A 57,541-nucleotide genomic window follows, 5' to 3' on the forward strand; every position below is an offset into this window, starting at 1 on the left:
TGCCGGTTCGATCTGAGGATACGTTTCGACGAGTTGTTTGAGAAACCCGCCGAGCCGCAGGAATTGCGGATCGAGGATGGAGCCGATGCGTAGCCTTCCGCGCACTTCCTGGCGCAGCGCCGCTGCGGCGCGCTCGACGTCGCCGGCCGCGGCAAGGGCTCGCTCGGCGTGCGGCAGCAGCGCTTGTCCGTCGCGCGTAAGTACTAATCCGTGAGAGGCGCGCGCGAACAGCGCGACGTCGAGCGCTTCCTGCAAGTTCTTGATTTGCAGGCTCACGGCCGGTTGGGTGAGATGCAGTTGTGCGGCGGCGCGGGTGAGGTTGCCCAAGCGCGCGACCGTCACGAAAGCGCGCAACAAAGTGAGGTCCATGACTGCGATATTAGCGCGGCTTATATCGCAGTTGAGGAGAACTCATTGGATATTGGGTCGTATTGGCGAGTACGCTTGGTCGAACGCTTTTTTCATTTCATTCGATCCGAGACGGGACACATCATGGTGGGCGAAACAATTTTCGAAGGCGAATTCGACTATGTGATCGTCGGGGCCGGCACGGCCGGTTGCGTGCTGGCGAACCGCCTCAGCGAAGATGCGGACGTCAGCGTGCTGCTGATCGAGGCGGGCGGCAAGGACGACTACCATTGGATCCACGTACCGGTCGGCTATCTGTACTGCATCGGCAATCCGCGCACCGATTGGCTGTATCGCACGCGCGAGGAGCCGGGCTTGGGCGGCCGGTCGCTGGCCTATCCGCGCGGGCGAGTGCTCGGCGGCAGCTCGTCCATCAACGGCATGATCTACATGCGCGGTCAACGAGAGGATTACGACGAATGGGCGCGCGTAACCGGCGACTCGTCGTGGTCGTGGGACGCCGTATTGCCGATCTTCAAGCGCAGCGAGGACCACCATGGCGGTGCGGACGCCTGGCACGGCGCGGGCGGTCCCTGGCGCGTGGAAAAGCAGCGCCTGAAGTGGCAGGTGCTCGAAGCCTTTCGAGAGGCCGCACAGCAATCGGGCATCGCCGCGACCGACGATTTCAACCGTGGCGACAATAGCGGGGTCGGATACTTCGACGTCAATCAAAAACGCGGCGTGCGCTGGAACGCATCGAAGGCATTCTTGCGCCCTGCGCTCGAACGGCCGAACCTAAGCGTCGTCACCGGTGCGCAAGCTCAAAGGCTGACGTTCGATGCGAAACGTTGTACGGGGCTTGCCTACCGGCGTGCGGGTGCGTCGGGCACGCGCGAGTTCGTTGCACGCGCCCGCTGCGAAGTCGTGCTGGCTTCCGGCGCCGTCAATTCGCCGCAATTGCTCGAGCTGTCGGGTATCGGCAATGGAGCGCGCTTGCAGCGCCTCGGCATCGAGGTCGTTCACGATGCACGCGGGGTGGGCGAGAACCTGCAAGACCACCTTCAGTTACGCACAGCCTATCGCGTGCGTGGCGTGCGTACCCTCAATACGATGACGGCACATTGGTGGGGCAAACTGCTCATCGGCATGCAATACGCGCTCTGGCGTAGCGGTCCGATGTCGATGTCGCCTTCTCAATTGGGCGCATTTGCGAAGTCGTCGGAGGACGACGCGTCGATTACGCGCCCCGACATCGAATACCACGTGCAGCCGCTCTCGCTCGATCGCTTCGGCGAACCGCTGCACCGCTTCAACGCGTTCACCGCATCGGCCTGTCAATTGCGACCGACGTCGCGCGGCAGCATCCATATCGAATCGCCGGATCCGTTCGTGCCACCGATGATCGCGCCAAACTATCTGTCGACCGACTACGATCGCCATGTTGCGGCCAACGCGCTGCGGCTCACGCGCCGCATCGTGCAAGCGCCGGCGCTGGCACGCTATGCGCCCGAAGAAATCTTGCCGGGGACGCGCTATCAGACCGAGGAAGAACTCGTGCAGGCCGCGGGTGCCGTGGGTACGACGATCTTCCATCCTGTCGGCACATGTCGCATGGGTACGGCCGACGATCCCGGTGCCGTCGTCGATTCTCGGCTGCGCGTGTTGGGCGTGACCGGGCTGCGGGTGGTCGATGCGTCAGTGATGCCCACCATCACCTCGGGCAATACGAACTCGCCGACGTTGATGATCGCCGAGCGCGCGAGCGACATGATTCGCGCCGATCGTCGTGCGCGCGTTTCGTCCGCGAGCGATGCCAGCACCGCACCGATCGTGACGGCTATGTGACCTACGCGTACGGGTTGTTGCTTACGCAATTAAGCACTAGTGCAAATCCCTATGATTGCGCTGCATCAATGGCGCGACAATGCGCGATGCCGCATGGGGCGGGGCCGAGCTTTCCGCATTGATGCACCATGCCATAAAAGGCGGCCGTCCCGATTACGCGGGGCACACCGCCAGGGATGCAACGCGCACGATATGCGCGTGCGACATGCAGTGTTTCGCCTCACTTCGCATGGAAGGGGACATGATTCTCGGCGACACGATTTTAGAAACGCGCGGGCTGACTAAAGAGTTCAAGGGCTTTACCGCCGTGAACGGTGTGAACCTGCGTGTGCGCCGCGGCTCGATCCATGCGTTGATCGGTCCGAACGGCGCGGGTAAGACGACCTGTTTCAACTTGCTGACGAAGTTTCTCGAGCCGAGCGCAGGGCAGATCGTCTTCAACAATGTCGACATCACGCGCGAGCGTCCCGCTCAGATCGCGCGGCGCGGCATCATTCGCTCGTTCCAGATTTCGGCTGTTTTCCCTCATTTGAGCGTTTTGCAAAATGTGCGCGTGGGCTTGCAGCGCGCCCTGGGCACGTCGTATCACTTCTGGCGCAGTGCAAATACGTTGCATCGTCTCGACGACCGTGCGCACGAGTTGCTCGCTCAAGTGGGGTTGACCGATTTCGCCGATACGCTGACGGTCGAGCTGTCATACGGGCGCAAGCGCGCGCTCGAAATCGCCACGACGCTCGCGATGGAGCCGGAACTCATGCTGCTCGACGAACCGACGCAAGGCATGGGGCATGAAGACGTCGATCGCGTGACGGCGTTGATCAAGAAGGTGTCGGCGGGCCGAACGATCCTCATGGTGGAGCACAACATGAACGTGATCGCGGGTATCTCCGACACCATCACCGTCTTGCAGCGCGGCGAGGTTCTTGCGGAAGGCAGCTACGCCGAGGTATCGAAGAACCCGCTCGTGATGCAGGCTTATATGGGTAGCACCGACGCGGCGTTGACGGGGGCGCACGGATGAATCACACGCAGCCGGAAACCGTTGCCGTGAGCGGCACGAGCGAGGCGCTGGCCGACACGCCGGCCGCATTGACGATCTCGCAGCTGCAAGCCTGGTACGGTGAATCGCACATTTTGCACGGCGTCGATCTAACGGTCAGACGCGGCGAAGTGGTGACCTTGCTCGGGCGCAACGGCGCGGGACGAACGACGACGCTGCGCGCGATCATGGGCCTAACGGGCCGCCGCACGGGCTCGGTGCGCATCGGCGAGCGCGAGACGATCCAGATGTCGACCCATAAGATCGCGCACTGCGGCGTAGGCTATTGCCCCGAAGAGCGCGCGATTTTCTCCAGCCTCTCGTGCGAGGAAAATCTGCTGCTGCCGCCGATGGTCGGCGCGTCGAGCCACGCGATGTCGCTCGACGAAATCTACGAGATGTTCCCGAACTTGAAGGAACGCCGGATGAGCCAAGGCACGCGGCTCTCCGGCGGCGAGCAGCAGATGCTGGCCGTCGCGCGGATTTTGCGCACGGGGGCGAACCTCTTGCTGCTCGACGAAATATCGGAAGGTCTCGCTCCCGTCATTGTCCAAGCGCTGGCGCGCATGATTCTCGCGCTGAAGGCGCGCGGCTACACGATCGTGATGGTCGAGCAAAACTTCCGCTTCGCGGCGCCGCTCGCCGATCGCTTCTATGTGATGGAGCACGGACGCATCGTCGAGCATTTCGTCGCGAGCGAACTGGAAGGCAAAATGCCGGTGCTTCACGACCTGCTGGGCGTTTGATGTTCGGACACAACGGTATTGGGTGTGCACGCATTCGCGAGCGCGCCGCATCCGACGCATGACGAAATAGTTGCACGCACAACCATAAGCGAAGAAGGAGATACCAATGAGGACCAAGTTGCTTGCAAGCGCTGTTCGCACTCTCGCAGTTACCGGTTCGGCACTCGCTTGCGCGGTTGCCGCGCAGCATGCATCGGCGGCCGAAAGCCAAGTCACGATCGGCTTCATCACCGACATGTCGGGCCTCTACGCCGACATCGACGGTAAGGGAGGCGCCACCGCAATTCAAATGGCGATCGACGACTTCGGCGGCAAGGTCAATGGGTTGCCGATCAAGCTGATCACGCAAGATCACCAAAACAAGGCCGACATCGCCGCCTCCACGGCGCGCAAGTGGATCGACACGGAAGGCCTGGACATGCTCGTCGGCGGCACGAATTCGGCGACGGGCTTGGCGATGAACGACGTCATCAAGGACAAGAAGCGTCCGTACTTCTCGATCGGCGCGGGCACGGATGCGCTGACGAACAAGCAATGCACGCCGTACACGGTCCACTACGCCTATGACACGACGGCGCTCGCGCGCGGCACCGGCTCGGCGATCGTCAAGCAAGGCTTCAAGAACTGGTACTTCTTGACCGCCGATTACGCGTTCGGCAAATCGCTCGAGGACAACACGGCCAAGGTGGTCGACGCGAACGGCGGCAAGGTGCTCGGCAACGCGCTGCATCCGCTGTCGGCATCGGACTTCTCCTCGTTCTTGTTGCAAGCGCAATCGTCGAAGGCGCAAGTGCTCGGCCTGGCCAATGCGGGCGGCGACACGGTGAACGCGCTGAAGGCGGCGAAGGAATTCGGCATCACGAAGTCGATGAAGATCGCGGCGCTGCTGATGTTCATCGACGACGTGCATAGCGTCGGCTTGCAGACGGCGCAGGGCCTGTTGCTGACCGACAGCTGGTACTGGGATCAGAACGACAAGTCGCGCGCCTGGGCCGAAAAGTACTTCAAGAAGACGGGCAAGATGCCTTCCAGTCTGCAAGCGGCCGATTACTCGGCGACGATGGATTACCTGAACGCCGTGAAGGCGGTCGGCTCGACCGATCCCGACAAGGTCATGGCGCAATTGCACAGCCAGAAGATCGACGACTTCTACGCGAAGGGTTCGATTCGTCCCGACGGCGTGATGCTTCACGACATGTATCTGTTCCAAGTGAAGACGCCCGCCGAATCGAAGAAGCCTTGGGATTACTACACGTTGAAGGCGACGATTCCGGGCGATCAAGCGTTCGGCACGAAGGCGGAAACGCAGTGCGGTCTGTGGAAGTAAGCGTCCCGATCGCTAGCGTGCGGTAACGACGCGCGCCTCGCGCGCGTCTTTTTCTCTCAGACGGCAGGTTCAATGGATATCTTCGGCATTCCGTTGCAGGCCATGCTGGGCCAGCTCTTGCTCGGGCTTGTCAACGGGTCGTTCTATGCGATCCTGAGCCTCGGGCTGGCCGTGATCTTCGGCATGCTCAACGTCATCAATTTCGCGCACGGCGCCTTGTTCATGCTGGGCGCCATGCTCGCTTGGATGGGCCTGTCCTATTTCGGCCTGTCGTACTGGGTAATGCTCGTGCTGGCGCCCGTCATCGTCGGCATCGTCGGGATCGCCATCGAACGATCGATGCTGCGCTGGCTCTATCGCCTCGATCACTTATACGGGCTCTTGCTGACGTTTGGGCTCACGCTCGTCGTCGAAGGCGTGTTCCGCTCGATCTACGGTTCGTCGGGCCAGCCCTATGACGTGCCGGATTTGCTTGCGGGCGCAACGAACGTGGGCTTCATGTATTTGCCTAACTATCGGGCGTGGGTCGTCGTGGCCTCGCTCGTCGTGTGCTTCGCCACCTGGTTCGTGATCGAGAAGACACGGCTCGGCGCCTACCTGCGCGCGGGAACGGAGAACCCGAAAATCGTCGAAGCGTTCGGCGTGAACGTGCCGCTCATGATTACGCTGACGTACGGCTTCGGCGTGGCGCTCGCCGCGTTCGCCGGCGTGCTGGCCGCACCGGTGATTCAAGTGTCGCCGCTGATGGGCCAGCCGATGATCATCACCGTATTCGCGGTCGTCGTGATCGGCGGGATGGGTTCGATCATGGGCTCGATCCTGACGGGGTTGATGCTCGGTATCGTGGAAGGCCTCACGCGCGTGTTTTATCCGCAAGCTTCGGCCACGGTCGTGTTCGTCGTGATGGCGCTCGTGTTGCTCGTGCGCCCCGCGGGTCTTTTCGGCAAGGAGCGGTGATGCAAAGAAAAGCGCTTTACGCCCTCTTGCTCGTCGGGCTCATCGTGGCGCCGTGGCTCGGCGCCTATCCGGTGTTCGTAATGAAGGTGCTCACGTTCGCGCTGTTTGCGGCCGCCTTCAACTTGCTCATCGGTTATACGGGCCTGCTCTCGTTCGGCCATGCGATGTTTCTGGCCACCGCCGGCTACGTCACGGGCTACGCGATTCAGACGGTCGGTCTCACGCCCGAGCTCGGGGTGCTGGCCGGGACCGCCGCGGCCGCGATACTCGGGCTCGTAGCCGGCTTTTTCGCGATTCGACGGCAGGGCATCTATTTCGCGATGGTCACGCTCGCGCTCGCGCAACTCGTCTACTTCATCTTCCTGCAAGCACCGTTTACGGGCGGCGAGGACGGCCTGCAAGGCGTGTCGCGCGGCAAGTTGTTCGGACTCCTGAGCTTATCGTCGGATCTGACGCTTTATTACGTGGTGCTCGTCGCGATGGTGCTGGCCTTCTTGTTGATCGTGCGCGTCGTTCATTCGCCGTTCGGCCAGGTGCTGACGGCGATTCGCGAGAACGAGCCGCGTGCGATCTCGCTCGGCTACGACACGGACCGCTTCAAGCTGCTGGCATTTGTGCTCTCCGCCGCGATCGCGGGTTTCGCGGGTGCGCTCAAGGTGCTCGTGCTGGGCTTCGAGACGCTCGGCGACGCCTACTGGACGATGTCGGGCCTCGTCATTCTCATGACGCTCGTAGGCGGCATGGGCACGCTGTTCGGGCCGCTCGTGGGGGCTGCGCTCGTCGTGACGCTCGAGGAACGGCTAGGCGATATCGGTGGCGCCCTTGCGGCCGTGACGCACATCGACTGGTTCAATTCGCTCGGCGATTCGACGACGATCGTGATCGGTATCGTCTTTATCGCTTGCGTGTTGGCATTTAGACGCGGAATCGTGGGCGAGATCGTCGCCCGCGTGCGGCCGTTGCGCGGGTGAGAAGGGCCGGGATGGGGCGATTGCGCTGCGGCGCGCCATGGCTTGCCCGCGCGGCTCTTGCACGATCGCAGGGCGTGCGGAGCCTTGGGGCCTTGCGGCTCGGCGGCGATGCGGCGCCCGACGGCTCGATCGGCCGGCCTGAAACGATGCGTGCTTGCTCGAATTGTGTGCTGCTATGCACCACTAGGGAAAGTGCTAGGTTGTGGGAGAAGACGGGGTTGTTTAATCTTCGTCTCAGTTCTGATGCACCGAATTTGCAGGTGGAGAACGAGGAGACAATCGAGGCACTCAGTGCCCGGACGGAAGCGCTGTTGGATGGTATCCAACAGCGCTTTTCATTTGTGCATTCACAAGACGCATTCCCGATCGCATTCGCCGATCGATGCGTCCACGCCTTTTCGCATCGGCCGCGCATCGCGCCATCTTCCCGCGTTTCATCGATACCCGCGAAACACGTCCGCTGCGGTCGCGTTCGTCGTGCGCATTTTTTCTTTTTGCGTGTCTTTTTTTTGTTGTTCCCGCGCGGCATTGAGGGCTCGCGCCGACGCGATCGGCTACGATCAAGCGGTGGGTGCGTTCGCCCACGCGAATCCGTATTCGCAGCACCAGCGATAGAGCCGGCCGATGAGCCGGCAATGACAACGCGCTTTCTCGCGAAAGCATCAGGAGATCAGTAATGACGATGAAGCAATGGGTACGCGGCAGCTTGGCATTGACGATGATGTGCGCGGCGAGCGCTGCGTTCGCTCAAGTGAAGATCGGCGTCGTGCTGTCGACGACGGGACCGGCCGCCTCGCTCGGTATTCCCGAGAAAAATACGATCGCATTGCTGCCTAAGGAGATCGGCGGCAAGAGCGTGCAGTACATCGTGCTCGACGACGGTTCCGACACCGGTAAGGCCGTGCAGGACGTGCACAAACTGATCGATGAGGATCATGTGGACGCGATCGTCGGTTCCACCGTGACGCCGAATTCGCTTGCCATGCTCGATCCGACGTCGGCTGCGAAGACGCCCATGATTTCGTTGGCGGCATCGGCGAAGATCGTGGAACCGATGGACGACAAGCGTAAATGGGCCTTCAAGACGCCTCAGAACGACGGCTTGATGGCCAACGCGATCGCCGATTACATGGCTAAGCACGGGGTGAAGACGGTCGGCTTCATCGGTTTTTCCGATGCCTACGGCGAGAGCTGGAATGCGGAGTTCGCGAAAGCGGCGAGCGCCGATCATCTGAAGGTGGTGGCGAACGAGAAGTTCAACCGCACGGACGCTTCGGTCACGGGCCAGGTGCTGCGCCTGATGAGCGCGAATCCCGACGCCGTACTGGTGGCGGGCTCGGGTACGCCCGCGGCACTGCCGGCGAAGGAGCTCAAGTCGCGCGGCTATAAGGGCAAGGTCTATCAGACGCACGGCGTGGCCAACAACGACTTCCTGCGCGTGTGCGGCAAGGACTGCGAGGGCGAGATTTTGCCGTCGGGTCCGGTGCTCGTCGCCGATCAACTCCCGGACAGCAACCCCGTGAAGCAATCGGCGCTGGCCTACAAGAATGCGTATGAGAAGGCCTACGGCGCGGGCAGCGTCGTCACGTTCGGCGGCCATGCTTGGGATGCGGGGCAGATGTTGCAGCGTGCGATTCCCGAGGCGCTCAAAAAGGCTCAGCCGGGTACGGAGGCCTTCCGTTCGGCGCTGCGCGATGCACTGGAGAGCATCAAGGAGCTGCCGATCTCGCAAGGCATCATGAATACGTCGCCGGCCAACCACAACGGGCTCGATCAGCGCGCCCGCGTGATGGTGGAGGTGGTCGACGGCAAGTGGAAGCTGCTGGGCGACTGACGTCACGGCCGGGCGGCAGCCGCGCTGCCCGCTCGGCTCATTGCTTACCTTGTGCCGAACCCGGCACGTTCGTGCCGCGCACCGAGTGTCGGTGCACGGCGCTTCCTTTGACTTCCGTCGATTCGTAGAGTCGTAGGTACAGGGCTCAAACCAGCATGGATTTATCGATTGCGGCGATCCTCGCGCAAGACGGCATCACGACCGGGGCGATCTATGCGCTGCTCGCGCTGGCGCTCGTGCTCGTCTTTTCCGTCACCCGTGTCATCTTCATCCCGCAAGGGGAGTTCGTTTCATACGGCGCATTGACGCTTGCCGCGTTGCAGGCGGCCAAGCTCCCGGCCACCGCTATTTTGTTGCCGGTGCTCGGGGCGGCCTGTTTCGTCTTGGAGGTTGCGGCGCTCGTCCGGCATCCGGAGCGGCGACGCCACGCGCCACGCGCACTAACGTCGCTCGCGAGCCGCTATCTGCTGGGCCCGATCGCCGTCTATGCGATTGCGCAGCACACCTATGCGCTCGCCTTGCCGATGGCGGCGCAGATCGCGCTGACGCTTGCGATCGTCGTGCCGATGGGGCCGTTCATCTATCGTTTGGCCTATGAGCCGCTGGCGGAGGCAAGTACGCTGCTGCTTCTGATCGTCGCCGTGGCGGTGCACTTCGCTATGGTCGGCGTGGGCCTGCTCATGTTCGGCGCCGAAGGCTCGCGCACGACGGCGTTTTCCGATGCGTCGTTCAGCATCGGCGGCGTGTCGATTTCCGGCCAAAGCGTTTGGGTCGTGGTGACCGCGCTGATCATGATCGTCGGGTTGTATCTGTTCTTCGATCGTACGATCTCGGGCAAGGCGCTGCGCGCAACGTCGGTCAACCGGCTCGGTGCGCGGCTCGTGGGGATCGGAACGGCGCAGGCGGGCAGGCTGGCATTCACGCTCGCCGCGGGGCTCGGCGTGCTGTGCGGCATTCTCGTCGCACCGTTGACGACGATTTATTACGACTCCGGTTTCTTGATCGGATTGAAGGGATTCGTCGGCGCAATCATCGGCGGACTTGTCAGCTATCCACTCGCGGCGGCCGGCTCGATTCTCGTCGGGTTGCTCGAATCGTATTCGTCGTTCTGGGCAAGCGCATACAAAGAGGTGATCGTTTTCACCCTCATCATCCCGGTGCTGCTGTGGCGCAGCTTGGTCACCGTGCACGTCGAAGAAGAGGAGGAGTGAGCGATGAAGCGCTTATTCTCGGGCATGAAGCCATTCTGGGCATTTCTCGTCATCCTGTTCGCGTTGCCGGTGTTGCCGCATCCGCTGCACGTCTCCGAGTACTGGATCACGCTGCTGAACTACATCGGCTTGTATTCGATCGTCGCGCTCGGGCTCGTGTTGCTGACAGGCGTGGGCGGCATGACGAGCTTCGGCCAAGCGGCGTTCGTCGGCGTCGGCGCCTATGCGACGGCTTATCTGACGACGCAATTCGGCGTTTCGCCGTGGATCGCGCTCATCGTCGGTATCGCGCTGACAGCGCTCGTCGCGCTCGTCATCGGCGCCGTGACGATGCGTCTGTCGGGGCACTTCCTGCCGCTCGGGACGATCGCCTGGGGCCTGTCGTTGTATTACCTGTTCGGCAACCTCGAAGCGCTCGGCAAATACGACGGCATCAACGGCATCCCCGCATTGAGCGTGCTAGGCGTGTCGTTGCAGTCGGGCCGCGGCATCTACTACCTGATCTGGCTCGTCGTGCTCCTCGCCGTCGTTTCGATTCAGAACTTGCTGAATAGCCGGCCCGGGCGGGCGATCCGGGCATTGCGCGGCGCGGGGGTGATGGCTGAGGCCATGGGTGTGAACACCGGATGGATGCGCGTCATCATCTTTGTGTACGCGGCCGTGCTCGCAGCGATCTCGGGGTTCCTCTACGCGCATCTGCAAGGCGCTGTAAACCCGACACCGTTCGGTCTCAATCACGGGATCGAATATCTGTTCATGGCCGTCGTCGGCGGCGTCGCGCATGTCTGGGGTGCGATTCTGGGGGCAGTGATCCTCACCGTCGTCCAAGATTATCTCCAGTCGGTTTTGCCGATCTTGCTCGGGCAAAGCGGCAACTTCGAGGTCATCGTCTTCGGTGTGTTGATGGTGGCGCTGCTTCAGTATGCGAGGCAGGGCGTTTGGCCGTTCGTCGCTCGCTGGTTTCCGCGCGGTCCGCGTGCGCGTACGCCTGAACGGGCGGAGGCGTTGCCGCGGCGGGCCAAACCGGCGCAGGGCGAGCCGCTGCTGGTCGTCGATCGGGCGCGCAAGGAGTTCGGCGGGCTCGTGGCCGTGAACGACGTGAGCTTCGACGTGCAGGCGGGGCAAATCGTTGGGCTGATCGGCCCGAACGGCGCAGGCAAGTCGACGACGTTCAACCTCGTCACCGGAGTCTTGCAGGCGACGCGTGGTGAGATTCATTTCCGCGGCGAGCGTATCGATGCGCTCAATTCACGTGAAATCGCCAAGCGCGGTATCGGCCGGACGTTTCAGCACGTCAAGCTGCTGCCGACGATGACCGTGCTCGAGAACGTCGCCATCGGCGCGCATTTGCGCGGCTCCAGCGGCGTCTGGCGCAGCTTGGCGCGGCTCAACGTACCCGAGGAAGAGCGGCTGCTGTTCGAGGCCGCCGAGCAGGTCCGTCGGGTTGGGCTGGAGCAGCATATGTATGACGAAGCGGGCTCGCTTGCGCTCGGTCAGCAGCGAATCTTGGAAATCGCTCGGGCACTGTGTTGCGATCCGACGTTGCTGTTGCTCGACGAGCCGGCGGCCGGCTTGCGGTACAAGGAGAAGCAACAGCTCGCGGAGCTGCTGCGCAAGCTGAAGGCGGAGGGGATGAGCGTGCTGCTCGTCGAGCACGATATGGATTTCGTGATGAATCTCGCCGATCGTTTGGTGGTCATGGAGTTCGGTACGCGCATCGCACATGGGCTACCCGAGGACGTTCAGAACGATCCGGCTGTCGTCGAAGCGTATCTAGGCGGGGTGGAGTAATGAACGAAACGACGACTATGCCGATCCTGTCGGTGTCCGGACTATCCGTGCGCTACGGGAAGGTCGAGGCACTCCATGACATCTCGATCGAGGTCCGGCCCGGACAAATCGTCAGCGTGATCGGGCCGAACGGCGCGGGCAAGTCCACGCTGCTCAATGCCGTAATGGGCGCGCTGCCGAGCAGTGGGCACACGAGCGGCCCCGTGCGTTATCGAGGCGAGGACGTGGGTGCGCTGCCGGTCGAAAAGCGCGTGGACCGCGGGATGTGCCTCGTGCCGGAAAAGCGCGAGCTGTTCGCGACGATGACGGTCGAGGACAATCTCGTGCTCGGCGCTTATCGCCGGAAGCGGGCCGGCGAGCGAGACTTCCTCGATCAACTCGAGCCCGTCTTCGAGCGTTTTCCGCGCTTGAAGGAGCGGCGCAAGCAGGCAGCGGGCACGCTATCGGGCGGCGAACGCCAGATGCTGGCGCTGGGCCGCGCGTTGATGGGCAAGCCGGATTTATTGATGCTCGATGAACCGAGCTTGGGACTCGCACCGCTGATCGTGAAGGAGATCTTTCACATCATCAGCGCGTTGCGGAGCACCGGTGTGGCCACGCTGCTGATCGAGCAGAATGCTCGGGCGGCGCTCCAGATCTCCGACTACGGGTACGTGCTCGAAACCGGGGAGCTCGCGCTGGAAGGTGAGGCCGATTCGTTGGCTCGCAACCCACGTGTCATCGAGACCTATCTCGGACTGGCTAAGAAGACGGCCTGATCCGCAGCCCGGGGAGTCGACGCGTGGCTATAGTCGCGCGTCGTCCTTCCGGGCTTTCATCTTCTTAGAGGCTGGCGCCGTCCACGGCCATCGGCTTCAATCTATCCAAATCCACCCCATCGAGACACCTTACGTTGATCGCGGCTGTCTTTTGCCCGCTCGGTGCCACGCCGAACGCGAATGCTTCGACGCCGCATCGACGACAAAATTGGTGGTGAATGGCGTGCTTGTGGAATAGATATTCGCTGGTGTCATTTTCGCCTCGACGCCAGTTGAACTGGTCCCCTTGGGCGAAAGCCCAAATGAAGCCGCGCTTCTTGCAGATCGAACAGTTGCAGACGATGGTCTGGTCTAGATCGAGTTGAACGTCGAATTGGACGTCTCCGCAGTGACATGCGCCGGTATAGGGTTTGACTGCCATCGTTACCTCCTTATCTGTGCGTCGAACTGACGATTGTGGCATGGCCGGCTGTCACTTCTTGTCAGCTGATTTCGTAGTCGGCGAAGGAGCGCTTCCGGCGGCAAAGGCGACTCGATTCGTGATGTTCCACGTGAAACATGATCGATCTGTTCGGGCGTGAAACGGTGATATTTGTAAATCATCGGCGTTCGTTCGTTTGGCGAGTCCGCCTCGTGCACGATCCCCGCTATAATTTCGCGCATACATTTTCCCGACAGGCCCATGCACTTCGCGTCGCGTGGGATCGCCATGCTTTATCCCACAGAATTTGACGTAATCGTCGTCGGCGGAGGTCACGCCGGCACGGAAGCCGCTTTGGCCTCCGCCCGCATGGGCGCAAAGACACTGCTGCTGACCCACAACATCGAAACGCTTGGCCAGATGAGCTGTAATCCGTCGATCGGCGGTATCGGCAAGGGCCACCTCGTCAAAGAGGTCGACGCGCTGGGCGGCGCGATGGCGGCTGCCACCGACGAAGGCGGGATCCAATTCCGGATCCTCAACTCGTCGAAGGGGCCCGCGGTACGGGCCACCCGCGCCCAGGCCGATCGCATCCTTTATAAGGCGGCAATCCGCCGTCGGCTCGAAAACCAGCCGAATCTGAGCTTGTTCCAGCAAGCGGTGGAGGATCTGATTGTCGAGGGCGATCGCGTCGTTGGCGCCGTGACCCAGGTGGGTGTTCAGTTTCGTGCGCGTGCCGTCGTGCTGACGGCCGGTACGTTCCTCGATGGGAAGATCCACGTCGGACTGAACAACTACACGGGTGGGCGTGCAGGCGATCCGGCTGCGGTGTCGCTGTCGGGCCGGCTGAAAGAGTTGAAGCTGCCGCAGGGTCGCCTTAAGACGGGTACGCCGCCGCGTATCGACGGCCGGACCATCGATTTCTCGAAGCTCGAAGAGCAACCCGGCGACCTCGATCCCATTCCGGTGTTTTCGTTTTTGGGTCGGGCGGAACAACACCCACAGCAGTTGCCGTGCTGGGTCACGCATACGAATGAGCAAACCCACGACATCATTCGAAGCGGTCTCGATCGCTCGCCGATGTACACGGGCGTGATCGAAGGGGTAGGGCCGCGGTACTGCCCATCGATCGAAGATAAGATTCACCGCTTCGCGTCGAAAGCATCGCATCAGATCTTCCTCGAACCCGAAGGGCTGACGACGAACGAGTTCTATCCGAACGGCATCTCGACCAGCCTTCCGTTTGACGTTCAGCTGGATCTCGTGCATTCGATGCAGGGACTCGAGAGCGCGCATATCTTGCGCCCCGGCTACGCGATCGAATATGACTACTTCGACCCCCGGGGCTTGAAGGCGTCGCTCGAAACGAAGGCGATACGCGGACTATTCTTCGCCGGACAGATCAACGGTACGACGGGGTACGAAGAGGCAGCGGCCCAGGGGCTGCTCGCCGGCATCAATGCCGGTCTCTACGTCCAAGAAAAGGAGGCCTGGTGCCCGCGGCGGGATCAAGCTTATCTGGGCGTACTCGTCGATGACCTGGTTACTCGCGGCGTTTCTGAGCCCTATCGGATGTTCACGAGCCGGGCGGAGTATCGGCTGAGCCTTCGCGAAGACAACGCGGACATGCGTTTGACCGAGATCGGGCGCGAACTCGGCGTCGTGGACGACATACGTTGGGATGCATTCTGTCGAAAGCGTGACGCTGTTTCACGTGAAACAGAACGTCTTCGTGCGACGTGGGTCAATCCGAAGACCCTGTCTGCCGAAGAGGCAACCGCGTTGCTAGGCAAACCGATCGATCACGAATACAACCTCGCTGATTTGCTGCGCCGTCCGGGTGTGACCTATGACGGTATCTGCGGTTTGCGAGAGGGCGCTTGCGGCCCCGACGCGCCGCTCGCCGAAGACCCGGTTCTTCTCGGCCAGATCAAGGAGCAGATCGAGATCGGCGTGAAGTACCAGGGCTACATCGAGCGTCAAGCTGACGAAATCGAACGCAACGAGGCCAACGAAAGTACGCGGCTACCCGAAGGCATCGACTACTCGGTCGTTCGTGGGCTTTCATTCGAAGCGGGCCAGAAGCTGAACCAATTCCGCCCTGAGACGATCGGTCAAGCCTCGCGCATCTCCGGGATCACGCCTGCTACGATTTCACTGTTGATGGTTCATTTGAAGAAGGGACTGGGGCGGCGAGCGACGGCGGAGTCGGCTTCGGTCGCAGGTAACGGGGGCGATTCGGCTCCCGATGCCCAATGACGGCGTCGCGCGCCCGCGGGGCGCATTCGAATGACCGAGCTTCTTGGTTGGATCTCCTGCGCGCCGGAGCGAGCGAGCTCGGCGTCGCGCTCACCGATACGCAGTTCGATCAGCTGCTCGATTACGTTGCTTTGTTGGCGAAGTGGAACGCCGTCTATAACCTGACGGCGATTCGCGATCCGCGACAAATGCTGATCCAGCACATTCTCGATTCGCTTTCGATCGTGCCGCATTTGGCGGCGCGAAACGGACAGACGATCCTCGATGTCGGATCGGGCGGCGGATTGCCCGGCATCGTCCTCGCGATCGCGTTTCCCGACCGCAAGGTGACCTTGAACGACATCGTCCAGAAAAAGACAGCGTTCCAGGCGCAGGCGAAGGCGGAACTGAAGCTAGAGAACCTGTCGGTCGTCACGGGGCGTGTCGAGCAGCTTCGTCCGGGTATCGAAGTGCCCGGAAAATTCGATGCAATCGTCTCGCGCGCATTCGCAGAGCTCGCCGATTTCGTTACACTTGCGCGTCATTTGGTAAACGAGCAGGGCTCCATCTGGGCGATGAAGGGTGTCAGGCCCGATGCCGAGATCGAGCGGTTGCCGGTGGGCTCGCGTGCGGCTGAAATCGTGCAATTGCGAGTCCCGTTCCTCGACGCCGAGAGACATCTCGTGGAAGTCGTGTTCGATTGAGCGATTTCCCTGCAACAACGTCCGCAGTGCAACGGCAGTAACTAGGATCTCCGAACGATGGCAAAAATCTTCTGCGTGGCCAACCAAAAGGGCGGTGTCGGCAAGACGACGACGGCGGTGAATCTCGCCGCCAGTCTCGCTTCGCAGGGGCAGCGCGTCCTGTTGATCGATCTCGATCCGCAGGGCAATGCGACGATGGGAAGCGGGATCAACAAAGCCGAATGCGAAAACACCGTCTACGAGGTGCTTGTCGACGGTCTGTCCGTCGCCGATGCGCGGATCAAGTCCGAGGCCGTGTCGTACGACGTCCTGCCGGCGAATCGTGAGCTCGCGGGCGCCGAAATCGAACTCGTTAGCGTCGATAATCGCGAAAGGCAATTGAAAGCAGCGCTCGCAGCCGTCGCCGACGATTACGACTTCGTGCTGATCGATTGCCCCCCGGCGTTGTCGCTGCTAACGCTGAACGCGTTGTGTGCGGCGCACGGCGTCGTCATTCCGATGCAGTGCGAGTACTTCGCGCTCGAAGGTTTGTCCGACCTCGTGAACACGATCAAGCAGGTTCATGCGAACCTCAATCGCGATTTGAAGGTCATCGGCTTGCTGCGCGTGATGTTCGATCCGCGTATCACGTTGCAGCAGCAGGTATCGGATCAGCTCAAGGAACACTTCGGCGACAAGGTGTTCGATGCGGTGATCCCGCGCAACGTCCGCTTGGCCGAGGCGCCGAGCTACGGGTTGCCGGGCGTGGTATTCGATCGCGCGTCGCGCGGTGCGCAAGCCTACGTGCAGTTCGGCGCCGAAATGATTGAACGCGTGCGCGCGCTATGAGTACTGTGCGGCGCGATAAGAAAGCGGATCGAGGAAATGCGATGAATGCCGTAGCGAAAAAGAAGGGATTGGGACGTGGGTTGGAAGCGCTGCTGGGCGGTAGCGCCGATATCACGACGGCGGTGCGCAGCGAGGGGCAGCCGAGCGTGCTGCCGCTCGGCAGGTTGCAGGCCGGCAAGTATCAGCCGCGTACGCGCATGGACGAGGGCAGTTTGCAGGAATTGGCGGCCAGCATCCGTGCACAGGGTGTGATGCAGCCGATTCTCGTGCGTCCGGTTTCGGCGGAGAAATTCGAAATCATCGCGGGCGAGCGACGCTTTCGCGCAGCGCATATCGCAGGCCTTGCGGAAGTGCCGGTGCTCGTCAAGGACGTGCCCGATCAAGCCGCCGCCGCGATGGCGCTCATCGAAAACATCCAGCGCGAAGATCTCAATCCGCTCGAAGAAGCACAGGGCATCCAACGTCTCTTAGACGAATTCGACTTCACGCACGAACAAGCGGCCGAGTCGGTGGGGCGTTCGCGCAGCGCCGTCTCGAACCTGCTGCGCTTGCTCAATCTCGCGTATCCCGTGCAGACGATGCTGCTCGCCGGCGACCTCGACATGGGGCATGCCCGCGCGTTGCTCGCGGTCGATTCGGCGACGCAGATTACGCTTGCCAATCAAGTCGTCAACAAGCGCATGTCCGTGCGTGAAACCGAGCGACTCGTGACCGCGACGACGAAGGCCGAACCGGCCGTCAAAGCACGCGCGAATCAAGACGGCGGCCGCGATACGCGTCGCCTCGAAGAAGAGTTGTCGGATCTGCTCTCGGCTGCCGTCAAGATCAAGCTCGGCCGGCGCGGGCGAGGGCAGTTGCAGATCGAATTCGGCGATCTCGACGCGCTTGACGGCATTCTTGCGCGTTTGCGCGGCGGTCCGTCGGTTTGACGGTGGCGCTTTTCTTGCACGCGGCTCGCTCGCGTTCTCATTCGAATCTGCTCCACACATGCCGACTGTAGACGATGCGCGCGAGACTCGCGCGAGCTTGCCGCGTAAAGTCGTTTCGTTCGCACTTAAAGAGCCGGTACTGACGATTCTTGTGGTCGTGCTCGCGGTGCTTCAGTGCGTGCGGCCGCAACCTTGGGTCCGATTGCCGTCGATGGTCGATTGGCCGACCGTGCTGACGCTTGCGGGGCTCTTGATGCTGACGAAGGCGATCGAGTTGTCCGGTCTCTTGATGTGGCTCGCGCATCGCGTCGTGCATCATGTCCGTTCTGAGCGTGCGCTCGCGTGCTTGCTGATCGGTCTCGCCGCGGGGCTCTCGATGTTCGTGACGAACGATGTTGCGCTGTTCGTCGTCATCCCGCTCGTCCTCTCGCTGCATGCCCTGACGCCGTTGCCCGTCAAGCGGCTGACGATTTTCCTCGCGCTGGCCGTCAATGCCGGTTCGATCCTCACGCCGCTCGGCAATCCGCAGAACCTTTTCTTATGGCAAGTCGGCGGCGTCTCGTTCGGGCGTTTCGTCTGGGCATTGGCACCGCTGTGCGCGACGTTGACCGCCATGTTGTATGCGTTGGCCTTTTTCGCGTTCAAGCCCAAGGCCCTCGATCTATCGAAAGACGCGGCGAAAGAGCGGGTCGATCGCGCTTATGCCGGCGTCGCGGCCGTTCTGTTCGTCGCGTTCGTGCTGCTCGCGGATTCGCATCACGCGGGAATAGGACTCATCGGCGTGGCAGGCGGCTTTTTGTTGTGGCGACGCGACGCCGTCCTAAAAATCGACTGGGCGTTGCTGCTGATTTTCGTGCTGATGTTTATCGTCCTGCGCAGTGTGGCCGAGTTGCCCTGGGTACACGATACGGTCGCGCGGTTGGGCCTTCGTTCCGCCCAGCGTGCCTATTTCGCGGGGGCGATTTTGTCGCAGGCCATCAGCAACGTGCCGGCCGCGATCATGCTGGCCGAGTTCACGAAGGACTGGCGAGCGCTGGCGTTCGGCGTCAGCGTGGGCGGCTTTGGCATTGCGATCGGGTCGCTGGCCAATCTCATCGCGGTGCGGCTCTCGAAAACGCGCGGCGTTTGGTTGCCGTTCCATCTCATTTCGATTCCTTTCTGGCTCGTTGCGACCGGGCTCGGCGCATGGCTCATCGAGCACGTTTGACGATCGCGCCGTCCGCGTTCGCATGCGGTTTCCGGCGCCTTTCGGTTTAGTCAGATCAGCGGGCCGCGCACCCGCGCCGGGCGTCGTTTCCAAGCAGTTTTTTGTCGCGGCTAAAGTCTTGAATCGCCTGCAACTATCGCTTACAATCGCCCGGATTTATTAGCTAGGCAGCCCCGTAAGCACTGCGAAAGCTTCGGGTTGGAAAATGGGTTTTGCAGGATAGGGCGATGGCGGATCGAGAGCCGGGCACAAGGCACGACGAACGCGCGCGACACGATCCTTCTTCCGCTCGCGCCGTAGGTCGTTCGGAAACGTTCGACGATGCGTGGGATGCCGAGCAGCAAGATAAAAATTTCGTTCCGCTCACGCGGGCCGAGGCTGAGAAGCTCTTCGGCTCGGACGTGAGCCGCCCCTCGCGCGTCACGCCGTTCAAGGTGGTGAAAGCGCAAGTGGTTTTGTCCCTGGTCGTCACGCTGGTCTGGTGGCTGTTTTATAAGCCGCCGGGTCCTGCTGCGCTGTCGGCCTTGTTGGGCGGAGCGATATGCTGGGTGCCGAGCGCATTGTTCGCGGCACGTTTGAAAGGAGCGGGCGGCGCCGGATCGATCCTGACTTGGATGATCGGCGAGATGCTCAAGATGGGGGTGACGGTTGCGATGTTCGTCGCGGTAGCCGTCTGGTATCACGGCGTGCAGTGGTTGCCGCTGCTCGTGACCTTCCTTGTCACGCTTCAAACGTACTGGTTGGCGCTCGCTTGGCGCTGAGGTTGATGATGGGATGACGGTGGACGGCCGGCGTACGCAGCGATCAGCGCGGCGCGGCCGCGTTCGCGCGACGCCTCGGGCGCGTGCGGACCCCGAACGATTTTCGACAATTTAGGTGGCAATAAACGATATGGCAGCTACAGAAAGCACGCACTTGGATCCGTCCGAGTACATCTCGCACCACTTGCAAAACTTCGCCACCGGGCACCAGACGTCGATCATCGACATGCACGTCTTGAACATCGACACGCTGTTCTGGTCGATCGTGTGCGGTCTCGTGACCATCTTCATTCTGCGCGTGGCTGCGCGCAATGCGACGCCCGGCGTTCCCGGCCGTTTCCAGTGCGCGATCGAGATGCTCGTCGAGATGGTCGAAGACCAATCGAAGGCGATCATTCACGGCAATCGCACGTTCATCGCTCCGCTGGCCTTGTTCGTATTCGTCTGGGTCGCGCTGATGAACTCGCTCGACTTCGTCCCCGTGGATCTTCCGGGCCGCATTATCGGCTGGGTCGGTCTGTCCGGCATCATCTCGCACCACCGCCTCGTCCCCACGGCCGATCTGAACGGCACGTTCGGGATCGCGCTCGGCGTGTTCGTGTTGATGATCTATTACAACTTCAAGATCAAGGGCGCGGGCGGCTTCATTCATGAGCTGCTGTCGGCCCCGTTCGGCGCGCATCCTCTGCTGTGGATCCCGAACCTTGCACTGAACATCATCGAGTTCGTCGCCAAGACGGTTTCGCTCGCGTTGCGGTTGTTCGGCAACATGTACGCGGGTGAGCTGCTGTTCTTGCTTATCGCTTTGCTCGGCAGCATCTGGACGTTCGGCGCGGACACGACGGTGCTCGGCTTCATCGGCCACGTGATCGCAGGCAGCGTTTGGGCGATCTTCCACATCCTGATCGTCCTGTTGCAAGCGTTCATCTTCATGATGCTGACGCTCGTGTACATCGGCCAGGCGCACGACAAGCACTGATTCGCAAGGCTCGTCGCGCGATTGCAGATTCGTTTTTCGTTCTTTAAATCCAGTTCCAAAAAGTCTTTTACAAAGGAGTGATCATGCAAGCTTTCATCGCCAACATCCAAGGTCTGACCGCCATCGGTATCGGCATCATCATCGGCCTGGGTGCAATCGGCGCCTGTATCGGTATCGGCCTGATGGGCGGCAAGTACATCGAAGCTTGCGCACGTCAACCTGAACTGATGAACCCGCTGCAAACCAAGATGTTCCTCTTGGCTGGTCTGATCGACGCGGCGTTCCTGATCGGCGTCGGTGTGGCAATGCTGTTTGCGTTCGCGAACCCGCTGCTCTCGAAGTTGGCAGGCTAAGGTTTCTCGGAAGTTTGCGCCGTGGCTTGGCAATGGGCGGCGCAGGGGCGAAACGACAGGCTTCGGGCGCTGATCGAACGTAACGTCGATGAGCGCCTTGCCGTTTCACTTTCCGATATAGCAACGTTTAAGGAAACACCGTGAATCTCAACGCAACCCTGTTTGCGCAAATGGTCGTGTTCCTGATCCTCGCGTGGTTCGTGATGAAGTTCGTGTGGCCGCCGATGGTCCACGCGCTCGACGAACGCGCGAAGAAGATCGCGGACGGCCTTGCAGCAGCTGAAAAGGGCAAGACGGAACTCGAAGCTGCCCACAAGCGCGTCGATCAGGAACTCGCGCAGGCCCGCAACGACGGCCAGCAACGTATCGCCGACGCGGAAAAGCGCGCGCTCGCCGTGGCCGAGGAAATCAAGGCCAATGCGCAAGCGGAAGCCGTCCGCATCATCGCCCAGGCCAAGGCCGAAGCCGACCAGCAAGTCGTGAAGGCGCGCGAAACGCTGCGTGCCGAAGTGGCGACGCTGGCGGTCAAGGGCGCCGAGCAGATCCTGAAGCGTGAAGTCGATCAAGCGGCGCATGCGCAACTGCTCAATCAACTGAAAGCCGAGCTCTGATCATGGCCGAACTTGCAACCATCGCCCGTCCCTACGCAGAGGCGCTGTTCGGCGTCGCCGAAGGCGGTGACCTCGCTGCTTGGTCCGCTCTCGTGCAGGAGCTGGGCCAGGTTGCGCGTCTGCCCGAGCTCATGTCGGTCGCCTCGAGCCCGAAGGTGAGCCGTGCACAGGTCGTCGACCTGCTGCTCGCAGCAGCCAAGTCGTCGCCGAAGGATTCGCCGCAAGCGAAGAACTTCGTGCAGATGCTGGTCGACAATCACCGTCTCTCGCTGCTGCCCGAAATCGCCGTCCAGTTCGAAGAACTGAAAAACGCTCGCGAAGGCGCGGCCGACGCGCTGATCGTCAGCGCGTTCCCGCTGCAAGAGGCCCAGCTCGCCGATCTCGTCGCGAGTCTCACGCGCAAGTTTGGGCGCAAGCTCAAGCCGACGGTTGAAGTCGATGCATCGCTGATCGGGGGCGTTCGCGTCACCGTCGGCGACGAAGTGCTCGACACCTCGGTTCGCGCACGGCTCGCCGACATGCGCACGGCGCTGACCGCGTAAAGCGGAGCGCTCGCGCACGGCACGCAACAGAATTGACTATCAGGAGCGAATAATGCAACTCAATCCCTCTGAGATCAGCGAGCTGATCAAGAGCCGGATCCAGGGCCTTGAAGCGAGCACGGACGTTCGCAACCAGGGCACCGTGATCTCCGTGACCGACGGTATCGTGCGCATTCACGGCCTGTCGGACGTGATGCAAGGCGAAATGCTCGAATTCCCGGGCAACACGTTCGGTCTCGCACTGAACCTCGAGCGCGACTCGGTCGGCGCCGTGATTCTCGGTGAATACGAACACATCTCGGAAGGCGACATCGTCAAGACGACGGGCCGCATTCTCGAAGTGCCGGTGGGTCCCGAACTGGTCGGCCGCGTGGTCGACGCACTCGGCAACCCGATCGACGGCAAGGGCCCGATCAACGCGAAGATGACCGACGCGGTCGAGAAGATCGCCCCGGGCGTGATTTGGCGTAAGTCGGTGTCGCAGCCGGTGCAAACGGGTCTGAAGTCGATCGACTCGATGGTGCCGATCGGCCGCGGCCAGCGCGAGCTGATCATCGGCGACCGCCAGTGCGGCAAGACGGCCGTGGCCGTCGACGCGATCATCAATCAGAAGGGCAAAGACCTCGTCTGTATTTATGTCGCGATCGGCCAAAAGGCTTCGTCGATCATGAACGTCGTGCGCAAGCTCGAAGAATCGGGCGCGATGGAGTACACGATCGTCGTGGCGGCGTCGGCTTCGGAATCGGCTGCGATGCAATACCTCGCACCGTACTCGGGCTGCACGATGGGCGAATACTTCCGCGATCGCGGCCAAGACGCCCTCATCATTTATGACGATTTGACCAAGCAAGCTTGGGCGTATCGCCAAATCTCGCTGCTGCTGCGCCGCCCGCCGGGCCGCGAAGCCTATCCCGGCGACGTGTTCTATCTGCACTCGCGTCTGCTCGAGCGCGCCGCGCGCGTGTCGGAAGAGTACGTCGAGAAGTTCACGAACGGCGAAGTGAAGGGCAAGAGCGGTTCGCTGACGGCACTGCCGGTCATCGAAACGCAAGCAGGCGACGTGACGGCATTCGTTCCGACGAACGTGATCTCGATCACGGACGGCCAGATCTTCCTCGAAACCGACTTGTTCAACGCCGGTATCCGTCCCGCGATCAACGCGGGCGTGTCGGTGTCGCGCGTCGGTGGCGCCGCGCAAACGAAGGTCGTGAAGAAGCTGTCGGGCGGTATCCGTACCGACTTGGCGCAGTATCGTGAACTCGCCGCGTTCGCGCAGTTCGCGTCGGATCTCGACGAAGCGACCCGCAAGCAGCTTGAGCGCGGCCGCCGCGTGACGGAGCTCTTGAAGCAGCCGCAGTATCAGCCGCTGCAAGTGTGGGAGTTGGCCATGTCGCTGTTCGCGGCGAACAACGGCTACCTGGACGACCTGGAAGTCAAGGACGTGCTGTCGTTCGAAAAGGGCGCGCGCGAATACCTGAAGACGAGCCATGCCGACCTCATCAAGCGCATCGAAGACACGAAGGACTTGTCGAAGGACGACGAAGCAGCGCTCCACGCCGCTCTGAAGGACTTCAAGAAGTCGGGTGCTTATTGATCGAGGCATAAGGACCTTGAAGCGGTGCGCGTAAGCGTTGGAGAAGCGGTACCAACGAAGCGGGCGCCGCTTCGATCAGCTGTGCATGGCGCCTGAGTAAGCGCTAAAGCGCTAACTCAGGCGGGCAAAGGAGCAAGCAATGGCTGGAATGAAGGAAATCCGCGGCAAGATCAAGAGCGTGCAAAACACGCGAAAGATCACCAAAGCGATGGAGATGGTGGCCGCATCGAAGATGCGCCGCGCCCAGGAGCGTATGCGTGCAGCTCGTCCGTACGCGGACAAGGTTCGCGACATCGCCGCGCACATGAGCCGTGCCAACCCCGAGTATCGCCATCCGTTCATGGTGGCGAACGAAGGCGCGAAGGCGGCCGGTATCATCCTCGTCACGACCGACAAGGGTCTGTGCGGCGGCTTGAACACGAACGTGCTGCGCGCGACGGTGAACAAGCTCAAGGAACTCGAGCAAAAAGGCCAGACCGTCGAAGCGACGGCGATCGGCGGCAAGGGCTTCGGGTTTCTGAATCGCGTGGGCGCGAAGGTCGTCTCGCACGTCGTTCAGCTCGGCGATACGCCGCACCTCGAAAAGCTGATCGGCGCGGTGAAGGTGCAGCTCGATCTGTACTCGGAAGGCAAGATCTCGGCCGTGTATCTCGCATACACGCGCTTCGTCAATACGATGAAGCAAGAGCCGGTGATCGAGCAGTTGCTGCCGCTGTCGGCGGAGCACTTCGAGGCGGACGAATCGACGCCGAAATCGACGTGGGACTACATCTACGAACCCGACGCGCAGGCTGTCGTCGACGAGTTGCTCGTTCGCTACGTCGAGGCGCTCGTGTACCAGGCCGTCGCGGAAAACATGGCGTCCGAGCAATCGGCGCGCATGGTCGCGATGAAGGCAGCGTCGGATAACGCGAAGACGGTGATCAGCGAGTTGCAGCTCGTCTACAACAAGAGCCGCCAAGCCGCGATTACGAAGGAATTGTCGGAAATCGTCGGCGGCGCCGCTGCGGTCTGACGCCCCGTCCTACGCGCCGTTTGCGCGAGTGAAGAATTGAGTATCTAAAGGAAAAGCGATGAGTACTACTGCTTTGGTAGAAGGCAAGATCGTACAGTGCATCGGCGCGGTGATCGACGTGGAATTCCCGCGTGAGCACATGCCGAAGGTCTACGATGCCCTCGTGCTCGAAGGCACGGAACTGACGCTCGAAGTTCAGCAGCAGCTGGGCGACGGCGTCGTGCGCACGATCTGTCTGGGCGCGTCCGACGGTCTGCGCCGCGGCGTCATGGTGAAGAATACGGGCCTGCCGATCAGCGTGCCCGTCGGCAAGCCGACGCTCGGCCGTATCATGGACGTGCTCGGCCGTCCGATCGACGAAGCCGGTCCGATCGAAAGCGAAAACAAGCGCTCGATCCACCAAAAGGCTCCGGCGTTCGACGAACTGTCGCCGTCGACGGAACTGCTGGAAACGGGCATCAAGGTTATCGATTTGATCTGCCCGTTCGCGAAGGGCGGTAAGGTGGGCTTGTTCGGTGGTGCCGGCGTGGGCAAGACCGTGAACATGATGGAGCTCATCAACAACATCGCGAAGGAGCACGGCGGTTACTCCGTGTTCGCGGGCGTGGGCGAGCGTACCCGTGAAGGGAACGACTTCTACCACGAAATGAAGGACTCGAACGTGCTCGACAAGGTCGCGCTCGTGTACGGTCAGATGAACGAGCCGCCGGGCAACCGTCTGCGCGTCGCGCTGACGGGCCTGACGATGGCCGAGCACTTCCGTGACGAAGGCCTCGACGTGCTGTTCTTCGTCGACAACATCTACCGTTTCACGCTGGCCGGTACCGAAGTGTCGGCACTGCTCGGCCGGATGCCGTCCGCTGTGGGTTATCAGCCGACGCTGGCTGAAGAAATGGGTAAGCTGCAAGAGCGTATTACGTCGACGAAGAAGGGCTCGATTACGTCGGTGCAAGCCGTGTACGTGCCTGCCGATGACTTGACGGACCCGTCGCCGGCTACGACGTTCGGCCACTTGGACGCAACGGTCGTTCTGTCGCGTGACATCGCTTCGCTCGGTATCTACCCCGCCGTCGACCCGCTCGATTCGACCTCGCGTCAGATCGACCCGAACGTCATCGGCGAAGAGCACTACTCGATCACGCGCGGCGTGCAGCAAACGCTGCAACGTTACAAGGAACTGCGCGACATTATCGCGATTCTGGGCATGGACGAACTGTCGCCGGAAGACAAGCTGTCGGTGGCGCGTGCACGTAAGATCCAGCGTTTCCTGTCGCAGCCGTTCCACGTCGCGGAAGTGTTCACGGGTTCGCCGGGCAAGTACGTGCCGCTGAAGGAAACGATCCGTGGCTTCAAGATGATCGTCGAGGGCGAGTGCGATCACCTGCCCGAGCAAGCGTTCTACATGGTCGGCACGATCGACGAAGCCTTCGAAAAGGCCAAGAAGATCCAGTAACGGTCGGTGTGATCGCTTGAAAAGCGGGTTCGGCGTTCGCTTTTGAACGTCGCAGCTCGCTGCACGCATCACGCTCAACCGAGGCTTGCACAGGAATCGATATGGCAACCATCAAAGTAGACGTCGTCAGCGCGGAAGAGCAGATCTTCTCGGGCATGGCGAAGTTCGTCGCGCTGCCGGGCGAGGCCGGTGAACTCGGTATCTTGCCGGGTCACACGCCCCTCATCACGCGTATTCGTCCCGGTGCGGTACGCATCGAGGCTGAAAACGGCCAGGAAGAGTTCGTGTTCGTTGCCGGCGGCATTCTCGAAGTGCAACCGGGCGCCGTGACCGTGCTCGCCGATACGGCGATTCGCGGCAAGGACCTGGATGAAGCGAAGGCCGAGCAGGCTCGCAAGCTCGCCGAGGAAGCAATGCAGAACTCGGGCTCGAACATCGAGTACGCGACGGCGCAAGCCGAGTTGGCCTATGCGACCGCGCAGCTCGCGGCGATCGCTCGCCTGCGCAAATTGCGCTCGCAAAGCCACTAAAGAAAGCGCGTCACAGGTTGTCCGTCGCGTTGCGGCGGGCAATTTTGTGCCAGAACAAGACGACTAATAGGATGTTTAACGCCGCTAGGCCTGAGCCTAGCGGCGTTTTTTTTCGTCTTTTGCGTTTTCTGAGGGTAAGACTTGATGTGGGCCAGCCGCAGCAGGTGGCACAATCGATCGGCAAATTTTTCTTACATGGCGGAGACAGCGAGATGGCGATTCAGCAATCGGAGCAAGGCGCGCTCATTGCGCCGATCGACGGGCGCTCGTACGTACGTGGCGCGACTGACATCGCGTTGTCGGAAGCGACGATCGGTCAACTGTTGAACGAAACGGCCGCCCGCTTTCCCGATCGGCCCGCCGTCGTGTTCCGCGAGCAAGGCATTCGATGGACGTGGCGCGAATTCGCCGAGGAAGTCGAGGTGCTCGCGGCCGGTTTTGCCGCCTCCGGCATCAAGGCCGGCGATCGCGTCGGCATCTGGTCGCCGAACCGTGCCGAATGGCTGCTGACGCAGTTTGCGACCGCACGTATCGGCGCGATTCTCGTCAACGTCAATCCCGCCTACCGGTTAGCGGAACTCGAGTACGCGCTGAACAAATCGGGCTGTTGCGCGATCGTCACAGCCGAAAGCTTCAAGAGTTCGAAGTACGTGGAAATGCTGCAAGCGTTGGCTCCCGAGTTGGCGCAGTGCGAGCCGGGTGAACTGCGCGCGGTTCGCTTGCCTCAGTTGCGTCTCGTCGTGCGGATGTGCGACACGGTGACGCCGGGCATGACGACGTTTTCCGATTTGATCGAAACCGGGCGCGTTGCGCGCGAGCACATCGATCCGGCGAAGATCGATGTGACGCTTTCCTCGTTCGATCCGATCAACATTCAGTTCACGAGCGGCACGACGGGCAACCCGAAGGGCGCCACGCTGACGCATCGGAACGTGGTCAACAACGCACGCTATATCGCGATGGCGATGCGGCTCACGCAAGACGATGCGCTGTGCATTCCGGTGCCGCTCTACCATTGCTTCGGTATGGTCCTATCGGTACTCGCCAGCGTCTCGGTGGGGGCCAAGATGGTGTTTCCCGGCGAGGCGTTCGAGCCCGCGGCCACATTGGCTGCGTGTGCCGAAGAACGTTGTACGGCACTGCATGGCGTCCCGACGATGTTCATCGCCGAGCTCGATCACCCCGACTTCGCATCGTTCGACCTATCGACGCTTCGCACCGGCATCATGGCGGGCTCGCCGTGTCCGATCGAGACGATGAAGCGCGTCGTGGCGCGCATGCACCTTTCCGAAATCACGATTGCATACGGGATGACGGAAACGAGCCCGGTCTCTTTCCAAAGCGCGACCGACGATCCGCTCGATAAGCGCACGTCGACGGTGGGACGGATCGCACCTCACTTGGAAGCGAAGATCGTCGACCCGTCGGGCAACACGGTGGCCGTCGGCGAAACGGGCGAGTTGTGGACACGCGGGTATTCGGTCATGCGCGGCTATTGGGACGACGAGTCGCGCACGAAGGAAGCGATCACCGATGGCTGGATGCATACCGGCGATCTCGCGACGATCGACGACGAGGGCTATTGCAATATCGTCGGCCGCTTGAAGGATATGTTGATCCGCGGCGGCGAGAACATCTATCCGCGCGAAGTCGAAGAATTTTTATTTAGGCATCCCAAGATTCAAAGCGTCCAGGTCTTCGGCGTGCCCGATGAAAAATACGGTGAGGAAGTTTGCGCTTGGATCGTCGTCCGGCCTGGGGAGCAGCTCACCGAGGAGGAGATCAAAGCGTACTGCGCAGGGCAGATCGCGCATTACAAGGTGCCGCGCTATATCCGCTTCGTCGACGAGATGCCGATGACGGTGACGGGCAAGGTGCAGAAGTTCGTGATGCGCGAACGGATGATCGGCGAACTGAAAGAAGGGGAGCCGGGGAGCGCTTGAGCGTACGCGGCCGGTTGCGCTGCATGGGACAGGAGTCGGGCACTGACGCGCCAACTCCTGATCGACTGCGCTGCACGGGCTCGTAGTAAGCGCTAAAGCGCCAACTGCGAGCGACTGCTCTGCATGAGACAGGAGTCGGGCGCTAAAGCGCCAACTGCGGCCGACTGCTCTGCATGAGACAGGAGTAAGGCGCTAAAGCGCCAACTCCTGATCGCAAAAAAAAAGCGGGCTTGATAGCCCGCTAAAAACCACACGCTACGGGGTTAGCGCGAGGAGACCAACGAAGGAGCCGCCGCACAGTCACAACGTCCACTGCTAGCGACAACGACTCCAACAAAGATGCCCGAAACCATTCGGTAGCCAATCAGCCCATGCTTTGCTGCAATCATTTTGCAACAACCCAAGCGCCGGCACATCCGTGTTGAAACCGTTGAAGGCCATTGTGGGCGAATTGAGAAAGGCACGCGGTAACAAAGTGTTTCAGGTTGTAACGCCCGTCAGATAAGGCGTTGCGGGATTTTTTACTTGTTGTCGGTCGGAATTACGTCAGTATTTCCGATTAATGAGACGAAAAGAAATGTGCCTCGAATGCGTAACCAATATTCTATACAAAAAATAGTGGGAAGCGGTTTCGTCTGCGCAATAGACGGCTTAAGATGCCGATTCCATGGAGACATCGCGCGCGAATTTTGACCGTACCTTGCACGCGGCGATAATTTTTACCAATCGATGTAGCAATACAATGAACGAGCCCGATATCCTAAAACGCATCCTCGATCGTGATCGGGTGATTGCTGTCGTGGGCTTGTCCACGCACCCCTATCGACCGAGCCATTCGGTGGCTGCCTACATGCAATCGCACGGCTACCGTATCGTGCCGGTGAACCCAGCCTACGCGAACGATACCGCCGGCGTACTCGGTCAACGATGCTATGCCTCGCTCGCCGATGCGGCGCATGCGCTCGCTCAGGAAGGCGCCGCCATCGAGATGGTGGATGTATTTCGCCGGCCGGAGCAGGCGGCGGACGTCGCCGACCAGGCCATCGCGATCGGTGCGAAATCGCTTTGGATGCAAGTCGGCGTCGTGAACGAGGCGGCCGCCGAGCGCGCGAGCGCGGCCGGCCTCGACGTGGCCATGAACGTCTGCGTGAAGGTCGAGCACGAGCGGCTGTTCGGCGCGACGCATCGCGCGAATGCACCATCCCCGCGCGTGCCCGAATGAGACTCAGCCAAGCGCCGGCCCCGTCGGTCCGGCGCAGGCCACCCTCGGCCCTTCGTTATTTAAGCCATTTATCCGAAATCGCTTGAAACTGGCCCGTCTCGCGCGCCAGATGTAGCCACTGATCGACGTACTGCTGAAACGTCACGTCCCCTTGCGGCAGCATGTACGCTTTCTCCCCGTATTGGAACGGTTTGTCGGGGTGCACCGAGCACAGCCCGGGGTTGAGCTTTTGCTGAAGCAGCGTCTCCGAAGCATCCGTCACCATTACATCGGCCTTGCCCTCTAGGATCTGCTTGAAGATCGTGACGTTGTCGGGATAGACGGTCAGCTTTGCGTGCGTGAAGTATTGCTTCGCGAAGCGCTCGTTCGTTCCGCCGGGATTGACGATGACGCGCGTGCCCGGTTGATCGATTTGCGCGAGCGTTTGGTATTTGTCGACATCGGCGCAGCGCGTGATGGGCGCTTTGCCGTCGATCATGTAGGGCTGCGTGAAAAACACGTGCTTTTGGCGCTCGAGCGTGGTCGAGACGCCCCCCACCGCAATATCGCATTTGGCGAGGAAGTCGTTCATGAGGTTCGACCAAGTCGTCTTGACGTATTCGATCTGTACGCCGAGCGACTTAGCCAGCGAATCGGCCATATCGATATCGATGCCTTCGAATTTTCCGTCGGACTTGAGGAACGAGTACGGCTTGTAGTCGCCCGTCGTACAGACGCGCAGCGTGCCGCGCGCGAGAACGGCGTCCAGCCGCGAATTCGCCGAACCGGCGGCCGAAGCAGCCGCGCCCGTCTGCGCGAACGCCGTGCCGGTGCCGCAAGCCGCGAGCGCAATGGTACCGATCAGCGTCCGGACCAACGATTTCTTGTTCATTCGATGTCTCCTATGTTCTTCGGATGCGCACCCGGTCAACCGGACCCGTCACGTCGCTCGATGATAGCCGTACCAAAATGACGCAGGCCGTTCAGACCCGAAGACCGGTATTCGCCGCGATTGCCGCGCTCGCGTCCGGTAAAATGGCGGTCTCTTTCGCCTTGCCTCCCGGTTGATCCACGTGCCCTCGTCCCTGCTCAACGATACCTTCTTGCGCGCGCTGCTGCGCCAGCCGACTGACTACACCCCCATTTGGCTTATGCGTCAGGCGGGCCGTTATCTGCCCGAGTACAACGCCACGCGCTCGCGCGCGGGCAGTTTCCTCGGGCTCGCGAAGAACCCCGATTTCGCCACCGAGGTGACCTTGCAGCCGCTCGAGCGTTTTCCGCTCGACGCCGCGATTCTCTTTTCCGACATCCTCACGGTGCCCGACGCCATGGGGCTCGGCCTGTCCTTCGCGGCCGGCGAAGGTCCCCGTTTCGCGCATCCGGTGCGCACCGAGCAGGATGTCGCAAAGCTGCGCGTGCCCGATATCGAAGCCACGCTCGGTTACGTGACGGACGCCGTGAAGGAAATCCGGCGCGCGCTGACCGACGCGCAGGGCCGCCAGCGCGTGCCGCTGATCGGTTTTTCGGGTAGTCCGTGGACGCTCGCCTGCTACATGGTCGAAGGCGCGGGCTCGGACGACTTCCGCACCGTGAAATCGATGCTGTACGCCCGCCCCGATCTGATGCACCGGATCCTCGAAATCAACGCCGAGTCCGTCGCGGCTTACTTAAACGCGCAGATCGAAGCCGGGGCTCAGGCCGTCATGATTTTCGATACGTGGGGCGGGGCGCTCGCCGACGGCATATTTCAGCGTTTTTCGTTGCATTACATCGATGCGGTCGTACGGCGCCTCGTGCGCGAGCACGACGGCGAGCGCGTGCCGGTCATCACGTTCACGAAGGGCGGGGGCCTGTGGCTCGACGAGATCGCGTCGTGCGGCGTCGATGCCGTCGGCCTCGACTGGACGGTCAATCTGGCGCGCGCACGGGAGCGCGTCGGCTCGCGCGTCGCGCTCCAGGGGAACCTCGATCCGTCGGTTCTCTTTGCGCCGCCCGAAGCCGTTCGCGCGCAAGCGCGCGCGGTGCTCGACAGCTATGGCAATCATCCGGGGCACGTCTTCAACCTGGGCCACGGAATCTCGCAATTCGCTCCACCGGAGCACGTCGCCGAACTGGTCGACGAAGTGCACACCTATAGCCGAGCCATGCGTTCAGGCGGCGGCGCGCAGTAACGTGCCGATTTTGTTGCGATGCAACCGGCTGGGCTCTCGGTCTAGGGAGCGAGTTGCCCGGCGGATGGCATCGCCGGGTCGTCTTGCAATTGTCAAGACTTGACTTATGCACATTCCTCTCGTTGCGGCGCGGTAGAGCGAATGGTGGTTGACTGCGTCATGCAAAGCATGTACCTCCCGGGGCAGGGCCTTGACAGGCAAGGCTTTGCGACCGTAGGGAGAAATGTGCGTTTTCCCACAGAATGTCAGCGGGGCGGCCTCTTTTCGGTTCCGTCGACTTACTTTTCAACAAAGTTATCCACAGGCGGTCGCGATCGGTCGGCAAAGTCGAGCGAGATCCGGAGGTTAGCGGCGAATCTCATGTTTCACTTTAAGTTCTTGCCGTCCGGACCGCGCCGCGTTTTAGGCGGACGCATCGGGGGGCTAGGCGCTCCGCGCCGGGGCCGTTCGTCATGAGCGAGACCTTCGTTCGCGTCGCGCTCGACCACCCGCTGCCGACGCTCTTCGATTACCGCTGTCCCGCCCCGGCCCCTGCGCCCGGCACGCTGGTAGCCGTCCCGTTCGGCAAGCGCAGCGTCGTTGGTCTCGTCGTCGAAGTGAGCGCTCACAGCGAGGTTCCGGCCGCGCGCGTGCGAAACATCGAATCGGCATGCAGCGAGTGTGAGCCGCTGTCGTCGGAATGGCTCGAGCTCGTCTCGTTCGCCGCCGATTACTATCAACGCTCCCTCGGTGAGGTCGCATTGCCGGCATTGCCGCAGGCGCTGCGCGATCCGGCACGCTGGCCGCGGCTATTCGCCGCCGAGCCGCGCTTTCGGCTGACGAGCGCCGGCCGTGCCGCCTTGCCCGATGCGCTGCCCGCACGCGCGGCGGCGCTGCGCCGGCTCGCGCAGGCGCTGGCGCAGCGCCGCACGCTCGAGATCTCGGAGGCTCGGACGCTGCACTCGAAAGCGAGTGTCACGCTGGCCGACTGGCAGGAACAAGGTTGGGTCGAGGTCGAACTCGAAGCAGGCCCAGGCAGCGTCTTCGAGGGCCAATCCGGATACGGCGAGCGAGACGGCGACGACGGTGCAACCGCATCCGTTGCACGTCCGGCGCTGACGGACGAGCAAACGCAAGCCGTCGACGAAATCGCCGCGTCGCGGGGGTTCTCGCCGTTTCTGCTGCACGGCGTGACGGGCAGCGGCAAAACCGAGGTGTACCTGAGTGCGCTCGAACGGCTGTTCGAGGCCACGCCGGGGGCACAAGCGCTCGTCCTCGTGCCCGAAATCAACCTCACGCCGCAATTCGAGGCGGCATTCCGCGCGCGTTTTGCGGCGTTGACGGGAAGCGAGGCGATCGTCACCTTGCATAGCGGCATGGCCGACGGCGAGCGCGCACGCAGTTGGCTCGCCGCGCACACGGGCCGCGCGCGGATCGTGCTGGGTACCCGCCTGGCCGTGCTCGCTTCGTTGCCCGCGCTCGCGCTCGTCGTCGTCGACGAGGAGCACGAGCCCGCCTACAAGCAGCAAGAAGGTCTGCGCTATTCGGCACGCGACCTCGCGATTTGGCGAGCAAAGCAGCGTGGGATCGCCGTCGTGCTCGGCTCCGCTACGCCGTCGCTGGAAAGTTGGTGGCACGCCGAGCAGGGCCGCTATCGGCGTCTCTCTCTGTCTAGGCGTGCGGTGGCCGACGCCGTATTGCCGTCTGTGAGGCTGATCGATCTCGAGGAAGAGCGGCGCCGAGGGCGGGGCAGCGTCGACGGCATCTCGGGACCGCTCGTCGCCGCGCTCAAGGCGCGGCTCGAGCGCGGCGAGCAAAGCCTCGTATTCTTGAATCGTCGCGGCTATGCGCCCGTGCTCGCCTGCGATGCCTGCGGATGGCTGGCCGGCTGCCCCCGTTGCAGCGCCTACGTCGTCTTGCACAAAAGCGAGCATACGCTGCGCTGTCACCACTGCGGCTGGGAATCGCGCGTGCCGCGTGCTTGCCCCGAGTGCGGCAACGTCGACATCGCGCCGCTCGGCCGCGGGACGCAACGTGTCGAGGAAACCTTGGCGGCCCTCGTGCCGGGCGCCCGCGTACTACGGATCGACGCCGACAGCACGAGGCGCAAAGGCAGCGCGCAGACGTTGTTTTCGAACGTGCATGCGGGCGAGGTCGATATCCTGGTGGGCACGCAGATGATCGCGAAGGGACACGACTTCCAGCGCGTGTCGCTCGTGGGGGTGCTCAACGCCGATGCCGCGCTGTTCTCGCATGACTTTCGGGCGGGCGAACGGCTATTCGCCCAACTGATGCAAGTGAGCGGGCGTGCCGGCCGAGCCGGGCTGCCGGGCGAAGTGCTCGTGCAAACGCGCTATCCGCGGCATGCGCTTTATCACGCCTTGGGGCGTCACGACTACGTCGGGTTTGCGAACGCGACGCTGGCCGAGCGGCGCGATGCCCGATTGCCGCCCTTCGTTTATCAAGCGCTGCTGCGGGCCGAGGGGCGTACGCTCGAGGCTGCCTTGGCGTTTCTCGCCGAAGCCGGCGCCGCATTGACCGGCATCCCTTTCGCGGAACGCGTGACCGTGTACGACGCGGTGCCGATGACGATCGTCAAAGTGGCCAACGTGCACCGCGCGCAGTTGCTCGTCGAAAGCGCCTCGCGCGCCTCGTTGCTCGCGACGCTCAGGGCTTGGCAGCCGATATTGCGGACGCTAAAGGGTGTGTTGCGCTGGAGCGTGGAAGTCGACCCGCTCGACATTTGATCGAACAGATCGATCGGCAGGCGCAGAAAGGCAGGACCGGCACGTCGGTGAACGACGCACCGTTTTCACGGGAAAGAGCTAGACCGTTCAGTAGCGCAATCGGCTGCGCGCGTTTCGAGCATGCGTGCGCACGCGGTTCGAGTAGCTGGGCGCGGGCGAGGTGAGGGGGCGCGCGCAGGCGGCGAATGGGCCGCGGCGGCGTTGGCCGGTCAGCCTAGTACGGGCAGACGAGCGGCTTTCGTTCGAGCAAATCATGTCAGGCCTCGAGGTGGGTGCGATCTGAAATTCATGCGATTGTCGTCAGGCAAGCGGTACAACCCGTGCCCGGCGCCCCTGTCGCTCGGTTGCGTCCTTGCGCATCCGAGGCAGTCGCTCCCTTGTTGTTAGCGGACGGTTCGGCCCGCTTGTCATCCGCGCTCGGTGACGAGCGCATCGTTAGCCGCCTCGGCTTTGAGCCGGGCTTGACGCACGCGGGCCAATGCCACCGCGCGGCTATGGGCCGGCGACGCGCCTCGCACGAAGAGCGCAAGGCACACCACGGCCATCGTCCACACACCGCCGATTACGATCCACTTTTCCATTTCGCCTCTCCTTTTCCGGCGCTTACCGTGCGCTAGAACGCTTTCCTGCGTTAACGGCATTCCTCAGCCTTGGCGTAGGGCCGATAGAACCTTTTCGCGTCAGGGAAAACACCGAGCGCAACCGGCGCAGCCGGACCCGTGCCGGTTTCCCGGCAACCCTTGTCGGCAAAGGGTTTCAATGGGGTGCAACCGCAACGGGATTTTGGTTGCACCTTTTTATTGGGAGGCGTACGATTCCGCCAACTTTTTAGTCATCGGCCGGCGCAATTGCCGGCGATCGAAGGAATCATGGCCAGTACAACTCTCGGCGTCAAAGTCGACGACCTCCTCCGCACCCGCCTCAAAGAGGCTGCCGCGCGCCTCGAGCGCACCCCCCATTGGCTCATCAAGCAAGCGATCTTCGCGTATCTCGAAAAGATCGAACATGGGCAATTGCCCCCCGAGTTGTCGGGCGTCTCGAGCCTGGGCGATCTCGGCGAGGGTTCCGGCGCGGAGCAGGAGGACGACGGCGCGCCGCATCCGTTCCTCGATTTCGCGCAAAACGTGCAACCGCAGTCGGTGCTGCGCGCGGCGATCACGGCCGCCTACCGCCGGCCCGAGCCCGAGTGCGTACCGTTCCTGATCGGCGAGGCGCGCCTGCCCGAACCGCTGGCGGCGGACGTCGGCAAGATGGCGACGAAGCTCGTCGAGACGCTGCGTGCCAAGCGCACGGGCGGCGGCGTCGAGGGGCTCATTCACGAGTTCTCGCTCTCGAGCCAGGAAGGCGTTGCGCTGATGTGCTTGGCCGAGGCGCTGCTACGTATTCCTGATCGCGCGACGCGCGATGCGCTCATTCGCGACAAGATCAGCAAGGGCGACTGGAAGTCGCACGTCGGCCATGCGCCGTCGCTGTTCGTGAACGCCGCCACCTGGGGGCTCATGATCACGGGCAAGCTCGTGACGACCAACAGCGAAGCGGGCCTTTCGTCGGCCCTGACGCGCTTGATCGGTAAGGGCGGCGAGCCGCTGATCCGCAAGGGCGTGGATATGGCGATGCGCCTCATGGGCGAGCAGTTCGTGACGGGCGAGACGATTTCGGAAGCGCTCGCGAATAGCCGCAAGTACGAAGCGCGAGGCTTCCGCTATTCGTATGACATGCTCGGCGAAGCGGCTACCACCGAGGAAGACGCGCAACGCTACTACGCATCGTACGAGCAAGCGATCCACGCTATCGGCAAGGCTGCCGGCGGCCGCGGCATCTACGAAGGCCCTGGCATCTCCATCAAGCTCTCCGCCTTGCATGCGCGCTACTCGCGCGCTCAACAAGAGCGCACGATGACCGAATTGCTGCCGCGCGTACGCTCGCTTGCCGTGCTCGCGCGCCGCTACGACATCGGCTTGAATATCGACGCCGAGGAAGCCGACCGCCTCGAACTCTCGCTCGACCTGCTCGAAGCCTTGTGTTTCGACGCCGAACTGGCCGGCTGGAACGGGATCGGTTTCGTCGTGCAGGCGTATCAGAAGCGCTGCCCGTTCGTCATCGACTATGTCGTCGATCTGGCGCGCCGCAGCCGTCACCGCATCATGGTGCGTCTCGTGAAGGGCGCCTACTGGGACAGCGAAATCAAGCGCGCCCAGCTTGACGGGCTCGAAGGCTATCCGGTCTACACGCGCAAGGTCTACACGGACGTCTCGTATGTCGCTTGCGCGAAGAAGTTGCTCGGCGCGCCGGACGCGGTGTACCCGCAGTTCGCCACGCACAACGCCTATACGCTTGCGGCCATCTATCACCTCGCGGGTCAGAACTACTATCCCGGACAGTACGAGTTCCAATGCCTGCACGGTATGGGCGAGCCGCTGTACGAGGAAGTGACCGGCCGCGAGAAGCTCAATCGTCCGTGCCGTATCTATGCGCCGGTCGGCACGCACGAAACGCTGCTCGCGTACCTTGTGCGCCGCTTGCTCGAGAACGGCGCGAACACGTCGTTCGTCAATCGCATCGCCGACGAGACGGTGCCCGTCGCCTCGCTCGTCGCCGATCCGGTGGACGAAGCCTCGAAGATCGTGCCGCTCGGCGCCCCGCACGCGAAAATTCCGTTGCCGCGTGATCTCTTCGGTAGCGAGCGCCTGAATTCGATGGGCCTCGATCTCTCGAACGAGCATCGCCTCGCTTCGCTCTCGTCGGCGTTGCTCGCAAGTGCCCATCATCCGTGGCGCGCCGCGCCGATGCTCGAAAGCGGCGAGTTGGCCGCATCGAGCGCCGCGGGTCGCAGCGAGCACGTCGTGCGCAACCCGGCCGACCACCGCGACGTCGTCGGTACCGTCGTCGAAGCGACGCGCGACGACGTGAACGCGGCGTTGGCCGCGGCCGTCGCCAGCGCGCCGATCTGGCAAGCCACGCCCGTTTATGCGCGTGCCGATTGTCTGGCGCGCGCGGCCGATCTGCTCGAAGCGCAGATGCATACCCTCATGGGCCTCATCGTGCGCGAAGCCGGCAAGTCGCTGTCGAACGCGATCGCCGAAATTCGCGAGGCTGTGGATTTCCTGCGCTATTACTCGGCACAGATCCGCGAGGAATTCTCGAACGACACGCATCGTCCGCTGGGCCCCGTGGTCTGTATCAGCCCTTGGAACTTCCCGCTCGCCATCTTCATGGGGCAAGTGGCCGCCGCGCTCGCGGCAGGCAACACCGTGCTCGCCAAGCCCGCCGAGCAAACGCCGTTGATCGCGGCGCAGGCCGTGCGTCTGCTACGCGAAGCCGGCGTGCCGGCAGGCGCCGTGCAGTTGCTGCCCGGCGACGGCGAGACGGTGGGCGCGGCGCTCGTCGGCGATACGCGTACGCGCGCCGTCATGTTCACGGGCTCGACGGAAGTCGCGCGCCTCATCAATAAGACGCTTGCCGATCGCCTCGATCCGGACGGCAAGCCGATTCCGCTGATCGCGGAGACGGGCGGTCAAAACGCGATGATCGTCGATTCGTCGGCCCTCGCGGAGCAAGTCGTCGCGGACGTCATGCAATCGGCCTTCGATTCGGCCGGCCAGCGCTGCTCGGCGCTGCGCGTGCTCTGCCTGCAAGACGACGTCGCCGATCGCACGCTGACGATGCTCAAAGGCGCGATGCACGAGCTCGCGCTCGGCAACCCCGATCGTCTGTCGACCGACGTCGGTCCCGTCATCGACGCCGAAGCCAAGCGCACGATCGACACGCACGTAGCCGCGCTGCGCGAGAAGGGTCGCGCCGTCACGCAACTGCCGCTGGCCGAAGGCTGCGCCCACGGCACGTTCGTGCCGCCGACGCTGATCGAGCTCGACGGTATCGACGAGCTCAAGCGCGAAGTGTTCGGTCCGGTGTTGCACGTGATTCGTTATCGCCGCAGCGGCCTCGACAAGCTGCTCGAGCAAATCCGCGGGACCGGTTACGGTCTCACGCTCGGCATTCATACGCGGATCGACGAAACGATCGCGCATGTCATCTCGCGCGCTCACGTCGGCAACATCTACGTCAACCGGAACGTGATCGGCGCCGTCGTCGGCGTGCAGCCGTTCGGTGGCGAAGGGCTGTCGGGTACCGGGCCGAAGGCCGGCGGCGCGCTCTATCTGCAACGCTTGTTGGCCAAGCGTCCGTCCGGTTTGCCGAAGTCGCTGGCGGCCTCGCTGATCGCCGACGGTGCGAGCGAGCCGGAAAAGAGCGATGCGCCGCTCTCGCCGCGTGCGGCGCTGACGGCACTGCGCGACTGGCTCATCGCCGATCGCCAGCCCGCCATCGCGGCACGTTGCGACGGCTATCTCGCAAATATGCCTGCCGGCGCCACGGCGGTGTTGCCGGGTCCGACGGGCGAGCGCAATACCTATACGCTCGGCGCGCGCGGCACGGTATCCTGCGTGCCTTCCACGGCAAGCGGCGCGCGTGCGCAGTTCGCCGCGGTGCTCGCCACGGGTAACCGGGCGTTGTTCTCGGGGGCGGCCGGCGAGGCGCTCGTCGCGGCATTGCCTGCGCAGTTGAAGGCTTTCGCCGACATGCAAAAGGGCGGCGAGGCACGCGTCGACGCGGTGCTGTTCGAAGGGGATAGCGACGAGTTGCTCGCCCTCGTGCGAGAAGTGGCAAAGCGTCCGGGGCCGATCGTTTCAGTGCAGGGCGTCTCGACGCGCGCGTTGGAAAACGGTGACGAAGACTATGCGCTCGAACGGCTGTTGACGGAGCGCTCCGTCAGCGTGAATACGGCTGCGGCGGGCGGCAATGCAAATTTGATGACGATCGGCTGAGCAACCCTTGTCGATGGATTCAAAAGCGGGAGCGGTGCGGCGACCCCGAAGCCGCTTCCAACTACCTTGGTATCTAGGAGAAGCTATGCAGCACAAAATGAAAACGCTGGCAGGCGCGACGCTCGTTGCGGCAATGTCGCTGGTGGGGACCGCAAACGCACAGCAAGCTGAACAAGTGAAGATCGGTTTCGCCGGCCCGATGACGGGTGCGCAAGCGCACTACGGCACCGATTTCCAAAACGGCGTGAAGCTCGCGATCGCCGACATGAACGCGACGAAGCCCGTCATCGGCGGCAAGCAAGTCGAGTTCGTGCTCGACGCCGCCGACGACCAAGCCGACCCGCGTACGGGTACGACGGTTGCCCAAAAGCTCGTCGATGACGGCATCAAGGGCATGATCGGCCACTTCAACTCGGGCACGACGATCCCGGCATCGCGCATCTACGCGAACGCGGGCATTCCCGAGGTGGCGATGGCGACGGCGCCGGAGTACACGCAACAAGGCTACAAGACGACCTTCCGCATGATGACGTCCGACACGCAGCAAGGGTCGGTCGCGGGCACGTTCGCGGTGAAGAACCTGAACATGAAGAAGATCGCGATCGTCGACGACCGTACGGCCTACGGCCAAGGTTTGGCCGATCAGTTCGCGAAGGCTGCGAAGGCTGCCGGCGCAACGATCGTCGATCGTGAATTCACGAACGACAAGGCCGTCGACTTCAAGGGCATCTTGACGAAGCTGAAGGCTGCCAACGCTGACCTGATCTACTTCGGCGGCGCTGACTCGCAAGCTGCACCGATGGCCAAGCAAATGAAGTCGCTGGCGATCAAGGCTCCGCTGATGGGCGGCGAAATGCTGCACACGCCTGACTTCCTGAAGATCGCCGGCCCCGCTGCCGACGGCACGTACGCATCGCTCGCAGGCCTGCCGCTGTCGGACATGCCCGGCGGTGCTCAGTACGTGGCGAAGTACAAGAAGATGTTCGGCACGGAAGTCGAAACGTACTCGCCGTACGCTTACGACGGCACGATGGCGCTGCTGACGGCCATGAAGAAGGCCAACTCGACGGATCCGGCGAAGTACCTGCCGGTGCTCGCGAAGACGGATATGCCCGGCGTGACGACGACGCACCTCTCGTATGACGAGCACGGCGATCTGAAGAACGGCGGCATCACGATCTACAAGGCCGAAAACGGCGAGTGGAAGCCGCTGCAAAGCGTTGGCGCGAAGTAATCTAGTCGCGCATCGCTAAGCGCAACGCTTCAAGCGCGTTGCGTTCTAAGCCCCGCGGACGAAAGTCCGGCGGGGCTTTGTTTTTTTGATGGTTTGGCGGCGGGCCCGCTGAACTCGCGGCGTGTGGCTCAACCGACGTGCGTTCGCTTGACCGGTGCAGGTTGCGTTTCCATCGCGGACAGCCCGTGCACGATGCCGCACGCATCGACAGTGCGTTCGCCGTTGCATTGCACGCGCAGCTCGATCAGCTGTGCTTTGAGGTGCTCGAGTTCGGCTAGCCGCGTATCGACATGGCCGATGTGGGCATCGAGCAGCGCGTCGATCGATTCGCACCGTTCGGAGTGGCGATCCATCAAGCGCAGCAGCATGCGGATTTCGTCGTGCGTCATATCGAGCGCGCGACAATTGCGAATAAAACGCAAACGCTCGATGTGCTCCGGACCATAGCTCCGGTAATTCGCATCGGTGCGCTCGGCATCCGGCATCAACCCCTCTTTCTCGTAGAAGCGGATCGTTTCGGTCGTGCAATGGGCGGCTTTCGCCAATTCGCCGATTTTCATGGGATGCTCGCTGCGGTCGTGGGTTGACCTTGGAGTGGCTACAAGGTGTTTACTGTACTCCAATGGATTTTCGAGGGATTACCCATGACGCGATCGCATCGCGCACACCAGCCACTCGCCGCCAACGGGCAGCATGACGCTACCGTAGTCAGTGATCGCTCGCATTGCTGCCATGAAGGCGCAGCGCTACCTCATCGGCCTGCGCCATCCGGCGATTGCGGACATGCTCAATCGCATCAGCATCAGCACGAGCACGAGCACGAGCACGAGCACGAGCACGAGCACGAGCACGAGCACGAGCACGAGCACGAGCATGGGGGATGCTGCGCGCACGAGGCGGCTACGCTTGTGCCGCTGCCCGCGTCCGCGAAACGCGCGGACGGTACGGAAACCAGCATCCGCATCATGCAGATGGATTGTCCGACGGAGGAGGCGCTGATACGCGGCAAGCTCGGCGGCATGGCCGCGGTGGCTAGTCTGTCCTTCAACCTCATGCAGCGCACGCTCACGGTCGTCCATGCGCCGGGCGCGGAGCCGGCAATACTCGACGCCATTCGCTCGCTCGGTTTTATACCCGAGCTTCCCGATCCCGCGTCGACCGCGCAGCCGGTCACGGAGCCCGCTCGCCCTTGGTGGCCGCTTGCGTTGGCTGCGACCGCAGCGCTCGTCTCGGAAGCGGCGACGTGGTTCGATCTCTCGCCGTGGCTGGCGGGCGGCCTCGCCGGATTCTCGCTGGCACTGAGCGGCCTTGGCACCTATCGCAAAGGCTGGATCGCGATTCGAAACGGCAATCTGAATATCAACGCCTTGATGAGCATTGCCGTTACTGGGGCGATGGCCTTGCGTCAATGGCCCGAGGCAGCGATGGTGATGGTGCTGTTCGCTCTCGCCGAGCGAATCGAGGCGATGTCGCTCGATCGTGCGCGCAACGCGATCCAATCCTTGATGAAACTGGCGCCCGAGAACGCAACCGTTCAGCGCGGCGACGGTAGCTGGGAAAGCGTCGAAGCGAAGGCGGTGCCGATCGGTGCGCGCGTGCGGGTCGCGCCGGGCGAACGTATCGCGCTTGACGGTGAGATCGTCGTCGGACAATCGAGTGTCAACCAAGCGCCGATCACGGGCGAGAGCTTGCCTGTGGATAAAGGCCCCGGCGACGCCGTGTACGCCGGCACGATCAACGAGGCCGGCTCGTTCGAATTCCGCGTGAGCGCATCGGCCGAGGGCACGACGCTCGCGCGCATCATCCATGCCGTCGAAGAGGCGCAGGGCAATCGCGCACCCACGCAGCGTTTCGTCGATCGTTTCGCGCGCGTCTATACGCCGATCGTGTTCGCCTGTGCGTTGCTCGTGGCCGTTGCCCCGCCCCTGGTGGCAGGCGGCGCATGGCGCGAATGGGTCTACCGTGCGCTCGTGATGCTCGTCATTGCCTGCCCGTGCGCGCTCGTCATCTCGACCCCGGTGACGATCGTGAGCGGGCTGGCCGCCGCTGCGCGTCGCGGGATTCTGATCAAGGGCGGTATTTATCTCGAAGAGGGACGCAAGCTCGCTTGGCTGGCCTTCGACAAGACCGGCACGATTACGACAGGCGCACCGGCACAAACCGACTTCGAACCGCAGGCCGGCGCGTCGTCCAGTGACTGCCGCCGCATGGCGGCCGCCCTCGCGGGGCGGTCCGATCACCCGGTCTCGCGCGCGATTGCCGGCGCCGCCGCGCTCGCGCGCGTGCAGGGCGACGATGAGGGACATGCGCCGGGCGTTGCCGTGGCGGCTGCTTCCGCTTCGGTCGATGGGGTGCCTGCCGTCGATAGCTTCGAGGCTTTGCCGGGGCGAGGCGTGACGGGCAAGATCGACGGGGCGCGCTTTTGGCTCGGCAACGCGCGGCTCGCTCGCGAACGAGGCCTTATGTCCCCCGCCCTTGAGATGCGAACGCAGGAGCTCGAGCAGTTGGGCCGCTCGGTCGTCTTGTTGATGGACGAGGCGGGGGTGCTTGCGCTCTTTGCGGTGGCGGACACCGTCAAACCGACGAGTCGCGCCGCGCTCGCGCAACTGCATGACCTGGGTATTCGCACGGCGATGCTGACCGGCGACAACACGCACACGGCGCGTGCGATCGCCAGAGAGGTTGGCATCGACGATGCACGCGGCGATCAACTGCCCGAAGACAAGCTGCGGGCCATCGAATCGTTGGCGGCCGACGGCAGCGCGGTCGGCATGGTGGGCGATGGGATCAACGATGCGCCCGCACTCGCTCGTGCGCGAATCGGCTTTGCAATGGGAGCCATGGGCAGCGATGCAGCGATCGAGACCGCTGACGTGGCGCTCATGGACGATGACCTGCGCAAGATCGCTGCATTCGTGCGTTTATCGCGTTCGACGTACGCCGTGCTCGTTCAAAACATCGCCTTCGCGCTAGCGATCAAGGGGGTCTTTTTGGCGCTGACGCTCGCGGGGCTCGGAACGATGTGGATGGCCGTGTTTGCCGATACCGGTGCGAGCTTGATCGTCGTCGCGAACGGGCTCAAGCTGCTGCGGCGATAAGCGCAGTCCGCTAAATCGGGCCCGTTCGCGCGGTTAGCGTTCAGGCTGCGCGGGCCATCGCGTGAACGCGAAGATCCAGAGCAAAACGATGCCCACGACCGGAATGATCGAAGCGACGGCCCACCAGCCCGAGAACCCGGCTTTACGCACCGCCGGGATGTAAATGAGGCTCGTGCACAGTGCGAGCAACGCGAAGAGCGGAACGATCCGATACGGCATCCAGTACATGCCCATGTTCAGCTCCTTGAAAAGTCGTTAGCGCGCGTTCTCGGGGCTCGCCATTCGCCGAACGATAGAACGGCGCCGACGATCAGCGTGCCGATCACGGGAATGAGGGCCAGTAGGGAGAGGGCGCCGTGAAAGCCCGCGCGTTGGCAGATACGCCATAGCGGGACGATCACAAGAAGCAAAAAGATCAACGAGAACGGCCGCATCATGGAAGAGCTCCTCGTGGGAAAGCGGGAACGACGATCTAGAGCCGCTCAAACCGCCGACACGTAGCGCGACGGTTGCCGCTCGGAAAATTGTACGCTGCGCGTTCGTGTTAAGCGTACGAAGCCGCGTAGCGAATGCCGAACGACGTGCTGTCATGCCGACGACTCAGGGCGCGCTTTTTGCGCCGATGGGAATGCGTTCCAGCGCGGATGTCGACGACGCCGGTCACCGATGAGCCCCGGGAGCCGTCGATCGACGCCATCCGGATACGATTTCACGCGTCCGGGGGCTAAACCGCCGATAAACGCGGTGCCGACGCATCGATCGGCGCCTGCTTCATCGGATGAATCGCCTAGACTGGAAGCGCCATTCGCCGCTTCGTCGTACGTGACGATACGGAACGATATGCGGCGTCAAGCTTGGCCGACGAGGCGGGCGGATGACGACTGGGGGCAATCGCATTTGGATTGCCGAGGCTCATCGAGGACCGATTCGTGAAGGAGTGGACCATGCTGCAAAGTAGCGAAATTCAAAAGCGGTTTTCTCACATCCAGCAAACGATTAGCGAAGCGACGCGTAGCTGCCAAAGCGCGCAGTCGGTGCCGCAGGACTTGAAGAGTTGCGTCGAGGAACTCGACAAGCAATGTAAAACGGCGCAGTCGGCGATGAAATCGCAGGACGAGAACCAAATGCGCCAATGCATCGACTCCTTGGAGGCCATCGGCGATCGCGCCGAACGTGCTTGCCAGAAGGCGGGCAACGTTGACGGCGAACTCAAGCGTGCCGTGTCGACGATGCATTCCGAGTTGTCGGACCTAAAGCGCCAGTTGCATTGAGGCTTAACCCGAGCGCGTCGATGCCGGTTCGACGGGCGTGACGCGCAAGGTGAGCTTTTGCGTCAATCGTAGTACGGTGATCTCGACGGTACGATCGATCCTCGACGCATCGAGTACGCGTTGTAGCGCGTCGATGCCATCCACGGCCACGCCGTCTATCGCGACGATCGTATCGTCGACACGCAGCCCGCCCGATGCGGCCGGGCTGCCTTTGCCGATTTCCATCACGCGTACCCCGCTCGTCGTCTCGAGACCGAAATAACGCTGCGCTTTGCGCGCGATCGGTACGGCTGTGCCTGCCACGCCGATATACGCGCGCCGGACCCGGCCATGCGCGAACAACTGCATGATGACCCACTTGGCGGTATCGATCGCGGTCGCGAAACAAATCGCCTGAGCCCCAGGGATGATCGCCGTATTCACGCCGATGACTTGTCCGGCCGAATTCACGAGTGGGCCGCCCGAGTTACCGGGATTCAGGGCTGCATCGGTTTGAATCACGTCGTAAATCATGCGGCCGGAGGCCGAGCGCAGCGAGCGTCCGAGTGCGGAGACGACGCCGGTGGTGACCGTCTGCGCGAGTCCGAGCGGGTTACCTACCGCGATCGCGATTTGGCCGACGCGCAGCTTGGACGACTCGCCGAGCTCGGCATGCGGGAGCGGCTCGGCGGAGCCGATCCTCAGTACTGCGAGATCGGTGCTCGGATCGTCGCCGACGAGGGTCGCTTCGTGATGCGAGCCGTCGGCGAGCGTGACGCGAATAGCGGTTGCGCCGTGGACGACGTGGCTGTTGGTAAGCGCATAGCCGTCGGGCGTGAACAAAAAGCCAGAGCCTGTCCCTGCGCGGCGGTCGTTTTTGCCCGGGAGCGTTCGCTCGACGGACACGAAAACGACGGCCTGCTGAACGCGTTCGAGCGCATTGATGACGGTGCGCGAATAGGCATCGAGCAGGGCGTCGTCGCGATCGCTTATGACGTCGTTCGCGGATTCGCCGCCCGGCGCGGCCGGGGTGCGGGCGAAGTCATCGATGAAGGCGGGCCGACTTCCCATGATCGTCGTGCTCCAAGAGGGAGGAGGCGCGAAGATGCGGGGTGGGGACGCGGGTTTTCAAGGGGGGGGCAGGACCCACGACTGCGAAAGGAAGAAGCGATTGTCTCGCAGATTCAAGTTGTGTCAGACGCAGATTCAAGAAAAAATTTTCTTCGAGTCTAAGAAAAACATTATGAGACAATGAGTTGCGAGCTATGATTCAAGTTTTCGCCTGAGTCCGTTCAAGATCATGGGTCCGATTTTCAAGCATCACGATCTGCGCTTGCTGAACCCGTCCTTCGATTCGCCGCTCGTCGATGTGCTGACGGAACTCGAACATCTACGTCGATTAGAGCTGCAAGGGGACGCCCCACCCAGCATCTTCTTTCAGCTTAAGAGTATCTTCCATACGCTGGAGAGCTTGGGATCCGCGCGCATAGAAGGCAATCACACAACACTGGCCGACTACATCGAAAGCAAGGTTGAAGGGCGGCAGGAAGAAAGTGACCCACTGCGAGAGATCGCAAATATCGAAGCCGCGATGAGCTATATCGATGACGTGCTCAATCCTGGCGACGCGATAACGGATCACTTCATACGAGAACTCCACGCGCTGACGGTCAGGGATCTAGAACGCGAGGGTGACCGTACACCTGGGGCATATAGAACGGGGGCGGTCCGCATTGGCCAATCCTCGCATGTGCCGCCGGATGCGTTACTGGTATCCGAATACATGCAGGCGCTGGTGAATTTCATCAACGAGGAGCACCAACCGAAGTACGGGCTGATGAAAGTCGCGCTAGCCCACCATCGATTCGGCTGGGTGCACCCGTTTAGTAACGGGAATGGGCGCGTCGTGCGCCTGCTAACGTATGCGCTGCTCATCAAGTATGGGTTCAACGTCAAAGACGGCGGCCGCGTTCTAAATCCGGTTGCAGTTTTCTGCAACGACCGCGAAAAATACTACGCGATGCTCGGACTAGCGGATGAAGGCACGGACCAAGCGCTGGAGGAGTGGTGCACTTACGTTCTTCAGGGAATCCTGATTGAAATTAGGAAGGTCGATCAGCTAACGAGCTTTACATTTTTGCGCGACAAGATTTTGGGCCCCGCCCTAGACTACGCGCAGGAACGCCAGCTGATAACTAAAATAGAGGCGGCCATGCTCGCGCGCGCGATCAACGCGCGGTCGGTGAAGGCCGCAGATTTTTCCGACATTTTTCTGGGCTTAACGCCAAACCAGCGCACCTACCAGATCAAAAAGCTGGTCGACAGGAAGATGTTGGAGCCGACTGAAAAGGGCGCGAGAGCATATGTTGCTTGCTTCGCTAACAGCTACTTGATCCGCGGGGTCATGAAGGCATTGGCAGAGCACGGATTCATTCCTGCACCGATCGCTCGCGCCACGCCTCGTCAGGCATCGATCGAGTTCGAGGGCGCAGGCGCGATCGATGCATAGCCTCAACAAGGCGCATGCTATCCGAAAGACATCTCGCTTAGCCGCGCCGCCTCACTCCCAGGTCGCTACGCCGCCATGCCGCGAACATGTTCCGGAATGGTGCCGGCTAAAACTATAGGTTCCATCGGCGCATTTGGCGGATGCACCGACCGGTACCTCGCCGGATTTCGTGTTGGACGGCGAATGCACCTGCTCGCCGCCTTTGTTGCGGTAATGCCCGTGTGAGGTCAGTTCCGACTCGTTCGGCTGAGCCCACCCCTTTGGCGAGGTCCGTGCGAAGACGGTAGGCGATGCAAACACCAGCGCAACGAGCGTAGCGGCGGCGAGATGTCGCGCCACGTTAAGCATCGACCGATTCATGCGCTTCCCCATGCCTTCGTGTTTTGCGACGAGTACCGCATTGCAGAGCGGCCTGCTCAGCCTGCTTCTAACTCATCACTTCCCGATACAAAACCGACTAAAGATCACGCCCAACAGATCGTCGGATGTGAACTCCCCGGTGATCGAATTCAATTCTTCCTGCGCGAGCCGAAGCTCTTCGGCGAACAGATCCAGCGATTGCGCACGCTGTTGCGCATGCGCCGCCGCGAGCGCCGTATGTTCCTGCGCCGCGCGCAACGCAATGAGGTGACGCTCACGCGCGAGATAAACGCTCTCCGTCCCGGCTTGCCACCCTGCGATGCGCAGCAGCTCCGCGCGCAGCAACTCGATGCCTTTGCTTTGTTTCGCCGACAATCGGATCTCACAGACTTCGGGTACGCCACCATCCGGCGTATGCCGACTCACGCTCGGCCCGATCGTCGTCAAATCCGTCTTGTTGAGCACGCGCACCACGGGCACGCCGGCCGGGAAACGGCCGGCAATAACGACATCCTCATCCGTCATCCCCGAGCGTGCATCGAGCAAATGCAACACTACGTCGGCACGCTCGATCTCGTTCCACGTGCGAGCGATACCGATTCGCTCGACCTCATCCTCGGTTTCGCGCAGCCCGGCCGTATCGATGACATGCAGCGGAATGCCTTCGATCTGAATCGTCTGCGTAACTTTGTCGCGCGTCGTCCCGGCGATCGGCGTCACGATCGCCAACTCCGCTCCGGCCAGCGCATTGAGCAGCGACGATTTACCAACGTTCGGCTGCCCCGCCAGAACCACCGACAACCCTTCTCGCAGCAAAGCGCCTTGGCGTGCTTCGTCCAAAATGTGATCGAGCCGCGCGCGAATGTGCGCGAGCTTGCCGTGCGCATCGGCGGCTTCGAGAAAGTCGATCTCTTCCTCGGGAAAATCGAGCGTAGCTTCGACGAGCATCCGCAACGCGATCACCTCATCCACGAGCGCATGGATGTCGCGCGAGAACGCGCCGTCGAGCGAACGTCCGGCCGAGCGCGCGGCGGCTTCGGTGCTCGCCTCGATCAAATCGGCGACGGCCTCCGCCTGCGCGAGGTCGAGCTTGTCGTTCAAAAACGCGCGCCGCGTAAATTCGCCCGGCTCGGCCAATCGAAGATTGAACGCTCGGCCCGCCTCGAGGCAGCGTTGAAGCACGAGTTGCAGCACCACCGGCCCACCGTGACCCTGCAACTCGAGCACGTATTCGCCCGTGTACGAATGCGGCGCCGGGAAATTGAGCGCGATACCTCGGTCGAGCACCTCGCCGCCCGCGTCCACGAACGGCACGTAGCTCGCATGGCGCGGGGCAAGCATTTGACCGCAAACGGCATGCATCAACGCGTGCGCAGCGGCCTCTCCGGCTCGCCCGAACGAAACCCGTACGACACCGATTCCGCCCCGTCCGGGAGCGGTGGCAATGGCGACGATCGGATCGGAATCGAGAGGAAGCATGGTCGGAGAGAAGCAATCGAAAGATAGTGCCCGCGTCGAGCGAACAGGCCGGAAGCACCGGCGCATAGATGTCCGGCATTGTAACGTGCCCGTGGATGCGTCTTTCGTCACCCGATTCGCATTGAAGACGCCCCGATACCATAGTTAAGATTTATCTCGTTCGAGATAGTCTAAAATTAAGACGAACCGAGATATGCATGTTGCGCCGAGTCGGCGCATTGCCAAGCGAGAAGCGGGTCTTGGCCTACCGATGGCCTTGCGAGCGCATCCCTGCGCGTATTCCGAACAAATGGTATTTGTGCCTGATCAGGCTAAAGCTGACCCGGCTGGTTGTCTCCTCGATGTGGGCTGGATTGCACAATTTGCCGATGCCAACCGTCGATGAAAAAGCGGCGTTCTCGGAGCGCCTCAAGTTCGCTTTGCAGCGCAGCCCAGAAAAAGTGATGGGCGGGACGCAGCTTGCGCTGCATTTCAATTTGCGCCACCACGGCGAGCATCCGATTTCCCCGCAAACAGCCCATAAGTGGCTGACCGGCCGCACGATTCCCACGCCCGACAAGCTGCAAACGCTGGCGGAATGGTTGCGTGTGGATCTGCATTGGCTGCATTACGGGCCGGCGCCGAATGCCGCGGCGCGCACGACGCCGAAACCCCTTCCGCGCGACGAAAAGTACCCGCTTACGCCTGAGACGATCGAATTGGCGTCGAAGATCGAATCGCTATCGGCGCACCATCGCTATCTCGTACAGGAATTGGTCGAACAGTTTTACGGCGACCGTGCGGAGCGGTAGTCGAGCGGCGTGTGCCCTTTGTTCCTGGTTCAATTCGATTTCCGAATCGCCAAAAAAAATCGCCCGGCATAGACCGGGCGATTTGCTTTTCCGCTGGGCTTGCCGGATCGCGCGGGAATCGCCGCGCGCCGGCATCTAGCGATTAGGCTGCCTTCTTCTTGCTCGCACCCATCACGCGCGTGATGTAGTACTGCTGCGTGATCGACAGGACGTTGTTCACGACGTAGTACAGCACGAGGCCGGCCGGGAAGAAGAAGAACATGACCGAAAACGCGATCGGCATGAACATCATCATCTTGGCCTGGACGGGGTCCGGCGGCGTCGGGTTCAAGCGCGTTTGCAGGAACATCGACACGGCCATCAGCACGGGCAGGATGAAGAACGGGTCTTGCTGCGAGAGGTCGTGAATCCAGAGAATCCACGGCGCGCCGCGCATTTCGACCGACGAGAGCAGCACCCAGTAGAGCGAGATGAACACCGGGATCTGGATGACGATCGGCAAGCAGCCGCCGAACGGGTTCACCTTCTCCGTCTTGTACAACTCCATCAGCGCCGCGTTCATCTTTTGCGGATCGCTCTTGAAGCGTTCGCGCAGCGCTTGCATGCGCGGCGTGATTTCCTTCATGCGCGCCATCGACTTGTAGCTCGCCGCCGACAGCGGGAAGAACACGGCCTTGATCAGCACGGTGAGCAGAACGATCGCCCAGCCCCAGTTGCCCACCACGCCATGGATCTTCTCGAGCAGCCAGAACAGCGGCTTCGCGATGATCGTCACGTAACCGTAGTCCTTCACGAGCTCGAGGCCCGGTGCCACGCCTTCAAGCACGCGCTCTTCTTCGGGACCGGCAAACAGGCGCGCCGATACGTTCGTCGATTGGCCCGGCGCGATCGAGGAGAGCGGCTGCTGCACGCCGATGCGATAGAGCGTCGGGTCGATCTTCTCGACGTAGATGTTGCGCGGTGCGTCTTGCTGCGGAATCCAGGCCGTCGCGAAGTAATGCTGAATCATCGCGATCCAGCCGTTGTTCGCGGAGGTGGCCACATCGACCTTGTTCTTGTCGATGTCGCTGAACGTGATTTTCTGGAAGTGATGCTCGTTCGTGTAGACAGCCGGGCCGAGGAACGTATGCGAGAAGCGCGGCGTTTCGACCGCTTGGCTGTCGCGCACGATTTCCATGTAAAGGCTCGGCTTGACCTTCACGGTACCGACGTTCTCGACCTTCGTATCGACGCCGATGACATAGCTGTCACGCGTGAACGTGTAGGTCTTGACGATCTTCACGCCGCCCTTGACCGGCGATTCGAGCGAGACCGTCAGCGTCTTCTGATCGGGGCCGAGCGCGAGCGGGCCCGGGACCGGCGTGAAGACGTCGTTGTGATTCGGGAAATCGCCGCCGATGAGGCCCGTGCGCGCGAGATACGTATGGCTCGCCGTATGGTCGAACAGCGTGACGTTGAACGGTGCGCCGTTGGCGTTCGCGTTCTTCGTCAGGACGAGCTTTTCGAGCGTACCGCCGCGCGTGTCGATCTCGCCGTCATAGACGTCGGTGCTGAAGTGAATCAACTGCGCTTGCGCCTGCGGCTGAGCCGGCGCCGTTCCGGCGACGGCGGCCGGCGTGCCGGTCGTGGCCGCGGCTTCGGAGCCCGGCGTACCCGAGGCGGGACCCGTGGCCGGCTGCGTGTGCGTCGGGTTCGGGAAGAACATCGACGGGCGTCCGTGATCGCGTTGCCAGTTGTCGAACAGCATGACGGCTGACACGAAGAAGATCGCCCATAGGATGGTGCGTTTGATATCCATGCGTGGTCTCAGAGTCGATGGAGCGGCGTTTCAGCGCTTTTTCGGGGGTGCAGGCGGAACGAGATCGATTCCGCCCGCGGAAAACGGATGGCAGCGGCATAAGCGCTTCACCGCGAGGTAACTCCCGCGCGCGGCGCCATGATACTGGATTGCCTCGCGCGCGTAATCCGAACAAGAGGGATAAAAGCGGCACCGGCTGCCGAGCAGAGGGCTTACGGCAACCTTATACAGACGCAGCAGGGCGATCAGTACCGTTTGCATAGCATCGGGGAACGAGGCCCCCGCCGAGCGGAGCGGCGCGTGAAAGGGATGCGAAAGGGCATCGGCGCACGCATGACGAATCAATTTTGCGCCGAATCGGGCGGTGGCGGTGCCTGGCGCCGCGCAATCTCGCGCGCCACCTTGCCCAGCAGCATCTCGATTTCGGTTCGGCACAACGCTCTCAAAGGCGGCGAGACGGCGCTCGGCATCGCGGCTTTGTCGAAGCGCGTAGACAAGCGCAGCAGCACGTCCCAGCCGTCGAATTGCGCGCGGTGCAGGCGAAAGCTCTCGCGCGCGATCCGTTTCACGAGATTGCGCGTCGCGGCTCGGGCGGCGAATTTCTTACCGACGACGAGCCCAAGCCGGGCCGCTTGGCCAGTCGGCCGTGCGTAGACGACGAAATGCGTCGAGCGGCGCCACGGACGCAAACGAAAAACGGATGAAAATTCATCCGTTTTGAGAAGCCTCGCGGCTTTAGGGAAGGCTGCTGGTGCTTGCAACGGAACCGGGCCCGAGAGGGAAGTGCAGCCCGTGCCGGCAGCCTCCGCGCTAGCGCGGGCGACAGCGACGGCGCGTGTCGCCTTCGACTTAGATGGCCAGACGCTTGCGGCCCTTGGCGCGGCGAGCGTTGATCACTTTGCGGCCGCCGGCGGTCTTCATGCGCACGCGAAAGCCATGGGTGCGCTTGCGGCGCGTGACGGACGGTTGGTAAGTACGTTTCATGTCGATCTCACTTGAGAATGGACCGCGTACGCATCGGCACTAGGTGCGCTTTGGACAACAACGCTTTAGGCAACGACAAACGCTAGGCAATGGGCCGGGGTCGAAAAAAGGGTGTTCGCTTTCGCGGGAACCCGCTATTTAAACCGCTTTTCTCTTGGCCGTCAATACCTTACGTGAACTTGGCGCGTGACGGCGACCGGATTGGGCTGCGGCCGGCCGCGCAAAGGCGAGCGTGCGATCCACGATCCGGCCCTGTGGATAACTTCCTGGGCCTGGGCGTTTGGCGGTAGAATCTCGCCTTACTTCAAGAATCCAGCACGCCGCTCCGCCAGGGCCGGTTCGCCGCAAACGCTTGTGGCGACGGGCCGCGGGGCTCTCTCGCTTTGCCGCGTCGGGTCCTTTCACCGCGCGATGCGTGGAGAGGGCGGCGGCGGGTCGCCGTGCCTTAAAAAGATATCGCCTTGATGAACGAATTCTGGCAACACTGTTCCGCACTGCTGGAGCGTGAGTTGACGCCGCAGCAGTACGTAACGTGGATCAAACCGTTGGCCCCGGTCGCCTTCGACGCTGCCGCGAATACGCTGTCCATCGCCGCGCCGAATCGCTTCAAGCTCGACTGGGTCAAGAGCCAGTTTTCGGGCCGCATCTCCGATCTCGCCCGCGATTTTTGGCAGGCGCCCGTTGAAGTGCAATTCGTCCTCGATCCGAAAGCGGGCATGCGCCCGGCCGTCGGCTCCGCTTCCTCCGTTCCGCTGCCGCGCGTGCCGGCTTCCGCCGCCGCTGCGATGAGCGCGGCCGGGATACCGCTGGAAGGCGGCGCGGGCGCCGGTATGAGCGCGGGGGGCAAAAGCGCCGCCGGCAACGGCTTCGGCGCAAACGCGGGCGCGGGCGCGGGCGCGAACGGCGCCGGCGGGGCTAATGGCGCCCATGGGGCGAACGCCGCGCAAGACGACGCGGCCGATCTCGATTTACCGAGCGTCGACGCGCACGAAGCGGCGGCCGCGCGCCGCACGTGGCGTCCCGGTTCGGGCGCCGCGCCGAGCAGCCCCGAATCCGAATCGATGTACGAGCGCTCGAAGCTCAATCCCGTGCTGACGTTCGACAATTTCGTCACCGGTAAGGCGAACCAATTGGCCCGCGCGGCGGCGATCCAGGTGGCCGACAACCCCGGGATCTCGTATAACCCGCTGTTCCTGTACGGCGGCGTAGGCTTGGGCAAGACGCATTTGATTCACGCGATCGGCAATCAACTGCTGCAAGACAAGGCCGGCGCGCGAATCCGCTACATCCACGCCGAGCAATACGTGTCCGACGTGGTGAAGGCCTATCAGCGCAAGGCGTTCGACGACTTCAAGCGTTACTACCACTCGCTCGACCTGCTGCTGATCGACGATATTCAGTTCTTCTCCGGCAAATCGCGGACGCAGGAAGAGTTCTTCTACGCGTTCGAGGCGCTGGTCGCGAACAAGGCGCAGGTCATCATCACGAGCGATACGTATCCGAAGGAAATCTCGGGGATCGACGACCGCCTCATCTCGCGCTTCGATTCCGGGCTGACGGTGGCGATCGAGCCGCCCGAGCTCGAAATGCGCGTGGCGATCTTGATGCGCAAGGCGCAATCCGAAGGGGTGAGCCTCTCGGAGGACGTCGCCTTCTTCGTGGCGAAGCACCTTCGCTCGAACGTGCGCGAGCTCGAAGGCGCGCTGCGCAAGATCCTCGCGTACTCGAAGTTCCACGGCCGCGAGATCACGATCGAGCTGACCAAGGAAGCGCTCAAGGATCTGTTGACGGTGCAAAACCGCCAGATCTCGGTGGAAAACATCCAGAAGACCGTCGCCGATTTTTACAACATCAAAGTCGCCGATATGTATTCGAAAAAGCGTCCGGCGAACATCGCACGGCCGCGGCAAATCGCCATGTATCTCGCCAAGGAGCTTACGCAGAAGAGCTTGCCCGAGATCGGCGAGCTGTTCGGCGGCCGCGATCACACGACGGTGCTGCACGCCGTGCGCAAGATCGCCGACGAGCGCGGCAAGGACGCCCAACTCAATCACGAACTGCACGTGCTCGAACAGACGCTGAAGGGCTAATCGGCCGACCTGTGCCCTTATTCGCCGCGCGCGCGTCCCCGGCCCCCCGTTTTGGCGGGATCGGACCATTTTTCAGGCACAATATAGGTTTAGCCCCCCGTGCTTCGCAGCGCGAGCGAGGCGGGGATGGAAGCGCGGGAACAACGCGCGGGCAGATGGGCGAAAGCGCGCAGAAAATGCGGGGTATCGGCGCTTTCGTCGAACGAACTGCCGGGTGAGGCGGAGTTTGCCGTCATATCAACGAAGGAACCCTATGCAACTGGTCAAGACCGAACGAGATAACCTCCTAAGGCCGCTGCAAACCGTGAGCGGCATCGTCGAGCGCCGCCACACGTTGCCGATCCTCGCGAACTTGCTGATCACCAAGAACGGCCCGGATGTGTCGTTTCTGTCGACTGACCTCGAGTTGCAAATCACGACCCGCGCGGATTTCGGCGTCGGCGGCGAATCGGTTGCGACGACCGTGGCGGCGCGCAAGCTGCTGGACATCTTGCGGGCGATGCCGGACGGGCAAGTGAGCTTGTCGCTGGCCGACAAGCGTCTCACGGTGCAATCGGGGAAGAGCCGTTTCGCGTTGCAGACGCTGGCGGCGGATGAATTCCCGACCGTGTCGCAAGCGAAGGACTACGGCGCGAGCTTGACCGTCCCGCAAAAGACGTTCCGCCAATTGCTCGGCATGGTGTACTTCGCCATGGCGCAGCAAGACATCCGTTACTACCTGAACGGGATGCTGCTCGTGGTGGACGGCGGCCAGCTGATGGCCGTGGCTACCGACGGTCACCGTCTCGCGTTTTCGTCGATGAAGATCGACGGCGATTTCCCGCGTCAGGAAGTGATCATTCCGCGCAAAACGATTCTCGAGTTGCAGCGTCTGCTCGAGGACATCGACGACACGCTGCGGATCGACATCGCGTCGACGCAGGTGAAGTTCACGTTCGGCCAAGTGGAGCTCGTTTCGAAGTTGGTCGAGGGCAAGTTCCCCGACTTCCAGCGCGTGATTCCGAAGGCGCACAAAAATACGTTCGTGATCGGTCGCGACGAGTTGCAGCGTTCGCTGCAACGCGCGGCGATTTTGACGTCGGATAAGTTCAAGGGCGTGCGCTGCGTGATCGAACCGGGCCAGCTCAAGATCATGTCGACTAACGCCGATCAGGAAGAGGCGCAGGAAGAACTCGAAATCGCCTATCAAGGCGACACGATCGACATGGGCTTCAACGTCACGTACCTGCTCGACGTGCTCGCGAATTTGAAGGTGGACATGCTTCAGGTGAGCGTCGGCGACGCAAGCTCGAGCGCGTTGATCACGATTCCCGAGAACGAGGAATTCAAGTACGTCGTTATGCCGATGCGTATCTAACGCGAAGCGAGAACGAGACGAAACCAAGGGGCGCAGCGCCCCTTTGGCGTTTCTAAAAGGGCGAGCGAAAGTGAGCCGCCCGCCGCCGGCCCCCGCCGAAAGTGCAAGAAAACCAGCGCCGCTGCCTGGCTTTTCTGGGGCGTTCGACGTATCGCGCGGCGCAACCGCAGTGAATGCAGAACCGGAACATATCCATGAGTGAACAGCACAATACGCAACCCGACAACAGCTACGGCGCCTCGTCGATTCAGATCCTCGAGGGTCTGGAGGCGGTGCGCAAGCGCCCCGGGATGTACATCGGCGACACGTCGGACGGCACCGGTTTGCATCACCTCGTGTTCGAGGTGCTCGACAACTCGATCGACGAAGCCCTGGCGGGCTATTGCAACGACATCCACGTGATCATTCACGCGGATAACTCGATCTCCGTGACGGACAACGGCCGCGGGATTCCGACGGGCATCAAGCGCGACGACAAACACGATCCGAAGCGCAGTGCCGCCGAGATCGTGATGACCGAATTGCATGCGGGCGGCAAGTTCGACCAGAACAGCTACAAGGTGTCGGGCGGTTTGCACGGCGTGGGCGTGTCGTGCGTGAACGCATTGTCGAGCTGGTTGCGGTTGACCGTGCGCCGCGACGGCAAGAAGCACTTCATGGAGTTTCACCGTGGCGTGCCGCAAAACCGCGTGATCGAAGAGGTGGACGGCGAGCGTGTGTCGCCGATGCAGTTCG

At 62.2% G+C, this 57,541-nt stretch carries 51 protein-coding genes (2 of these 51 cut by a window edge); 37 read left to right on the forward strand and 14 right to left on the reverse strand.

What is annotated here, in order from left to right; all coding sequences use genetic code 11:
• On the reverse strand, positions 1–369 hold the start of the coding sequence (locus AB1286_RS11520) for a LysR family transcriptional regulator (protein ID WP_430363408.1). It extends 528 nt beyond the left edge of the window; only the first 369 of its 897 coding nucleotides appear in the window; its start codon is at positions 367–369; the stop codon falls past the left edge of the window.
• Between the two features lie 123 nt (positions 370–492).
• Here AB1286_RS11520 and AB1286_RS11525 point away from each other — a divergent pair, with 123 nt between their 5' ends.
• The 10 genes from AB1286_RS11525 (at position 493) to AB1286_RS11570 (ending at position 12,827) form a co-directional block, all read left to right on the forward strand.
• Positions 493–2,193, forward strand: coding sequence for a GMC family oxidoreductase (locus AB1286_RS11525; protein ID WP_430365042.1), 1,701 nt, complete (start codon positions 493–495; stop codon positions 2,191–2,193).
• A 241-nt stretch (positions 2,194–2,434) separates the two neighbouring features.
• Positions 2,435–3,214 carry an ABC transporter ATP-binding protein gene (locus AB1286_RS11530; protein ID WP_430363409.1) on the forward strand — a complete coding sequence of 260 codons (780 nt, stop codon included), beginning with the start codon at positions 2,435–2,437 and terminating at the stop codon, positions 3,212–3,214.
• Positions 3,211–3,978 carry an ABC transporter ATP-binding protein gene (locus tag AB1286_RS11535; RefSeq protein ID WP_430363410.1) on the forward strand — a complete coding sequence of 256 codons (768 nt, stop codon included), beginning with the start codon at positions 3,211–3,213 and terminating at the stop codon, positions 3,976–3,978. Before AB1286_RS11530 ends, AB1286_RS11535 begins: the two co-directional genes overlap by 4 nt.
• Positions 3,979–4,084: 106 nt before the next feature.
• Positions 4,085–5,305, forward strand: a complete 1,221-nt coding sequence (locus tag AB1286_RS11540; protein WP_430363411.1) for an ABC transporter substrate-binding protein — start codon at positions 4,085–4,087, stop codon at positions 5,303–5,305.
• A 72-nt stretch (positions 5,306–5,377) separates the two neighbouring features.
• A complete protein-coding gene (locus AB1286_RS11545; protein ID WP_430363412.1) occupies positions 5,378–6,262 on the forward strand; it encodes a branched-chain amino acid ABC transporter permease in 885 nt (294 codons plus the stop codon).
• Positions 6,262–7,233 carry a branched-chain amino acid ABC transporter permease gene (locus tag AB1286_RS11550; protein ID WP_430363413.1) on the forward strand — a complete coding sequence of 324 codons (972 nt, stop codon included), beginning with the start codon at positions 6,262–6,264 and terminating at the stop codon, positions 7,231–7,233. The genes AB1286_RS11545 and AB1286_RS11550 overlap by 1 nt, the downstream gene beginning before the upstream one ends.
• Before the next feature lie 676 nt (positions 7,234–7,909).
• Positions 7,910–9,067, forward strand: a complete 1,158-nt coding sequence (locus AB1286_RS11555) for an ABC transporter substrate-binding protein (RefSeq protein ID WP_430363414.1) — start codon at positions 7,910–7,912, stop codon at positions 9,065–9,067.
• A gap of 155 nt (positions 9,068–9,222) precedes the next feature.
• Positions 9,223–10,278: a branched-chain amino acid ABC transporter permease gene (locus AB1286_RS11560; RefSeq protein WP_430363415.1), complete on the forward strand. Its 1,056-nt coding sequence runs from the start codon at positions 9,223–9,225 to the stop codon at positions 10,276–10,278.
• 3 nt (positions 10,279–10,281) lie between these two features.
• Positions 10,282–12,069 carry an ABC transporter permease subunit gene (locus tag AB1286_RS11565; protein ID WP_430363416.1) on the forward strand — a complete coding sequence of 596 codons (1,788 nt, stop codon included), beginning with the start codon at positions 10,282–10,284 and terminating at the stop codon, positions 12,067–12,069.
• Positions 12,069–12,827, forward strand: coding sequence for an ABC transporter ATP-binding protein (locus AB1286_RS11570; protein WP_430363417.1), 759 nt, complete (start codon positions 12,069–12,071; stop codon positions 12,825–12,827). The genes AB1286_RS11565 and AB1286_RS11570 overlap by 1 nt, the downstream gene beginning before the upstream one ends.
• A 64-nt stretch (positions 12,828–12,891) precedes the next feature.
• On the opposite strand, the gene AB1286_RS11575 is transcribed toward AB1286_RS11570, so the two are convergent.
• Positions 12,892–13,248, reverse strand: a complete 357-nt coding sequence (locus AB1286_RS11575; protein ID WP_430363418.1) for a GFA family protein — start codon at positions 13,246–13,248, stop codon at positions 12,892–12,894.
• A 288-nt stretch (positions 13,249–13,536) separates the two neighbouring features.
• Between AB1286_RS11575 and mnmG the strand changes: the two genes are divergently transcribed.
• The 16 genes from mnmG (at position 13,537) to AB1286_RS11655 (ending at position 30,157) form a co-directional block, all read left to right on the forward strand.
• Positions 13,537–15,507: a tRNA uridine-5-carboxymethylaminomethyl(34) synthesis enzyme MnmG gene (mnmG, locus tag AB1286_RS11580; RefSeq protein ID WP_430363419.1), complete on the forward strand. Its 1,971-nt coding sequence runs from the start codon at positions 13,537–13,539 to the stop codon at positions 15,505–15,507.
• Positions 15,504–16,190: a 16S rRNA (guanine(527)-N(7))-methyltransferase RsmG gene (gene rsmG, locus AB1286_RS11585; protein ID WP_430363420.1), complete on the forward strand. Its 687-nt coding sequence runs from the start codon at positions 15,504–15,506 to the stop codon at positions 16,188–16,190. Before mnmG ends, rsmG begins: the two co-directional genes overlap by 4 nt.
• Before the next feature lie 57 nt (positions 16,191–16,247).
• The gene (locus AB1286_RS11590; RefSeq protein ID WP_116135792.1) at positions 16,248–17,018 is read left to right on the forward strand and encodes a ParA family protein; all 771 of its coding nucleotides are present in this window, start codon (positions 16,248–16,250) and stop codon (positions 17,016–17,018) included.
• Between the two features lie 41 nt (positions 17,019–17,059).
• A complete protein-coding gene (locus tag AB1286_RS11595; RefSeq protein WP_430363421.1) occupies positions 17,060–17,947 on the forward strand; it encodes a ParB/RepB/Spo0J family partition protein in 888 nt (295 codons plus the stop codon).
• Between the two features lie 58 nt (positions 17,948–18,005).
• Entirely contained in the window at positions 18,006–19,154 is a 1,149-nt protein-coding gene (locus AB1286_RS11600) for an SLC13 family permease (RefSeq protein WP_430363422.1), read from the forward strand.
• 227 nt (positions 19,155–19,381) lie between these two features.
• Positions 19,382–19,915, forward strand: a complete 534-nt coding sequence (locus AB1286_RS11605) for an ATP synthase subunit I (RefSeq protein ID WP_430363423.1) — start codon at positions 19,382–19,384, stop codon at positions 19,913–19,915.
• Positions 19,916–20,045: 130 nt separating this feature from the next.
• The gene (gene atpB, locus AB1286_RS11610; protein ID WP_430363424.1) at positions 20,046–20,894 is read left to right on the forward strand and encodes a F0F1 ATP synthase subunit A; all 849 of its coding nucleotides are present in this window, start codon (positions 20,046–20,048) and stop codon (positions 20,892–20,894) included.
• Between the two features lie 83 nt (positions 20,895–20,977).
• The gene (gene atpE, locus AB1286_RS11615) at positions 20,978–21,247 is read left to right on the forward strand and encodes a F0F1 ATP synthase subunit C (protein WP_007180033.1); all 270 of its coding nucleotides are present in this window, start codon (positions 20,978–20,980) and stop codon (positions 21,245–21,247) included.
• Between the two features lie 140 nt (positions 21,248–21,387).
• On the forward strand, positions 21,388–21,858 hold the full coding sequence (locus tag AB1286_RS11620; RefSeq protein ID WP_430363425.1) for a F0F1 ATP synthase subunit B: 471 nt from the start codon (positions 21,388–21,390) through the stop codon (positions 21,856–21,858).
• Between the two features lie 2 nt (positions 21,859–21,860).
• The gene (locus AB1286_RS11625; RefSeq protein WP_430363426.1) at positions 21,861–22,400 is read left to right on the forward strand and encodes a F0F1 ATP synthase subunit delta; all 540 of its coding nucleotides are present in this window, start codon (positions 21,861–21,863) and stop codon (positions 22,398–22,400) included.
• Between the two features lie 52 nt (positions 22,401–22,452).
• Positions 22,453–23,994 carry a F0F1 ATP synthase subunit alpha gene (gene atpA / locus AB1286_RS11630; RefSeq protein ID WP_430363427.1) on the forward strand — a complete coding sequence of 514 codons (1,542 nt, stop codon included), beginning with the start codon at positions 22,453–22,455 and terminating at the stop codon, positions 23,992–23,994.
• Between the two features lie 139 nt (positions 23,995–24,133).
• Positions 24,134–25,009 carry a F0F1 ATP synthase subunit gamma gene (gene atpG, locus AB1286_RS11635; RefSeq protein ID WP_430363428.1) on the forward strand — a complete coding sequence of 292 codons (876 nt, stop codon included), beginning with the start codon at positions 24,134–24,136 and terminating at the stop codon, positions 25,007–25,009.
• A gap of 58 nt (positions 25,010–25,067) precedes the next feature.
• Positions 25,068–26,462: a F0F1 ATP synthase subunit beta gene (gene atpD / locus AB1286_RS11640; RefSeq protein WP_430363429.1), complete on the forward strand. Its 1,395-nt coding sequence runs from the start codon at positions 25,068–25,070 to the stop codon at positions 26,460–26,462.
• A gap of 101 nt (positions 26,463–26,563) precedes the next feature.
• On the forward strand, positions 26,564–26,992 hold the full coding sequence (locus AB1286_RS11645; RefSeq protein WP_102644242.1) for a F0F1 ATP synthase subunit epsilon: 429 nt from the start codon (positions 26,564–26,566) through the stop codon (positions 26,990–26,992).
• Between the two features lie 212 nt (positions 26,993–27,204).
• Complete coding sequence (locus AB1286_RS11650) at positions 27,205–28,935, forward strand: AMP-binding protein (RefSeq protein WP_430363430.1); 1,731 nt, start codon at positions 27,205–27,207, stop codon at positions 28,933–28,935.
• A gap of 742 nt (positions 28,936–29,677) precedes the next feature.
• Entirely contained in the window at positions 29,678–30,157 is a 480-nt protein-coding gene (locus AB1286_RS11655; RefSeq protein WP_430363431.1) for a CoA-binding protein, read from the forward strand.
• Positions 30,158–30,212: 55 nt separating this feature from the next.
• Here the strand turns inward: AB1286_RS11655 and AB1286_RS11660 are convergent, their stop codons facing one another.
• A complete protein-coding gene (locus tag AB1286_RS11660; protein ID WP_430363432.1) occupies positions 30,213–31,028 on the reverse strand; it encodes a transporter substrate-binding domain-containing protein in 816 nt (271 codons plus the stop codon).
• A gap of 181 nt (positions 31,029–31,209) precedes the next feature.
• Between AB1286_RS11660 and hemE the strand changes: the two genes are divergently transcribed.
• Positions 31,210–32,307 carry a uroporphyrinogen decarboxylase gene (gene hemE / locus AB1286_RS11665; RefSeq protein ID WP_430363433.1) on the forward strand — a complete coding sequence of 366 codons (1,098 nt, stop codon included), beginning with the start codon at positions 31,210–31,212 and terminating at the stop codon, positions 32,305–32,307.
• A 452-nt stretch (positions 32,308–32,759) separates the two neighbouring features.
• A complete protein-coding gene (locus AB1286_RS11670) occupies positions 32,760–35,033 on the forward strand; it encodes a primosomal protein N' (protein ID WP_430363434.1) in 2,274 nt (757 codons plus the stop codon).
• Positions 35,034–35,440: 407 nt separating this feature from the next.
• Here AB1286_RS11670 and AB1286_RS11675 read toward each other — a convergent pair whose 3' ends face one another.
• Positions 35,441–35,614: a hypothetical protein gene (locus tag AB1286_RS11675; RefSeq protein ID WP_430363435.1), complete on the reverse strand. Its 174-nt coding sequence runs from the start codon at positions 35,612–35,614 to the stop codon at positions 35,441–35,443.
• A gap of 288 nt (positions 35,615–35,902) precedes the next feature.
• On the opposite strand from AB1286_RS11675, the gene putA reads away from it, so the two are divergent.
• Both putA and AB1286_RS11685 read left to right on the forward strand, forming a co-directional pair.
• Positions 35,903–39,856, forward strand: a complete 3,954-nt coding sequence (gene putA / locus AB1286_RS11680) for a trifunctional transcriptional regulator/proline dehydrogenase/L-glutamate gamma-semialdehyde dehydrogenase (protein WP_430363436.1) — start codon at positions 35,903–35,905, stop codon at positions 39,854–39,856.
• Positions 39,857–39,941: 85 nt separating this feature from the next.
• Positions 39,942–41,090, forward strand: a complete 1,149-nt coding sequence (locus AB1286_RS11685; RefSeq protein ID WP_430363437.1) for a branched-chain amino acid ABC transporter substrate-binding protein — start codon at positions 39,942–39,944, stop codon at positions 41,088–41,090.
• Positions 41,091–41,218: 128 nt separating this feature from the next.
• On the opposite strand, the gene cadR is transcribed toward AB1286_RS11685, so the two are convergent.
• Positions 41,219–41,650, reverse strand: coding sequence for a Cd(II)/Pb(II)-responsive transcriptional regulator (cadR, locus tag AB1286_RS11690; RefSeq protein ID WP_430363438.1), 432 nt, complete (start codon positions 41,648–41,650; stop codon positions 41,219–41,221).
• Positions 41,651–41,734: 84 nt separating this feature from the next.
• On the opposite strand from cadR, the gene AB1286_RS11695 reads away from it, so the two are divergent.
• Positions 41,735–44,188, forward strand: coding sequence for a heavy metal translocating P-type ATPase (locus AB1286_RS11695; RefSeq protein WP_430363439.1), 2,454 nt, complete (start codon positions 41,735–41,737; stop codon positions 44,186–44,188).
• Between the two features lie 33 nt (positions 44,189–44,221).
• Here AB1286_RS11695 and AB1286_RS11700 read toward each other — a convergent pair whose 3' ends face one another.
• The gene (locus AB1286_RS11700) at positions 44,222–44,422 is read right to left on the reverse strand and encodes a hypothetical protein (RefSeq protein WP_430363440.1); all 201 of its coding nucleotides are present in this window, start codon (positions 44,420–44,422) and stop codon (positions 44,222–44,224) included.
• Between the two features lie 2 nt (positions 44,423–44,424).
• Entirely contained in the window at positions 44,425–44,625 is a 201-nt protein-coding gene (locus AB1286_RS11705; RefSeq protein ID WP_430363441.1) for a hypothetical protein, read from the reverse strand.
• A 507-nt stretch (positions 44,626–45,132) separates the two neighbouring features.
• Here AB1286_RS11705 and AB1286_RS11710 point away from each other — a divergent pair.
• Positions 45,133–45,459 (forward strand): hypothetical protein, encoded by a 327-nt coding sequence (locus tag AB1286_RS11710; protein WP_430363442.1) that lies wholly within the window; start codon positions 45,133–45,135, stop codon positions 45,457–45,459.
• Between the two features lie 3 nt (positions 45,460–45,462).
• Here the strand turns inward: AB1286_RS11710 and AB1286_RS11715 are convergent, their stop codons facing one another.
• On the reverse strand, positions 45,463–46,509 hold the full coding sequence (locus AB1286_RS11715) for a S1C family serine protease (protein WP_430363443.1): 1,047 nt from the start codon (positions 46,507–46,509) through the stop codon (positions 45,463–45,465).
• Positions 46,510–46,738: 229 nt separating this feature from the next.
• On the opposite strand from AB1286_RS11715, the gene AB1286_RS11720 reads away from it, so the two are divergent.
• Positions 46,739–47,947: a Fic family protein gene (locus AB1286_RS11720; protein ID WP_430363444.1), complete on the forward strand. Its 1,209-nt coding sequence runs from the start codon at positions 46,739–46,741 to the stop codon at positions 47,945–47,947.
• A gap of 51 nt (positions 47,948–47,998) precedes the next feature.
• On the opposite strand, the gene AB1286_RS11725 is transcribed toward AB1286_RS11720, so the two are convergent.
• Together AB1286_RS11725 and mnmE are read right to left on the reverse strand one after the other, a co-directional pair.
• The gene (locus AB1286_RS11725) at positions 47,999–48,319 is read right to left on the reverse strand and encodes a DUF3761 domain-containing protein (protein WP_430363445.1); all 321 of its coding nucleotides are present in this window, start codon (positions 48,317–48,319) and stop codon (positions 47,999–48,001) included.
• Between the two features lie 63 nt (positions 48,320–48,382).
• On the reverse strand, positions 48,383–49,786 hold the full coding sequence (gene mnmE / locus AB1286_RS11730; protein WP_430363446.1) for a tRNA uridine-5-carboxymethylaminomethyl(34) synthesis GTPase MnmE: 1,404 nt from the start codon (positions 49,784–49,786) through the stop codon (positions 48,383–48,385).
• A 368-nt stretch (positions 49,787–50,154) separates the two neighbouring features.
• On the opposite strand from mnmE, the gene AB1286_RS11735 reads away from it, so the two are divergent.
• A complete protein-coding gene (locus AB1286_RS11735; RefSeq protein WP_430363447.1) occupies positions 50,155–50,577 on the forward strand; it encodes a transcriptional regulator in 423 nt (140 codons plus the stop codon).
• A 142-nt stretch (positions 50,578–50,719) separates the two neighbouring features.
• Here the strand turns inward: AB1286_RS11735 and yidC are convergent, their stop codons facing one another.
• The 4 genes from yidC to rpmH form a co-directional block, all read right to left on the reverse strand.
• Entirely contained in the window at positions 50,720–52,375 is a 1,656-nt protein-coding gene (gene yidC / locus AB1286_RS11740; RefSeq protein ID WP_430363448.1) for a membrane protein insertase YidC, read from the reverse strand.
• 30 nt (positions 52,376–52,405) lie between these two features.
• Complete coding sequence (gene yidD, locus AB1286_RS11745; protein WP_277430872.1) at positions 52,406–52,636, reverse strand: membrane protein insertion efficiency factor YidD; 231 nt, start codon at positions 52,634–52,636, stop codon at positions 52,406–52,408.
• Positions 52,637–52,716: 80 nt separating this feature from the next.
• Positions 52,717–53,136 carry a ribonuclease P protein component gene (rnpA, locus tag AB1286_RS11750; protein ID WP_430363449.1) on the reverse strand — a complete coding sequence of 140 codons (420 nt, stop codon included), beginning with the start codon at positions 53,134–53,136 and terminating at the stop codon, positions 52,717–52,719.
• A gap of 88 nt (positions 53,137–53,224) precedes the next feature.
• Complete coding sequence (gene rpmH / locus AB1286_RS11755) at positions 53,225–53,359, reverse strand: 50S ribosomal protein L34 (RefSeq protein ID WP_004198824.1); 135 nt, start codon at positions 53,357–53,359, stop codon at positions 53,225–53,227.
• Between the two features lie 464 nt (positions 53,360–53,823).
• Here rpmH and dnaA point away from each other — a divergent pair, with 464 nt between their 5' ends.
• The 3 genes from dnaA to gyrB form a co-directional block, all read left to right on the forward strand.
• Complete coding sequence (dnaA, locus tag AB1286_RS11760) at positions 53,824–55,449, forward strand: chromosomal replication initiator protein DnaA (RefSeq protein ID WP_430363450.1); 1,626 nt, start codon at positions 53,824–53,826, stop codon at positions 55,447–55,449.
• A gap of 253 nt (positions 55,450–55,702) precedes the next feature.
• Positions 55,703–56,806 (forward strand): DNA polymerase III subunit beta, encoded by a 1,104-nt coding sequence (gene dnaN / locus AB1286_RS11765; RefSeq protein ID WP_430363451.1) that lies wholly within the window; start codon positions 55,703–55,705, stop codon positions 56,804–56,806.
• Between the two features lie 194 nt (positions 56,807–57,000).
• On the forward strand, positions 57,001–57,541 hold the beginning of the coding sequence (gene gyrB / locus AB1286_RS11770) for a DNA topoisomerase (ATP-hydrolyzing) subunit B (RefSeq protein WP_430363452.1). 1,931 nt of this gene lie beyond the right edge of the window; the window shows 541 of its 2,472 coding nt (coding positions 1–541); its start codon is at positions 57,001–57,003; its stop codon lies beyond the right edge, outside the window.

Origin of the sequence: Trinickia sp. NRRL B-1857 (assembly GCF_050470685.1) — a bacterium.
Lineage (GTDB): Bacteria > Pseudomonadota > Gammaproteobacteria > Burkholderiales > Burkholderiaceae > Trinickia.

Bases quoted from the DNA above. Each gene is read 5' to 3' on its own strand.
- AB1286_RS11525 (WP_430365042.1), top strand. From the start codon at position 493: ATGGTGGGCGAAACAATTTTCGAAGGCGAATTCGACTATGTGATCGTC.
- AB1286_RS11530 (WP_430363409.1), top strand. From the start codon at position 2,435: ATGATTCTCGGCGACACGATTTTAGAAACGCGCGGGCTGACTAAAGAG.
- AB1286_RS11535 (WP_430363410.1), top strand. From the start codon at position 3,211: ATGAATCACACGCAGCCGGAAACCGTTGCCGTGAGCGGCACGAGCGAG.
- AB1286_RS11540 (WP_430363411.1), top strand. From the start codon at position 4,085: ATGAGGACCAAGTTGCTTGCAAGCGCTGTTCGCACTCTCGCAGTTACC.
- AB1286_RS11545 (WP_430363412.1), top strand. From the start codon at position 5,378: ATGGATATCTTCGGCATTCCGTTGCAGGCCATGCTGGGCCAGCTCTTG.
- AB1286_RS11550 (WP_430363413.1), top strand. From the start codon at position 6,262: ATGCAAAGAAAAGCGCTTTACGCCCTCTTGCTCGTCGGGCTCATCGTG.
- AB1286_RS11555 (WP_430363414.1), top strand. From the start codon at position 7,910: ATGACGATGAAGCAATGGGTACGCGGCAGCTTGGCATTGACGATGATG.
- AB1286_RS11560 (WP_430363415.1), top strand. From the start codon at position 9,223: ATGGATTTATCGATTGCGGCGATCCTCGCGCAAGACGGCATCACGACC.
- AB1286_RS11565 (WP_430363416.1), top strand. From the start codon at position 10,282: ATGAAGCGCTTATTCTCGGGCATGAAGCCATTCTGGGCATTTCTCGTC.
- AB1286_RS11570 (WP_430363417.1), top strand. From the start codon at position 12,069: ATGAACGAAACGACGACTATGCCGATCCTGTCGGTGTCCGGACTATCC.
- AB1286_RS11575 (WP_430363418.1), bottom strand. From the start codon at position 13,248: ATGGCAGTCAAACCCTATACCGGCGCATGTCACTGCGGAGACGTCCAA.
- mnmG (WP_430363419.1), top strand. From the start codon at position 13,537: ATGCTTTATCCCACAGAATTTGACGTAATCGTCGTCGGCGGAGGTCAC.
- rsmG (WP_430363420.1), top strand. From the start codon at position 15,504: ATGACGGCGTCGCGCGCCCGCGGGGCGCATTCGAATGACCGAGCTTCT.
- AB1286_RS11590 (WP_116135792.1), top strand. From the start codon at position 16,248: ATGGCAAAAATCTTCTGCGTGGCCAACCAAAAGGGCGGTGTCGGCAAG.
- AB1286_RS11595 (WP_430363421.1), top strand. From the start codon at position 17,060: ATGAATGCCGTAGCGAAAAAGAAGGGATTGGGACGTGGGTTGGAAGCG.
- AB1286_RS11600 (WP_430363422.1), top strand. From the start codon at position 18,006: ATGCCGACTGTAGACGATGCGCGCGAGACTCGCGCGAGCTTGCCGCGT.
- AB1286_RS11605 (WP_430363423.1), top strand. From the start codon at position 19,382: ATGGCGGATCGAGAGCCGGGCACAAGGCACGACGAACGCGCGCGACAC.
- atpB (WP_430363424.1), top strand. From the start codon at position 20,046: ATGGCAGCTACAGAAAGCACGCACTTGGATCCGTCCGAGTACATCTCG.
- atpE (WP_007180033.1), top strand. From the start codon at position 20,978: ATGCAAGCTTTCATCGCCAACATCCAAGGTCTGACCGCCATCGGTATC.
- AB1286_RS11625 (WP_430363426.1), top strand. From the start codon at position 21,861: ATGGCCGAACTTGCAACCATCGCCCGTCCCTACGCAGAGGCGCTGTTC.
- atpA (WP_430363427.1), top strand. From the start codon at position 22,453: ATGCAACTCAATCCCTCTGAGATCAGCGAGCTGATCAAGAGCCGGATC.
- atpG (WP_430363428.1), top strand. From the start codon at position 24,134: ATGGCTGGAATGAAGGAAATCCGCGGCAAGATCAAGAGCGTGCAAAAC.
- atpD (WP_430363429.1), top strand. From the start codon at position 25,068: ATGAGTACTACTGCTTTGGTAGAAGGCAAGATCGTACAGTGCATCGGC.
- AB1286_RS11645 (WP_102644242.1), top strand. From the start codon at position 26,564: ATGGCAACCATCAAAGTAGACGTCGTCAGCGCGGAAGAGCAGATCTTC.
- AB1286_RS11650 (WP_430363430.1), top strand. From the start codon at position 27,205: ATGGCGATTCAGCAATCGGAGCAAGGCGCGCTCATTGCGCCGATCGAC.
- AB1286_RS11655 (WP_430363431.1), top strand. From the start codon at position 29,678: ATGAACGAGCCCGATATCCTAAAACGCATCCTCGATCGTGATCGGGTG.
- AB1286_RS11660 (WP_430363432.1), bottom strand. From the start codon at position 31,028: ATGAACAAGAAATCGTTGGTCCGGACGCTGATCGGTACCATTGCGCTC.
- AB1286_RS11670 (WP_430363434.1), top strand. From the start codon at position 32,760: ATGAGCGAGACCTTCGTTCGCGTCGCGCTCGACCACCCGCTGCCGACG.
- AB1286_RS11675 (WP_430363435.1), bottom strand. From the start codon at position 35,614: ATGGAAAAGTGGATCGTAATCGGCGGTGTGTGGACGATGGCCGTGGTG.
- putA (WP_430363436.1), top strand. From the start codon at position 35,903: ATGGCCAGTACAACTCTCGGCGTCAAAGTCGACGACCTCCTCCGCACC.
- AB1286_RS11685 (WP_430363437.1), top strand. From the start codon at position 39,942: ATGCAGCACAAAATGAAAACGCTGGCAGGCGCGACGCTCGTTGCGGCA.
- cadR (WP_430363438.1), bottom strand. From the start codon at position 41,650: ATGAAAATCGGCGAATTGGCGAAAGCCGCCCATTGCACGACCGAAACG.
- AB1286_RS11695 (WP_430363439.1), top strand. From the start codon at position 41,735: ATGACGCGATCGCATCGCGCACACCAGCCACTCGCCGCCAACGGGCAG.
- AB1286_RS11700 (WP_430363440.1), bottom strand. From the start codon at position 44,422: ATGGGCATGTACTGGATGCCGTATCGGATCGTTCCGCTCTTCGCGTTG.
- AB1286_RS11705 (WP_430363441.1), bottom strand. From the start codon at position 44,625: ATGATGCGGCCGTTCTCGTTGATCTTTTTGCTTCTTGTGATCGTCCCG.
- AB1286_RS11710 (WP_430363442.1), top strand. From the start codon at position 45,133: ATGCTGCAAAGTAGCGAAATTCAAAAGCGGTTTTCTCACATCCAGCAA.
- AB1286_RS11715 (WP_430363443.1), bottom strand. From the start codon at position 46,509: ATGGGAAGTCGGCCCGCCTTCATCGATGACTTCGCCCGCACCCCGGCC.
- AB1286_RS11720 (WP_430363444.1), top strand. From the start codon at position 46,739: ATGGGTCCGATTTTCAAGCATCACGATCTGCGCTTGCTGAACCCGTCC.
- AB1286_RS11725 (WP_430363445.1), bottom strand. From the start codon at position 48,319: ATGGGGAAGCGCATGAATCGGTCGATGCTTAACGTGGCGCGACATCTC.
- mnmE (WP_430363446.1), bottom strand. From the start codon at position 49,786: ATGCTTCCTCTCGATTCCGATCCGATCGTCGCCATTGCCACCGCTCCC.
- AB1286_RS11735 (WP_430363447.1), top strand. From the start codon at position 50,155: ATGCCAACCGTCGATGAAAAAGCGGCGTTCTCGGAGCGCCTCAAGTTC.
- yidC (WP_430363448.1), bottom strand. From the start codon at position 52,375: ATGGATATCAAACGCACCATCCTATGGGCGATCTTCTTCGTGTCAGCC.
- yidD (WP_277430872.1), bottom strand. From the start codon at position 52,636: ATGCAAACGGTACTGATCGCCCTGCTGCGTCTGTATAAGGTTGCCGTA.
- rpmH (WP_004198824.1), bottom strand. From the start codon at position 53,359: ATGAAACGTACTTACCAACCGTCCGTCACGCGCCGCAAGCGCACCCAT.
- dnaA (WP_430363450.1), top strand. From the start codon at position 53,824: ATGAACGAATTCTGGCAACACTGTTCCGCACTGCTGGAGCGTGAGTTG.
- dnaN (WP_430363451.1), top strand. From the start codon at position 55,703: ATGCAACTGGTCAAGACCGAACGAGATAACCTCCTAAGGCCGCTGCAA.